Origin of the sequence: Burkholderia semiarida (genome assembly GCF_029268935.1) — a bacterium.
Lineage (GTDB): Bacteria > Pseudomonadota > Gammaproteobacteria > Burkholderiales > Burkholderiaceae > Burkholderia > Burkholderia semiarida.
Genome location: NZ_JAHLCL010000007.1, coordinates 384,941 through 440,676 on the forward strand (window position 1 = coordinate 384,941; position 55,736 = coordinate 440,676).

Consider the following 55,736-nt stretch of genomic DNA (forward strand, 5'->3'; position numbering starts at 1 on the left):
AAGCAGTGCCCTGTTAAAGACGACCTCTTTCCTCTGAAAACACGACATTTCTATTTAGCTGCGAACACGACATCTTGATATGGCCATGACAAACGGGGAATTATCAACGTTAGATGAGATCGATTCTCATCTGAATATTACAAAATCCTAACTCTGGGACCGCCCCGGGCCTCCGGACGGGGGTGGCGAAATTTTGCAGACCCTCTCTCCAATCCGCCCGCGGGAAAAACATCGATGATCCTCCGCGAGGAGGAATGTCATGGCCCTGACCAATGCAGCGTTACTAAAGGCGATCTCGGACGACCGTGCGCTTGGCTCGGCGATGCTGTTCCCGCATCGTCACCCGCAGGCTTCACCGGCATTTCACGTCGAGGTCATGGACCTTTGGCGATGTGCCGACGAGTGGGTGTTGATCGAGGCGTTCCGGGAAGGAGCGAAGTCGACGCTCTCGGAAGAGCATTTGCTCATCGAGGCGTGTTTCGGCAATTTCGGGTACTGCCTGATCATCGGCGAGACGTACACGAAGGCTTGCCAGCGGCTTGAGGCGATCAAGTTCGAGGCGACTCGGAACACGAAGCTGCAAGGGCTATTCGGTCGTTTGAAGGAGTCGGGGCGCGTCTGGAACGAGCACCAGATGGAGCTTTCGAACGGCGTGCTGCTCGAGGCGCACGGCTGGGAGGAAGAATTCCGCGGCTTCAAGTGGCGAGACATCCGTCCGGACCGCGCGTATCTCGACGACATCGAGAACAAGGAGCGGGTCAAGGACAAGTCGGCGGTCGATGCCTCGATGCGGAAGTTGTACCTCGAGCTGATCCCCGCGATGGACAAGGTCAAGGGCAAGATCCGGGTCACCGGGACGCCGCTGGCCGAGGACTGCATGATCACCCGGCTACGCGACAACCCGGACTGGACGAGCCGACGCTATCCGATCTGCAAGGGTGATATCGACGACCCCGAGACGGAAGCGATGTGGCCGGAGCGCTATCCGATGGACTGGATCCGCAGGAAGCGCGACGAGATGGAGCGGGCAGGGCAACTGCGCGGCTTCATGCAGGAATACATGCTTATGGCGATTGGCAGTCAGGACAAGCCGTTCGAGAGTGAGCATATTCGGGAGTGCCCGGTGGATCCGGCGCCATGGCTGCCGAAGGTGGTGATCACGGACCCCGCGCGCACGACCGACGTGAAGAAGAGTGACCGGACCGGACGAGTGGTTGTGAGCCGCTTCGGCACGAAGATCTACGTTCATGCGTCGTCGGGCGAGTTCTGGAAGCCCGATGAGGTAATCGACGACGCCTTCAAGACGTCATCGCGATATGGTGATGCGGCGGTCGCGATCGAGAAAAACTCGCTCGACGAATGGCTACTGCAGCCGATGCGAGCGGAGATGCTTCGCCGCGGCGTGACGCTCGCGCTGCGCCCGCTTACTGCCCCACAGGACCGCGACAAGGTTCAGTTCATCATGGGCATGCAGCCGTTCTTCGAAGCAGGCGACATCGTGCTGGTCGGCGGCCAGGGCGCACACCCAAAGCTCGTCGCAGAGATCCTGAATTTCCCCAGCGGTAAGCGCGACATCCTGAACGCGCTCGCGTACTTCCAACGTGTGTTTTCGGGTTCGCCGGTGTACGAAGACTTCGGGCAGTGGAACATCGTCACCGAGTACGAGCCGAGTCAGCAGCATCCCCTTGCCGTGGCGTTCAATTCGAACGGCACGGAGACAACCGCGGCCCTGATTTGCATCGAGGGTCAGCGAATCGTCGTCGTGGCTGACTGGATCTCGCCAGTACCTCCCAAGGAAGCGGTAGCCGACATCATGCAGCTCGTGCGCGCCGCGTTTCCACGCGCACGAGTGACGACGTGGCTGCCGGCCGATGTGCTCGACCAAGCCGACCGCATGCCGATCGTGGCCGCACTTCGCGCCGCGAACATGTACCCGATGCGGGGCTCGTACGCGAACGTGTCGCGCGGCGCTCTCTCGCCGCTCATCCGTACCGAGGCCAAGGCACGACGGTTGTTCCAGGTCGACCAGGACGGAGCGAAACACACGCTCAACGCGCTGGCCGGCGGCTACAACTATCCGGTCGATCGCGCGGGAAACCGGAATACGCTCCCCGAGACTGGTCCGCACCGTACCCTCGTGGAGGGACTCGAAGCGGCCGTGTACGTGATCTGCTCGCAGCAAGCGGACGTCCTGCCGGAAGGCGTGAACATGGGCGTGAACCCGCAGGGTGTGAGCTATCTGACCACTTTGCCGCGGAGATGAACATGGCAGTCGATCGCAAAATCACGCCCAAGGCGCCGTCGCAGCGCCCGTCGGATTTCTACAAGGGCAAGCAGCAAGGCGGCGCGTACGGCAAGGCCGAGAAAGTCGGCGAACGCATGTCGGGCGGTCCGATGCGCGAAAAGATGTCGAAGCCGGGTCTGTGATCGTGAAGAAGCGCCGCGAATTCCAGGGTACGCGCTCCGAATCGCGTCCGGTCGGTGACTTCTTTGCCGAGAAGACGCCGAAGAAGCCGAACGTCGACGATCGCCCGAAGCGCACGCCTCGTGATCGCAGTACCGGCACGCCGCTCGAGCGCAAGCTCCGCGGCAAGGTGATCGGCTGATCCTTCCATGGCCCGCTCGAAGAAGCCGAAGAAGCAGGACGACAAGCCCGCGGTCGAGACACTGGACGCGCGGGCGCTCGACGCTGAGAAGACGGGCGAAGAGATCGAGAACTGGGCCGACAAGCCCGATTCCGACGCCTATACCGAGGCGGCGAAGCTGTATCCGAAGATCGCGAAGTGCTACCAGAACAAGCAGGAGCAGATGGACCGCTGCGAGGAGTATTGGTCCATTTACAACGCCCAGCCGGACGAGAATCAGCAGTATTCCGGCAACTCCCAGTGCTACATTCCCGCCGTGCGAAACGCGGTCAACGCGCGCATGAAGCGCACGCTGGCGCAGCTGTTTCCGGTGAATCACAAGCACGTTGGCGCGACCGGCCCGGACGGCAATATCCCGTTCGCGCAGATCAGTCTGCTCGAGCATTACATCCGCTCCGCGATGATCAAGGACATCGTGCGCGCCGACCTGATCGCGGGCGACGTCACCGGGCAGTGGAATCTCTACGTCGACTGGTCGCGCACGCAGCGCCGGATTACCGAGCTGATCAAGAAGCCGCCGATCCTCGAGGACCACGAGCTGGGCGGGGAGGTCGAAGACCTTGCCGCGGACGAGGACGACTGGGACTGGGAGAAGGAATCAAAGGAGGTCACGACCGAGGGACCGGACATCGTTTCGTTCGCCACCGAGGACCTGGCCGTCTATCCGCCGACCTGCAACGACATCGAGAAGGCCACCGCGACCGCGATCCGGCTGCGCCTGACGATCGACGCCGTTCAGCAATTCGTCGACGAAGGCGTGTTCGTCGGCGTGTCCGCGAAGGAACTTGTCGACAACCTCGCGAAGCCGGACGGCGGTCGCGAGAAGTACGTGCCCCCGAAGAAGCGAACCAGCGACGCCGGCATCCGCACCGAAGGCACGTTCAAGTACGCGCTGATCTACGAGGTCCACACGAATCTGGACCTGGGCAATGGCAAAGAGCCGTGCTTTGTGTACTTCGCCGGGCAGGACGTGATCCTCGGGATCATCCGGAACCCGTTTTGGTCGGGCAAGCGGCCGATCATCTCGGCGCCGATCGAGCGCATTACGGGCTCGTTCTTTGGCATCTCGAAGATCGAGCCGGTCAAGTTCCTGCAGTGGAACCTGAACGATTTCTGGAACATGGGGCAGGACTCCGCGCAGTACAGCCTGCTGCCGATCACCATGGTCGACCCACTGTCGAGCCCGAACTACCAGTCGATGGTGGTGGGCCTTGCCGCCGTGTGGCTGACGGATCCGAACAAGACAAAGTTCGCAAACTTTCCGGCCATCTACAAGGACGCGATCCCGCTCTGCGAGAACCTGAAGCAGCAGATCAACGAGTCGATGGACGTCAACGACGCTATGCTCGGGAAGATGCCCACCGGCCGGAAGAACCAGGCGCAGATGGCCGCCATGGCGCAGCAGCAGGAGTCGAACATCATCGACAACGCGAAGCGGTACGAGGAAGTCATCCTCAACCCGCTGCTCGAATGGATGTTCGAGCTCGACCGGCAATTCCGCACAGAAGAGCTGACCGTCGAGGTGCTCGGCGAAGTCGGCGCGCGCGCGAACCTGCAGACAATTCCGCCGCAGGCATTCGGCCAGCGATACTTCTTCCGCTGGTGCGGCACGTCGTATCAGCAGAACCTGCAGCGCATGCAGCAGATGATCGCGTGGATGAACGTCTTGCGCGGCATCCCTCCACAACAGCTCGACGGCCGGCGCCTGAACATCGGCCCGATCCTCGAGTACGGCACCGAGCAGATATTCGGGCCCGAGGTCGCGCCGCGCATCCTCATCGACGAGCGGAACCTGTTCCATCTCGATCCGCAGGACGAAAACCTGATGATGCACAACGGTCTGCCGGCCGAGATCCATCAAGCTGACGACGATCGCGCGCACATCGCGGCGCACCTACAGGCCGCGCAGTTCACGGGCGACGCGGCAGGCCTGTTCCGTGCGCACATTCAGCAGCACCAGCTCGCCATGAAGGCCAAGCTCGAGGCGCAGATGGCGCCGAAGCAGCCGCAAGGGCAACCGGGCGTGCCCGGCGGCGCAGGTCCGGGTGTAGCAGGCGCGCCGCGTCCCGGCGCGCAACCGGGGCAACCGCGGCCGCAGGGGCCGGCCGGCATGATCCACGCCGATCAGATCGCCTCACCAATGGCGGGGCCGCGATGAAACGCTTCGTGGCCCGGTGCACGCCGTGGGGAACCATCCAGACCGGCATCTTCTTTCGATCACTGACAGCGATCGAGAAGGATGCAGTGATCGCGCACGAGCGCGCGCACCTGATTCGTCACGACCCGTTGCGCCGGCTCTGGTGGCTGCTGACGCTGCAGTTGATCTTCCGCCCGGAATGGGTTTTCGCGCGCGTGCGCGAACAGGAACTGGCGGCGGATCAATACGTGAAAGAGCAGGGCCTCGCGGCGGGACTTCGCATGTTTCTGCGCCGGCATCCGCACCCGGGCAGCGCGCTGCACCCGAGCTCACAGGAAAGGCTGGAGGCGCTCCATGTCTGACGCATTCCACATCACGCCGTATCAGGTCAGGGCGGAAGGCAAAGATGTCCCGCCGAACGAGATCCAGACCGCCATCAATTCGCTCGCCAACCAGATGACGAACGCGCTGAATGTGCTGGGCAATGGCGCCAGCCCGCAGTTCGCCGCGGCGATGCTCGCCTGGTTCAACAGCCTGCCGACCACATTGCCGGCGACGTCCGGTGTGCTCTGGAACAACGGCGGCACGCTCGCCCAATCGTGAGGTACCGCATGAAGAAGATTTTCGCTGGCTTGCTCGCGCTTGTCTGCTCGGCCGCGCTTGCGCAGAACTACCCCTCACCGACGTACAACAACCTGACGGTGCAGGGTACGGCGACGTTGACTACCCACCCGCTTGCAGTGTCGTCCGGTGGCACCAATTCTGCGACGGCGAGCGGCACTGCATTGGACAACATCACTGGATTTTCGAGCACAGGGTTCCTAACGCGGACTGGCGCGGGCGCGTATTCATTCCAGAGCCTGACAAACGGCATTGCGCTTTCGAACATCGCACAAATCGCCGCGAACACTTTGCTCGGCAACGCGACCGGTGCGACCGCCAACGTCACGACCGTGACCGTCACTGGATGCAACGGTGCCGCACAGGCACTTCAGTGGGCAAACGGGGCAGGGTTCCAGTGCAATTCGTCGATCGCGACTTCGGGAGCAAACGCCAACATCACGAGCCTGTCGGGTCTTACCACTGCGCTCTCGGTTGCCCAAGGCGGAACGGGCCGGCAGACGCTTACGACGCATGGTGTGCTGGTTGGCGAAGGAACAGCAGCGATCAATCAACTAGCAGTCGGAACTACGGGGCAGGTGCTCGTCGGCGCAACTGGAGCGGATCCAGCATTCGGGTCGACGGTTGGTGCGATGAACTTTACGGGCGCAATTACCCCATCGTCGACGGCCGGCATCGTAGGCACTACGACGAACGACAACGCAAACGCGGGGAGCGTAGGTGAGTATCAAGCCGTTACTGGATCGGCGACGGCGCTCACGTCGGCCGCCTACACGGATATTGCCACGCTCACCTTGTCTGCTGGCGATTGGGATGTGGAAGGTTCTGTTGGTTTTGCTAATTCGGGCGCCACTACGAATGCCTTTGTTGGCGGTCTGAACACGGTAGCAAATACGAATCCGAACAGCACACCGGGGGTCGGTTTTACCGTGGCGAACGCCGCCGGCGGCTCCACGTATCTGCCGACTCCGGTAGTCCGTTTCAGTCTTGCTTCATCCACGACCGTTCGTTTGGGCGTGCAAGCGAACTTTACCGGCGGAACCGTGACTGGCACTGGCATGATTCGCGCTCGGAGGGTTCGATAATGACGACCACAACAGCAGCCGCCACAATCGTCAAAGCTGTCTTTAATGGCGTCTCGGGCCCTGGTCCTGTGTCAATTCCTGGCCTCAATGCTGGGGACGTCCTGCTCCGCTGCGTGCCGTCTGGATTTACCAACGGGTTCGAGCCGGTCGTTTCAGCTGATGGCCAACTCCAGCAGATCGATATTATCGATTGGTCGAGTATTCAGATCGTCGGCTACTTCCTGCGGGATGTTTGAGCAGCCGGGAAACCGATATATAAATTTGCGCAACCTGATCAGGAGATCATCGTGCGCAAAACCCTTCTGTCCCGTCTCGTCTGCCTCGTCTTCCCAGCGGTCGGCGCCGGCAATCCGCCGAACATTCCGGACAACGGCGCGATGCCCGATCAGATCGGCTTGGCCAACGCGGTTCTCGGCATGAACCCGTTTCAGGAAACGGGTTACAACGCCGCGACGAACACGTCCGGCTTCACACTCGGCGCTGCTCAAGTCTGCGGCGCCGCGCAGAACTTCCTGAACCTCACAGGCGCGCTGACCGGCGCCGCCAACGCGCAATTACCGACCGTCGCCGCGCTGATCGCACAGTTGCCGACGGTCGTGCAGAACGCACCAGTCGGTCTCAGCTTCCAACTGCGCATCATCAACAGCTCGAGCGGTGCATTCGCCTGGACGGTGACGACGAACACAGGCTGGACCCTCGGCGGCACGATGTCGATCGCGCAAAACACCTGGCGCGATTTCATCGTCACCATCACCAGCGCGACGACCGCAACGCTTCAGGCGGTCGGTACGGGCACGCAATCGTAAGGGTGGCCATGAGCAAGTTCCTGCAACGACTTCTCGGTTTTTTGTTTCCCGGTGTCGACGACGATGGTGCGGCGGATCCTGGCGGTGATCCTGGCAGCGGTGGCGTCGACGATGATGGTGCTGGCAGTGGCGACCCTGCTGCCGGCGCTGGCGCTGCTGATACTCCGGATGACGATTTCGACTTCGATTTCGTCGAACCGGCCGCCCCGACGCGACGCACCGCGACTGACGCAGATCGGCTCGCGGCTCTCGAAGCAGAAGTAGAGCGCCGCGGGCGCCTGGTTGACGCGTCGCGCGCTGCGCCGACGGCGCCCGTCACGGACCGTGATTTCGAAGCCGAAGAGGCGCGTCTGCGCGATCCGAACACCACGGATATCGAGCGCTGGCAGATCCAGTCGAACCGCACGCTGCGCCAAAGCCAACAGGCGGCGCAGGCGGCGTTGTTCCAGGCGCAGGACCTGCGCGACCAGACGCTGTTCGAATCGAAGATCGCCAGCGACCCGCACCGTGCACGCTATCGCGATCGCGTCGAGCAGGCAGTTCAGGAAGAACGCCGCGTAGGCCGGAACGCCTCCCGCGAGGCGGTCTACTACTACATGCTCGGCAAGGACATTGCGGACGGCAAGCTAAAGCCGAAGGCAAAGGCGAAAGCACCGGCCGCCGACGTGCCGCGCGGTAAGACGCCGGGCGTGCGCTCGACTGTGCCGCCGGCCCGCGGGCAAACTGAACACCAGAAGCGCGCCGCGCGGCTGGCCGACGTGAATATCTGACCAGCACGAGGACACCATGCTGACGAAAATTCTGGCCCTCCTCACGGGCCTCATGTTCCCCGGGGTGACGAACCAGTCGTCGAGCTTCACGGCTGACGTCGAAGCGTACATCCAGGAAGAAGTTGAGCCGCTCGCACGCCGGCAACTGGTCGCGTACCAGTTCGGCAAGCCGCTCAAGCTCGACACGAACCGCGGCACGACGTACACCGCGTCGCGCTACCAGCGCCTGCCTCTGCCGTATGCACCGCTGCAGGAGGGCGTCGCGCCCCCGGGCGAGGCGATGACGCTGCAGCAGGTCAGCGCGACTGCGCAGCAGTGGGGCGACCGCGTCATCATCACCGACGTGGCGAACCTCACGATTAAGCACCCGCTGTTCCAGCAAGCGTGCGAACTGGTGTCGCTGCAGATGCCGGAAACGCTCGAGCGCAACACGCTGAACACGCTCCTGTCCGCGCCGCAGGTGAACTACGCCGGGGGTGCCGCAAACCGCGCTGCGCTGACGGCATCCAATGTGATGTCGCCTCACGAGTCGAACCGGCTGTTCGCGTCGATGGCCGCGTACGGTGTGCCGCGCTTCAACGGCGACGAGCGTGAAGACATGATGATCGAGGCGGGCGCGTACCGCGATCCGTCGCAGACGCCGCGTGTCAAGCAGCACTACGTCGCACTGATCAGCCCGTTCTCGGCACAGGATATGCGCGAGAACACGTCGGTCCAGCAAGCGTGGGCCTACAGCGACGTCAACCGACTCTATAACAACGAGCTCGGCGACTTCGGCGGCATTCGCTTCTGCGAAACGAACATGATGCCGTACTGGACTGGTGCAGCCGCGATCAACGGCTCCGCGTCTACGTCGGGCGGCCAGCTGGCGACCGGCACGTATTACATCCAGGTCACCGCCGCGCCGGCGCTGACGTCCGTCGAGCAGACCATCTACCAGGTCTCCTCGTCGATCAGCGTGACGGGCCCGACCGGCTCGATCTCGGTGACGCTGCCGTCGTTCCCGAACTACGTGTTCAACGTGTATATCGGGACGACCGCGAACCCGGCCAACCTCGCGACGGCGATCGGCAATGGCGTGCCGGTGACTGGCGTGCTCGCCGGCCAAGCGACGCAGCTTCAGCCGAACCAGACGGTCACGCTGACTGGTATCGGCGTCACGCAGACGCCGCCGGCCGCCCCGGCCACGGGAGTGTCGGTGTTCCCGGTGATTTTCATCGGCAACCACAGCTACGGCCAAGTGCTGCTCGAGAATCCCGAGTTCCACTACCTGACCGGCGCCGACAAGTCTGATCCGCTGAACCAAACCCGGGTCGTGTCGTGGAAGGTGTTCTACGGCTCGATCCTGCTCAACACGGCCTTCCTGGCTCGCGTCGAATGCGGCTCCGCGTTCGCTCCGGGCTATCAGGGCGGTACCGTGACCACCCCGTAAGGAGTAACTGATGGCCGCACGTAACTCGCAGGAGCCGGGAAAACCGGCTCCGGAGTCGGCTGACGCCGACGAATTGCTCGGCGGTGCCGCGCCGGTCGACGAAAGCCGCGAGGCGCTGCTCGAGCGTATCAAGGCGCTCGAAGCCGAAAACGCAAAGCTTGGCGCCGCGAAGGACATCGCCGAGGAAGAGTCGGCGCGGTTGTCTGCGCAGGCTCAGTCGGCGCTGCTGACATCGGGCGTTGTCGAGCGCTATGCAGGCAAGGACGAGGACGGCAAGACGGACATGTGGTGGTATCGCATCGATCTGGCGCCGTGCGGTGGCGAGCATCTGAAGATCAACGGAACCCCGTACCTGCACGGCCACACGTACAAGTTCGACACCGACACTCTGCGCTCGATCAAGGAGATGGTCGCGCGCACGTGGGTGCACGAGAACGACATCAACGGCCACGCGTTCAACCCGTATCGGCAGGCGCAGAACAAGGTGCTCGGAGGCGGCCCCGTGCCGGCCTGGGCACGATCGTAATTCCCTCCACCCCGAAAGGAAGACCATGACGCAAGCCTCTCAGGAAGTTACGGCTGCAACGGTGATCGGCAACTTCACGATCACTCTCCCGGCGCCGAATCAGGCGCAACTCTCGGCCAGCGGTTATCTGGTCGAGGGTGAATCGAAGGATTCGCTCGACAGCCGCATGGACATGGTGCGCGAAGCGCTCCAGCGCCAACAACGGATGCTGGAAATCCCGGTGCTCGAGGCCCACATCGAGCAGTGGGAGAAGGCCCGTGACGACGTCGCGCGTGCCTACGCAGATCTGCTCGAGCGCCACAACGCCAAGTCTGCCGGAAAGGCCGGCTCGAAGGCACTGTCGAGCCAGGAGCAGGCGAACCTGAAGAACGCGCCGCAGCAACTGAAGGGCATCGACGCCGAGCTCGAGAAGGCGCGCAAGAAGATCGCGGAAGCGCGCGCGGGAGCATGAGATGGCCTACCTCCAGGCCCAGCAGATCGTCGCGCGCGCATGCGCCGTCGCAAAATGCCCCGGCTTCATCCAGCAGGGCGGCATCTATCTGAATATGGTCCTGGAGGATCTCTGGCTGCATCGTGACCTGAAGATCAACCGGGTCACCGAATTCATTACCGTGCAAGCGAACAACTACGGTCCGTTCGCGTTGCCGCTGAATTACCTCCGCCCGTACGATCTGTTTTTTCAACAGAACAACCTGCCGTATTTCCTGCATCCGATTTCTACGGAAGAGTGGGACCAGGAGTTCAAGGATCCGTCGATTGCGAACTATCCATACGAGTTCATGACGATCCTTTACGACGAAACGACCGCACAGACGAACCAGTCGGCAGGGCAGCTCTTCATCTATCCGCAGTCGTCCGGGCAGATCACGCTGACGCACCGCTACATGGTGAAGCAGCCGGATATCGCTACGCCCGAAACGTCGACGGTGATCCCATGGTTTCCGGACCAGCAATACCTGATCAAGGCGACCGCCGTCGAGCTGATGGGCGAGACGGACGATACGCGTCAGGAGGTGTGGCGCGCGCAATGCGAGGCAATGCTGCGCACGCACTTGATCATGGAAGGCGACGAACAGCAGGTCGTCAAGTCGGTGCGACTGGATCCGCGGCGCTTCCACACGAACCGCACGCTGAAGCCGACGAAGATCACGGACTGAGGGCGCCATGGGCATTCGCGCTGGTTACCCGGTCCGGTTCACCCCGAAAGGACTTTGCGACGCACTGGACGCGACCGACGCGTTCCCCGGTGCATGTTCGCTACTCGCCAATCTGGTCTTCGACCAGGGGAATCCTGAACTCGTCGTCCCGCGGCCAGGTGTCGGGGCTGCGCTGACTACGTTCGCCGGGTTTACGTCGCCGACGTTCGTATCGGTCTACATCGTGATCGGCAACGTCGCTTACGGCATGGTGTCGAGCGGTCGGACCGCCGGCTTTGACGAACCGTTCGCCTATAACCTGGCGACAAATTCATTCATTACGATCACAGGCGTGACGGCCGGCAATGTCCCGTCGTCCCCGCCGTCGAGCGGCGCGTGGACACCACCGACGATGGCGGTGATCGGCCCGAACATCATCGTTGCGCATTCAGGCTTTTCGGGAGCCGGGTCGAACTTCTTCGGCGTTATCAATATCTCGAACCCGGCTGCGCCGACCTGGAGCGCAGCCAACACCGCCACGAACGGACTGCCGGGCGTGCCGACGTCCGTCGCGAACTTCAACAATCGCGCGTGGTTCGCGATCGGCAACGTTGCGTACTACAGCGATGTGCTGGCCCCGACGACGCGTACCAATGCTTCTCAGTCGGTTACGTTCGGCGATACGACGCCGATCACGGCGTTCGCCGGACTGCCGGTGCAGACGACGTCGGGTGGTGTTACCGCCGCGCTGATCGTGTTCAAGTCATCGCAGATCTGGCAGGTTACCGGCGACCTCGTGACGAACAACCTGGGCGTGAACTACCTGTCACTGACGATCGGTACGACGTCGCCGCGTAGCGTCGCGCAGAGCCCGCTGGGCACCCATTTCGTGGGTTCGGATGCGCCGTACGTTGTGACACAGCTCGGTGCGGTTCAGCAGCTGGTTCCGAACGGCCGGACGACTGCCGATGTGCAGACGCCGTTTCTGAATACGACGCAGCCGACACGTGTGGCGGCCTCCTACTCGGGAAGCGTATATCGGGTGTGCGTGCCGACGCAGCTGTCGGGGCAGAACCAGACGAACGACTACTGGTTCGACATGCGCCGCCGCCGGTGGAATGGGCCGCACTCATTCACATATGACTGCGCGGCGCAATACGGATCGTTTTTTGTGGTGTCGGGAATCGCACACGGGGCAGCGTTGTTCCTGAGCACGACGCTGCCGACGTCGAATACATCGTATGCCGATGCCGGCAGTACGTATCAATGCCATCTTCGCTCGTCGACATTCCCGAAAAACAACCGGATGTCACAGTTGCAAGTGGTCGAATCGAACATCGAGCTGAGCACGTCCGGGTCGGTATCGACGAACTTCACCATTACCGCGCTCAACGAGAAAAACACGTCGCTCGCGTCTACGTCGATTACCAAAGCGGGCGGCGGTTCGATATGGGGCAGCTTCACGTGGGGGAATGCTTTGTGGACCGCGCTGACGGCCATCCCCGATGTCAATCCGATCGCGTGGCCGAACACGTTGGTATTCGCGAAACTCGCGATCGATATTTTCACGAACTCCGGCAGTCCATTTCAGATCGGCACGTTCTACGCCCGGTATCAGGATGCCGGGTACATCGCACAGGGGTAAATCATGTCGATTATCGGGAATTTGCCTAACACGTTGAGCAACGGGGCGACTGCAGACGCGACGCAGGTCATGGCTGACTTCAACTACATCGTCAACCAGGTCAACGCGAACGCCCAACCTTTGTTGCCCGCGGCACCATCGTTTTCTGGTCTGACGGTCACTGGACTTTCTGTGACCTTAGGCAGCGGTCAGAACAACGAGATCGATCTGATCGTGACAAACGCCAATACGAGCGGTCAGTATTTCCTCAATCCTACCGGCCTCCAAGGCTTCTACGACATTGGTCGCGCCCTTGTCCGATGGTCGTCTGACACGTCCGGTAATTTCAACGTAGCCGGGAATTTCACGTCTGTCGGAACGATCAGCGGATCGAACGTGACCGCAACTTCAGACGAGCGTCTGAAAAAAGATTGGGCGCCATTCGAATCTGATTTTCTTGAACGTGTCGCGACAGTTCTGCATGGCACCTTCACACGCATCGATACCGGTGAGAGGCGTGTCGGGGTAGGGGCGCAATCCCTGCGCGAGGTCATTCCTGAGGCGGTGTTCGGCGGCAAGACGCTAACCGTTTCTGAGGGGAGCGCGGCGCTGGCTATCGTGGTCGAGCTGACCCGTGAAGTCCTGCGCCTGCGGGCGCTTCTGGAGCCGGTGAAATGACGCTTCCGGCCTCGTTCCCTCTTTCCATGTCGCAAGTCGCGACCGAACTTGGTTTGTCGTTGCCGCTTTGGCTCAGCCATGGCTGGGTGATCGCGCTGGCTGGGAAATCGGCGCCGCCGGTCAGTTTCAGTGATCTTCTCGGTCAAACAGGTACCGCCACCGGGAATGCTACGGCCTCGTCGGGAGGCGGCGGCATTACCGCGCCATTCTCGTCTCCATGGTTCCGCGGACAAATTTCTCAGTTGGGGGCTACGACTGGTGGTGCGCCAGGCAATACGGTATCCATCTCGTTCAGCAGTGCGCCGAACTGGAATGGAAACATCTTGCTGAAGAACAACACGACCGGCGGCTCGATCGTACTGGCGAAACAGAACTCAACGGCGTGGCAAGTGAACAGCAATCCAGGAAACATCGTCCGCGCCGGCTTTACGGACAATTTCACGGTCGCACCGTCGAATTAACGCGGCGGGAAACGGCTATATCGTATTCGCACACAAAATCGGGGAAACCATGGGAAACCGGACACTGACCGAAGACGACGTCAAGGCGATCGCAGAGCAGATCGAAAGCGGCATCACCCAGCGTTTCCAGCTCAACGTCGGCCGGGGCGTCCTTGGCTTGGCATGGCGGGTTTTCATGTACGCGCTCGTCGCGCTCGCCGCTTATGGCGCGGGCGGCGGGTTCAAGAAGTTCCTCTAGGAGATGGACATGCTCGAATCGATCAAATCCGCCATCGAGGCGCGTTTCCAGGCTCTCGCGAATGACGGCCGCGCCTTCGTCGAAAAGGTCGAGGAAATCGTCGGCCTCGGCAACGCCGCTAAGGAGCTCGCGGACCTGGAATCGCGCGTGACCACAATCGTCAACGACGCCGAGGCCACCGCCGAGCAGAAGGTCGAGCAGATCCTGCACGCGGTGGGCAAGCTGTGAGCAGCTTCGACGACGCATTCGCGGCCCTGATGGGCAATGAAGGCGGGTACTCGAACAATCCCGCAGACCCCGGCGGCGAAACGATGTGGGGCGTCACCGCCCGCGTCGCGCGCGCGAACGGGTACGGCGGCGACATGCGCTCGATGCCACAGTCGACCGCGCGGTTGATCGCGAAGCGGGTCTACTGGGATCCGTACTACTGCGACCAGTTCGATCCACGCGTGGCGTTCCAGGTCTTCGACGCTGCGTACAACGGCGGCCTGCCCGTGACCTGGTTGCAGGAAGCCGCCGGCCTGAAGCCCGACGGCCGGATTGGTCCGGTGACGATCGCCGCGGTGAACTCGACGGATCCGGTTCGACTCGTCGCGCGTTTCCTCGCATACCGGCTGAAGTATCTGGCCGACCTGCACAACTGGCCGGCGTTCAGCCACGGGTGGGCGAACCGTATCGCCAACAACCTTTTGAAGGGAGCCGCGTGATGGGATTCCTCGATCCGATTTCCGCAGTTTCCGACGTCGTCGGGAAGATCATTGACCGCGTATGGCCGGACCCGGCGCAGGCCGCGGCGGCGAAGCTTCAGCTGCTCCAGTTGCAGCAGACGGGCGAGCTCGCGCAGATCACTGGCCAGATGCAGATCAACCAGGCCGAGGCCCAGAGCAGCGACCCGCTGCAGCACTGGCGTGGCGGCATGGGCTGGGTGTGCGTGACCGGGTACGCCTGGAACTTCGTGCTGCGCCCAGCGATGAGCGATATTTCCGCGCTTTTTGGACACCACATTGTCTTGACGGAAATGGATCTCACGCAGCTCGCGACGATCACGATCGGCATGCTCGGCCTCGGCGGCATGCACGTCTATCAGCAGGTCAAAGGCAAATGAACAACCTCGTCCGTATCGCCGCCGGCATCGACACGGCGCCTCTCCTGCTCGCAATCGCGCGGCAGCCGGGCCTGTGGGATCGCCATACGTTTCGCACGGAGCGCGAGGGCAGTCCGCACGCCGACGTATCGGACATCTGGCTCCGCTACAACGACGAGAAGCCGTACAAGGCGGCCGGCGACTACACCGGATTCAACGACGCGCACGATGCAGTGTTCTACCCGGAGTGGTACGCGCTGCCGCAGGTGCGGCCGATCGTGTTCGGATTGATGGCGCGCGTCGAGGGCACGCGTCTGGGCGGCGTCCTGATCACGAAGGTGCCGCCCGGCAAACGCATCCTGCCGCACGCGGACGACAGCTGGCACGTGCGGCACTACAACACGAAGCTGTACGTGCCGCTGCAGTCGAACCCGAAGTGCCTGAACCGCGTCGAGAACGATGTCGTCGTGATGGCGCCGGGCGAAGTCTGGTACTTCGACAACACGAAGGAGCATGAGGTGGTCAACGATGGCGACGACGATCGGATTACGCTGATCGTGTCGATCCGGTGCGAAAAATGACCATCAAACACCACTTCACGGCCGGCGGCGTGTACGCGCGCGAGCAGACGCTTCGCGCAGGCGAGGAAGTGCAGAAGCATGTGCACGACTACGACCACCTCAGCTATCTGGCGCGCGGCACGGCGATGCTCGACGTCGACGGTGAACTGCAGGTGCTGCATGGGCCGTGCATGCTCGAAGTGAAGGCGGGGCGCCCGCATCGCATCACCGCGCTGACGGATCTGACGTGGCTCTGCATTCACGCCGAGAGCGTAGCGGATCCCGAAACCTTGATGAAGGGGTAAGCCATGCCATTCGCAGCAGCCGTTGGAGCGGTCGGATCCGTTGTAGGCGGCCTCGTATCGGGTGGTTCGTCGCCGAGCACCTCTGGTGGCGGACCGTCCTATTACGTGCCAACGGGGCTTGGCACTGCCGACACCACGTGGCAGAACCTGTTGTCGGGCATCAATGGCGCGTACGGCTCGAGCAACCTGAACCAGTACGGTCAGCAATCCCTGCAGGAAGGGATTAATGCGAACAACTATTACAGGGACCCCTATCAGAACGCGGCCGGTGCCGCCGGCGCATGGTATCGGGATCTCGCCGGCCAGATGGCCCAGTACGGGCACGAGAATATCGCGACGCAGAATTCCCTGCTGAATGCGGGAATGGGCGTCTACAACATGGGCCTCGACCCGCAGAACGCACTGTATAACCGGACGCATCAACAGGTCCTGGATCAGTCGAACGCGGTGAATTCGATGTATGGTCTCGGCTCGTCCGGCGCGGGCGCCGGGCTGACAAACCAGGCGCTGTCGAACTTCAATATCGACTGGCAGAACAATCAGCTGTCCCGCGCGATGCAGGGCCTGCAGGGATACGCTGGCGCGGCAAACACGGCTGGTCGGTTCGGTGAGCTCGGCACGTCACAGCTCGGTTCGGCACCGGGGTACATGTTGGCGGGTGGCGCGACGCCGTACAACGTGGCCCAGTCGATCGCCAGCACGCCGGGCAGTCTCGGCAACACGTACGGCTCGTTCCTGAACCAGAACATCTACGGCCCGGCCGAAGGGATCATGGGATCGATCATCCCGTACATGAACTACGGGCAAGGTGCTCAGGCCGTGCCGTACCAGAGCCAGGCGCAGGGTGCCGGGGCGCTAGGCAGCATGGTTTCGCAGGGCATTTCGGGACTGTTCAATAACCAACAGGTGCAGAACGGCATTTCGAATTTCTTCAGTCCTGCGAGCGGATCGTTCAGCGGGGGCGACTTTAGCGGCGCGTTCAGTTCCAGCCCGTACTACTCGGGCGGCGGGAACTCGTACGGCTTCACGATGTGAGGTGAAAAATGGCCGGGCTCGCGGGGCTCCCGTACTTCCTTCAGTACCAGCAGCAGGCGCAGGAAGACGCCATGCGGCGTCAGTACGCCCAGATCCAGCTCGCGCAGTTCCAACAGCAACAGCAGGATCGGCAGCGGCAGCAGGCTGCGCTGACGGCCGCAGGCAACGCGCTGCCGCAGTTGCTCGCCGGGCAACAGCAGCCCGCGCAGATGGCGCCTCCGCCTCAAGCTCCCAGCCCGGGGCAGGCGTCGACGCGGGCACAACCGCCGACCGCCATGTCCGGGCAGATGCCGCCGCTTCCGCCTGGAATGCCTCCTGGCATGGGCACGGGCGCGTCCGGGAAACCACCGCTGCCGCCGTTCCAGCCGCTGCCGACGTCAGGCAGCCCCGCACAGGCTTCGCCGGCGCAGATCCCGGCGCCTCCGGCCGCGCCCAGCGCTCCGCAGCAGGCGGGCGGTCCGCTGACGCTCGACAATGCCATCAAGGTGTTGAAGGACCAGGGGCTGTCCGGCGCGGACCTGATGGCCGGCCTGCAGCAGTTGACGCCGATCCTTGATTCGCAGGCGAAGGCGCAGGCGGCGCAGATCCAGCAACAGTTCACGCGTCAGCTTCAGATCGCGCAGTTGCAGGAGCGCTACGACGCGTTGCGTCAGCGTGCCGAGGACAACGCGTTGAACCGCGAAGACCGTCGGCAGGCCCGTGCCGAGTCGAATGCGCTGCGGGCTGAATCCATCGCGCTTCGTCGGCAGACGATCGCAATGGGAATGGGCGACGACGCAAAGTTCTCGCCGGAAGACCTGAAGTTTCTCGCGGAGCAGGCACGTGCGGGCGATACGTCGGTCTATCAGAACCTCGGCCGCGGCGCGCAGGGCGCGAAGAACATCATCGCGCTGCGGCGCGAAGTGATGCGGCAGGAGCGCGAAGCGGGTGGTACCGGCGCGGACATCGCCGCAGCGAATGCTGGCTTCCAGGGCGAGAAAGCGGCTGCCCGCACCGGTGCAACGCGCGCGGCGAACATCGGCATGGCTGTCGCCGAAGCGCAGAAGACTTTCCCGCTCGTGCGCGAGGCATCTGCCGCGCTGCCGCGTACCGAGTTCCCCGGCGTGAACCGCGCGATGCAGGCAGCGCAAACGGGTACAGGCGATCCCCGCGTCGTTGCGCTTGGCACGGCGCTGAATACGTCGGTGAACGCCTATGCTCGCGCGATCAGCCCGACCGGCGTGCCGACAGTGTCGGACAAGGAGCACGCACGCGAGCTGTTGTCCACCGCCAGCACGCCGGAGCAGCTGAATGCGGTGCTGTCAATGATGGAAAAGGAAATGTCGGCGGCCCGCCAGGCGCCGACCGAAGTGCAGGCACAACAGAAGGCTCGCATTTCCGGCCGCGGTGAAGGCGCGCCGGCGGTCGGCACGATCGAGGGCGGCTACCGGTTCAAGGGCGGCGATCCGTCGAAGCAAAGCAACTGGGAGAAGATGTAATGGCCGGCCCGTGGGAAAAATACGCGCAGGACACGGCCGCGTCCGCAACCGGGCCGTGGGATAGGTACGGCGGCGCACCAGCAGCAACGCCGCGCGGCCCCGTGGCACCTCTCAATCGTCTGCCGCCTGATAGCCCGGCGCCCGCCACGGCGTCGAAGCACGCCGACACCATCGCGGAGCGCCTGCTCGGCTTGGGCAAAAGCGCGGTCGGGCTCGGCGAGGCCGGTCTGTCAACGGTGACCGGTGCGTTGGCCGCGCCCGTGGGCGCCGCATACGGCATCGGCAAGACGCTCACGAGCGGCAAGTACGGCACGCAACAAGGCATCGAAGAAGGCGGCCTCGCGGGCGCCACCCTGGCCGGCAAACTGACGTACCAGCCGCGCACCGAGGCCGGCCGCGCCGATGTCGAGGCGCTCGGCAATTCGGGGCTGATGCACGCACTGCAGGGATTGCCGGTCGAATCGCCGATGATTTCGCGAATCCCGGAAGTGCCACGCGGCGTGCTCGCGACCGGTGAAGGCGCAGCCGGCGCCGCGCGCGCTGGGGCGAATGCCGTCGGCCGCGGTGCCGTGCGCGCCGCTGCTCGTGCGCTGCCTGAAGTCGATCCGGAGACACTTCGGCTCGCGCGCGAGGCGCACGAGATGGGCTTCCGCTTCCGGCCGGACCAGATGTACGAGAACAAATTCGGGCGCATCGCCGGGCAGCTGTCGTCGGACGTGCCGTTCTCCGGCGAGACGTCGGGCGCGAACCAGCGCGTGTTCAACCAGCGCTTGATTCACGCGATCGGTGGCGAAGGTGACAAGTTGACGCGCCAAGTCTACGCCAACGCGATGAAGAAGTCGGGGACAGAGATCGACGCGATCACGGCCGCGCACAGCATCCCGGTCGACAACGCGTTCCTGAACCGCCTGCAGCGCGCGAAGGGCAACCAACTGCCAGAAGTGCAAGGCGTTGTGCAGGGGTACATCAACGATCTGGAGGCGCTCGCCGGCCCGCGCCAGAAGCTCACCGGCGGTGGCGCGACGTCGGCGGCTCGTCAGCTCGACGGCACGAAGCTGCGGCCGTTCCTGACGAAGCTGAAGTCGACGATCCGCAGCACGTCGAACGGCGATCTGCGGCATGCGCTGAGCGATCTGCAGGGAGAAATCGAAGACGCGTTCCTGCCTCAGCTGTCGGCAGACGAAGCTGCGCGCTACGCGGCCGCGCGCCGGCAGTATGCGATCGGGAAGACGATCGAGCCGCTCGTTGCGAAATCCCCCGGCGGCAATATCAGCCCCAAGGCGCTGATGGGCGCGGTCACGTCGAATGCATACGGCAAGCGCGCGATGGCGATGGGCCAGGGCGGCGAACTGGGCAAGCTGGCGGACATTGGTTCACTGTTTCTGCGCGAGCCCGGCACGTCGAACACTGCCGAGCGCGGCATCGTGGCCGGTCTGCTCGGCGGCGCGGGGTTCGGGGTCAATCCAGCCGCCGCCGCGGTGCCTTGGGCGGCCGCGAATCTGTACAACCGCGCTGGTCCTGCCATCACCGAACAACTCCTTCAGCGGCCGCCTACCCCATGAGAATCCTCGCGATCGACGTCGGTTCGAACTGCCTCGATTGGCTGATGCGCTGCCAGGAGTGGGGCCACCAGGTTCTCTGGTACGACAAGCCACGCCCGGACGGCACCGATCGTCATGCGGGCGAAGGCATCGTGCCGAAGATCCGCGACTACGACGAACTGCGGCGGAAGTGGCTCGGCTGGGCGGACCTGATCTACACGCCCGACAACGTCAGCTACCTCGACATGCTCGAGCCGTACCGCCGGATTGGGTACCCGATCTACGGCTGCAACTTGGCGGCCGTCGAATGGGAGCTTGATCGCGAGGCCGGGCAGAGGGTCATGGAAGAGTGCGGGATGCGGATCATTCCCGGCAAGACCTTCCATGACTACGAGTCAGCGATCGCCTACGTGAAGAAGCAGGGCAAGGCGTTCGTCTCAAAGCCGTCCGGCGACGGCGAGCGCGCGATGTCCTATGTCGCCGACAGCGCGGCCGACATGGTCTACATGCTCGGGCGCTGGAACAAGATCGACAAGTACCGATCGGCTGCGCGCAAGGACGGCTTCATCCTGCAGGAGAAGATCAGCGGCATCGAAATGGCCGTGGGCGGTTTCTTCGGGCCCGATGGATGGTCGAAGGGCTGGGTCGAGAACTGGGAAAACAAGAAGCTGATGAACGGCGACCTGGGCGTGAACACGGGCGAAATGGGCACCACAGTGCGCGTCGTCCGGCAGTCAAAGCTTGCCGACGAGGTACTGAAGCCTGCCACCGAGCACCTGAAGCGGATCGGATACGTCGGGTACGTCGACGTGAACTGTATGATCCCGGCCGATGGGAAGGGCCCGTATCCGCTCGAGTGGACCATGCGTGATGGCTGGCCGATCCGGCACAACCTGACCGCACTGATCGAGGGCGATCCGGCGCAGTGGATGGCCGACAAGATCCAGGGCCGCGACACGCTGAAGATCCGCATGGACGAGGTGTGTATTTCGGTACTGATGGCGTTACCCGACTTCCCGTACTCGAAGATCACGAACAAGGAGTTATGCGGCATCCCGATCTACGGCGCCGAGGACATGGAGCACCTGCACTTCTCCGAGGTGATGATGGGCACGGCGCCACGTGAGGTGAACGGCAAGGTCGTTGACCTGCCGGGGCCCGTGACGGCTGGCGATTACGTGCTGATCGCGACGGGCACCGGAGAGACGATCACTGGCGCACGCCGGTCGGCCTACAGCGCGATCAAGAAGGTGAAGATCCCGAACAGCCCGTTCTACCGCACGGACATCGGTGTTGGCCGGCTGAAGAAGCAACTGCCCGAGTTGCAGCAGATGGGTTACGCGAAAGGGTTGAGCTACTGACATGAGGCGATCTATGCGTGCCGGTCTGATCTCCGAGGAATCGATCAAGACCGCCCTGACCGAAGCCAAGGGGGATATCTTCCTGTCTGCCTCGACGCTCGACTGCACGGCGCAGGAACTTGACCGGTATATCCGAGCATCTGCTGAGCTACAGCAATTTGCGGCGACGATCGAGAAAGTGAAGATCGATCCGGCCTATTCTCGGATGAGTATCGAACAGTTCGAGAATCGTCTTGCAGACCTGAGTCTCGCCTATAAGGTCGTCGGCATCGAGGAACTGCACAATCTGGCCACGATGTCGCACAAGGACAGTGCGGCGATGGCGAAGGTCAAGCTGCAGGCCGCAATAGCGCTGCGAGGTGGTCACCAACAGGTCGTCGGCGATCGAGAGCTGGATCAAGCTCTTTCCGAGCTAAACCAGCTTTATCACCAGAACGCGCCACGAATCAAAGAAATCCGGCAGACCGTCGTCAAGCTTGAAGATGGTCGGGAAGCGACTCAACGAGTGATCGAACTTCAGCAAGATCAGCAATAGCCTGTTGGCGCTTGCGCTCGAGCAGGTCCCAATCGGGCTCGTCGCTTTGGTAGACCTGCCACTTCGTCAACGAGATGTGTCCGAGGCGCGCCATCTCCTTGATGGCGGCCTTATGACCTTCCTCTCGGACCACCTTCTTTAGCTCCGTGCGGCCGCGTCCGATCCATTCCCACGCCGGCAACAGGCCGCGCGCTTCAGGAGCCAGCCGCGGGCGCATTTCCCATTCCTCTACGGGCTTCAGACTCTTGCGCATGTAGGTGACGCGCTGGCGGGGGATGCCGGTTTTCGACTCGAGCTGCACATCCGTCAACCGCTGTCCTCGACACGCGGTCCAAATCGCGCGCAGGTCATCGACGCGTGGCGTGCGGAGGTCGATGCATTCTTCATGTACGCGCCAGGTATGCGGGATCGGAATTACGGTGTATTCCGACGTGTTCGCGTAGGAGCGTGTCAACCTTCCCATGGTCATCGGGCATTCCACGAAGACGAGCACGTCCGCCGGGCCGGCACGATCCGAATACGTGTAGCGATCGAGCAACACGCCACCGTCGGCCTGCCATCTCGCCAGTTGCCCGGCGCTTGCACGATCCCACCACGCCCACACGTAGACCGGGAGATCGGCGATCGATGCGCTCTTAAAGAATGCCGGCTTGATCGTGGTGTATCCGCGGTTCACGAGCACGTGAGTGAAATCAGCGAATGCCTTGCGGATCGAGCCGGCAGTATCGGAAGTCGCATAGAGCTTCACTGCGTCGTCATTTCCTGAGGCCGCCTTGAGCTTGCGATGCTGGGCATGGTGCCTCCGGTGCCTCGCATGCCCGGAGTACCGGGCCAATCTGGCCGCCGGCCGTCGCGTTGCGGGCTACCAGAGGACCGGGGTCGTCGCCGCCGCCGCATGCGGCACATGCGAGCAGTACAGTGACGGCCAACGAGAAACGAAATGCCCCAACGAAGTTCTTTGCCATGACGATCTCCTTGCGCGATGATGGAATCCGTCGATGTGTTGTGCCGATGAGACACAAACCCGACAGGTTGAGCGCGAGGGGGCATATGCGGGGGCATCCTGAAAAAACGAACTCGCGGAATGCCAATAGTAGAAAGGCAGAGCGCTTTTAATGTGGCTCCGGCCTCACGCACCAGAAGTCGAACGTGCCCCGTCACGGGCCGTTCGCGAAAAAGCGCTGCCGGTCGGCTGACCGCAGCGCTTTTTTGTTGATGGCCCTCAGCGGCGATGATGCCGTTCGCGCAGGCACGGTAAATCGGCGATGTGTAATATGACGCAACCATTCAGAGCGCTGCGTCGTTCGACAAGCAAGCGCCGCGCGTCGCCCGAGCGCGCCGCTTCGTCGTTTCCGCCACGCCTATTCCCAGAAGCTGCGGATCGCGACGGCCACGATCACCGGCACCGAGAACACCAGCGGAATCGCGAAATACTGCGCTTCGCGATCGACGACCCAGCTATAGATCACCCACGCCGCACCGATCGCGAACGTGATCAGGCCGACCGTCACGGCGGCGATGTTCAAGGCCAGCTTCGACGGCTGGCGGCGCGTTTTGGTGTTGTCGTCGTGATCGCGCGGGGACGATTTCATCGGAAGAGTGCGGCCTCGTGCCGGAACAAGGGTAAAGGCACAGGAAACCCCATCCGCGCGGATCGCGCAAGGGCCGGCGCGGGCCGGCCCTTGCCACGTCCGTTCCCGCCCGTTACAACCCGAACGACGCGGCCAGTTCGTCGAGCAGTTCGCGCTGAAACGCGACGAACCGTTCGCCCGGCTGCTGCGCGATCGCGAGATCGAGCATCGGATCGGCGACCTCGGTGCGAATGCCGGCCAGTTCCTCGACGATCGCGAGCCCGCAGAACGGCACGTACGCCTCCGAATAGCCGCCTTCGTGAACGATCACGAGCCGCCCGCCGCAATGGCGCTGCGCGGCGTCCTTCACCGCGCGGGTCATGAACCGGTAGCTGTCGGTATGCAGTTGCATGCGCGCGAGCGGATCGACCGCGCTCGCGTCGAGGCCGCTCGCGACGACGATCAGCTCGGGGCGAAAACGGGCGAGCGCCGGCAGCACGATCCGATCGAATGCATACCGGTAGGCATCGTCGCCGCTGCCCGCGAGCAGCGGCACGTTCAGGTTCGCGCCGATGCCCGCGCCTTCGCCGCGGTCGTCCGCGCCGCTGTAGCCGGGCGGAAAGCAGCGATCCTGGTGCAGCGAGATCGTCAACGTATCCGGATCGTCGTAGTAGATCGACTGCGTGCCGTTGCCGTGATGCACGTCCCAGTCGATCACCGCGACGCGCTCGATGCCGTGCTTCGCGCGCGCGGCCTCGATCGCGATCGGGATGTTCGCGAGCAGGCAGAAGCCCATCGGGCGGTCGCGCAGGCAATGATGGCCGGGCGGACGCGACAGCGAGAACGCATTCGCCGCGCGCTCGCCGACGACCGCGTCGACCGCCGCGATCGCGAGGCCGGCCGACAGCGCGGCGATCTCGTAGCTGCCCTTGCCGAATGGCGCGAGATCGCCGAGGTCGCCGCCGCTCGCGTCGCTCAGCGCGCGGAACGCGTCGAGATAGTGCGCCGGATGAATGCGCAGCAGGTCGGCCGTCGTCGCGGGCGCCGCGCCGCGCAGGTCGAGCCGGGCGGCCAGCCCCGACGCCTGCACGAGCGACAGGATGCGGCGCTTCGAATCGGGCGATTCCGCATAGCCCGCGCTCGACGGCGGCTGGACCCAGCCGCCGACCGGGAGGAACAGCGCGTGCGTGCCGCCGGTGTGCCAGAAAGTGCGTTCGTCGGTGAAGAAGGCAGTGCGATTCATGGGTGCTTGACCTGTCACGGTTGGGAGGAAACGGAGGGGCGCGCGCGGCGATCGATGTGGCGCAGCGCGGCGAACGACACGATCGCGACGGCCGTCGCGGCCGCGAACAGCGCGCGCATCGTGCCGCCGGCGTCGAGCATCAGGCCGGCCAGCAGCGGGCCCGCGGCGAGCCCCGCGCCGATCACGAAGTTGAGCGTCGCGACGAGCCGGCCAGACGTGTCGATCTGCGCGACCGTCGCGAGAATGAACGGCAGCACGAAGGTCCATGCGAACTTGAACCCGAAGATCGCCGCGCTGTAGCTGCCGCCGTGGCGCATCGCGGCGAGCGCGACGAGCGATGCCGCGAGCAGCGCGTAGCCGGCCGCGAGCATCGCGCGCCGCGCGAGCCGGCCGCCCGCGCACGATGCGAGCGCCGCGCCGGCGATGCCCATCACGCTCGCGATCGCGAGCACGTTGCCGGTCGACTGCGGATCGAGCCCGGCCTCGGCCGCCGCGCGGCTCGCGAACGTCCATACGCTGCCGATCGCGAGATAGAACGTCAGCACCGCGCCGATGGCGAGCACCACGAAGCTTCGCGGCGTGTGGGGCGCGTCGCCGTGCGCGGTGCGCGCGGATGCCGTTCGCATGCCGAGCGACGACGGAAACCCGCGCGACAGCGGCGCCGCGAGCAGCGCGAGCACCGCGAGCGCGACGTACAGCGCGCGCAGCCCGAACGCGGCGAACACGTGCGGCAGCACGAACAGGCCGATCGCGCCCGCGATCAACTGGCCGACGACCCACAGGCCGTACACGCGGTCGCTGTTTCCGCTCGTCGCGGCGCTGGTCATGCAGAGCACCATCAGCGAGCCGCCACCGAGCGCGGTGACGGCGCGCAGCGCGAGCAGCGCGGCAAAACCGGGCATCCACAGCGCGGTCAGCAGGTTGCCCGCGCCGAACAGCGCGATGGCGAACGCGGCGACGCGGCGCGCGTCGATCCGGCCGAGCCACAGGTACGACGGCACGGTCGCGAGGCTGAACGCGCCGAGTTCGACGAAGAAGTAGGTGCCGATCTGCGATGCGGTCAAGCCGAGCTGCGTCGCGAGCTGGCCGGCGACGGCGGGCGCGACGAGCAGCAACAGCGGCGTGATGGCCGCGAACACGACGAGCGCGACGAGGGTCGAGCGTGCGAACGTCGACGCGCGGACGTCGGGCGAGCGGGCGGCATCCGGGGACAGGATTTTCATGGCGGGATCTCGTCGAGGGAATCAGAACAGGTGGTACATGCCGACCATCGCGCCGAACTGCGACGCGCCGGCAAGCGGTGTCGGGTCGTATTCGTAGACGGTCTGCGAGCTTTGCCCGCCGTTGCGCGCATAGCCGAGGTTCACGTAGGCGACGGTGCGTTTGGACAGCGCATACGTGGTACTCGCGATGAACAGCGTCGGGTGGCCGATCGCCGGCGTGTGCGAATCCGTGTGGTAGACGCCGGCGTTCAGGCCGATCCCGTTCGACATCAGGTAACGCGCACCGCCCCACACGATCGTGCGCGCCGCGTCGAGGTCGCCGGTCAGGCGTTCGACGCCTGCATGGACGGTGAGCGGCAGCGTCGCGAACGCATAGCGTGCGGCGAGCGTGCCGAGTTCGCGACGCCGTGCGGATGCGTCGCCGGCCGCCGATACGTCGCCGTGCGCCTGGTGCAGCACCGCGCCGACCGACAGGCCGTTGCTCGTGTACTGGCCGCCGAGCTCGAGCACGCGGCCGGCGCGCGTATTGCCGGCGACGCCGGAGGTTGCGGCGAGCGCCTCGACGTCGAAGCCGGCAAAGGTCGGCGACTGGTATTTGACCGAGTGGTCGATGAAGTTCGCGTTCATCGGCACGAGCACGCCCTGGCCGCTGTACGACCCATACCAGAGCGGGTCGTAGAACAGCGTCTTGTCGAACAGCACGCTGAACTGGCGGCCGAGCGTGACGGTGCCGACCGGCCCCGCGATCCCCACGTATGCGCCGCGAAAGAACGCATAGCCGGGCACGGTCGCGGTGCCATCGTTGAGGTTGAGGCCCTGTTCGAGCTTGAACAGCGCACGCCAGCCGCCGCCGAGATCCTCGTGGCCCTTGATCCCGATCTGCGAAGGCAGGATGCCGTAGTTTTGCAATCGCACGGCGGACTGATGTCCGTCGGCGTGCGTCAGGTACTGCACGCCGGCGTCGAGCGCGCCGTACAGCGTGAGGGCGGACTGCGCGTGCGCGGCGCCGCCGCATGCGGCGAGCGTCGCGGCGGCCGCGGCCATGCGGATGAAGCGGGGTGTCGTCACGTGGGGTTCTCCATACCGTGCTGCATCGAGTTGTCGTTGGTGTTGTCGCGACGCAGTGTCCGTAGCGGGAAAACCTTCGAACAGTCGTCCAGATGAACGGTGCGGAAAACCCGCGGTGCCCCGCATGAACGCCGTGCGATGCCGTCTCGCGCGGTGCTGCGTAGCAGCAATGCGCGGTGCACCGTTCAAATGGATGGGGTTGACGAGCGTTCCGGCACCGTGGCCCGCCAAAAAAGCGGCTCGCTATAATCGGCCGTGTCGTTGCGCACATCAGCAGCCCGAGCGGGCAGGGGAGCGGAAAGTGAGGATCACGACGGATATCGGGCAGGACCTCGACGCGCTGCGCGACGTGCCGGCCGCCATCGTGCTCGACGAATTCGCGTGGCCGACGCGGCCGTCCCGGCGCGCCGATTTCGACGGCGTCACGCGTGGCGACGCGCCGCAGCGCGAACTCGGCCTGATGCTGCTCGACCTGTACGCGGTGGCCGCGCAGTCCGCCATCGGCGAATTCGAGTACCGGTTCTTTTCGCTGCTGCAGGCCCTCATTCCGTTCGATGCCGCGTGGACGGGCGTCGCGACCCACGTGCCGACCGGCCCTGTGATGCACAACAGCTTTTTGTACCGGTTGCCGCACGCGTTCTTCACCGACTGGAAGCGTGTGCGCGATTGCGATCCGCTCGCGCACCGCACGCTGCACGGCGCGCACGGTCGCGCGGTGCGGCTGACGGTCATCGAGCCGGGGCTCGATGCACGATTTCGCGATTGGTGCGTGAAGTACGGGCTCGCGCAACTGATGTTCGTCTGTACGATCGATCGCCGCTTCGGCCTGACGACGTTCGTGTCGATTTACCGCCAGGGCCTGAATCGGCCGTTCGGCGACAACGACGCACATCGGTTCGAGGAACTCATTCCGCACCTCGCGGCGGCGTTGACGATCAATCGCGCCGCGCAGCTCACGCGCGAACGCGAGCGCGCCGACACGGTCGCCCCGGCCGCGCGAGCGTTGTGCGACAACTTCGGCGTGCTGCACCATGCCGACCCCGGTTTCGACGACGTGCTGCGCGCCGAGTGGCCGGCCTGGGCGGGCCCGCGCGTGCCGGAGGCGCTCGTCGCGCACCTGCGACGCCAGTCGGGCCAGCCGTTCGTCGGCGACGCGCTGCGCATCCAGTGCGTGCCCGTCGCCGGGTTGTTCCAGATCGAGGCACGGCCGCGCTCGCTGCTCGACCGGCTCAGCCCGCGCGAGCTCGCGGCGATCCGCTATTACGGGGCCGGGCGCTCGCACAAGGAAGTCGCGCAGCAGATGGCGATCTCGCCGACGACCGTGCGCCATTACCTGCGCTGCGCGTACCGCAAGCTCGGCATGCACGACAAGAGCCAGATAGCCGGCGTGCTCGGTGCGACGACGGGCGGTACGGCCGACGACGAGGCGGTGGAAGCCGGCGGCATGCCGCGCTGACGCGCACGCATGACCGGGTGCCGCAGGGAGCGCCCGGCGTTGTCGGAATGGTTGTGCCCGCAACTATTGAGCGTTATGCTCGTCTGCTCTCGGAAGACGGAATCCCATCATGAACGACACGAATTCAGGGTCGGTGCGCGCGGCGGTGGTCGGGGTCGGCGCGATCGGCGGATTGCTCGCGGTTGCGTTGTCCAGAGCCGGCATGACGGTGAGCGCGTACGCACGCGGCGCGACGCTCGATGCGCTGAATACGCATGGCGTGCGCGTGATCGACGAGGCGGGCGCGACGTCGTCGGTGCCGGTGCGGGCAAGCGACGATGCGGCCGCGCTCGGCGTGCAGGACTACGTGGTGATCGCGCTGAAAGCGCAGGCGCTGCCGGCGCTGGCCGCGCGCATTGCGCCGCTGGTCGGGCCCGACACCGTGATCGTCGCGGCGATGAACGGGTTGCCGTGGTGGTTCACGCACGGGCTCGAAGGAGCGCTCGACGGCGTGCCGCTCGAGGCGGTCGATCCGGCCGGTGCGGTGTCGGCGGCATTGCCGCCCGCGCGGGCGATCGGCTGCGTCGTGCACTTGTCGTCGAGTACCGACGCGCCGGGCGTCGTGCGGCGCGGGCGCGGCAACCGGCTGATCGTGGGCACCCCCGATCCGCGGCTCGACGTGCCCACGGCGCGGTTCGCCGCGGCACTCTCGGCCGGCGGTTTCGACGTCGAGTCGACGCCCGCGATCCGGACCGAGATCTGGACGAAGCTCTGGGGCAACATGAACATGAACCCGCTGAGCGCGTTGACCGGTTCAACGGCCGAGCAGTTGCTCGATGATCCGTTCACGCAGGATCTGGCGTTGCGGATGATGGAGGAGGCGGCCGCGATCGGCGCGAAGCTCGGCCTGTCCACCGGGATGAGCGGTCCCGAGCGGATCGCGGTCACGCGCAAGCTCGGCGCGTTCAAGACGTCGATGCTGCAGGATTTCGAAGCGGGGCGCCCGCTCGAGATCGGGCCGATTCTCGGCGTGTTTCCGGAACTCGGTCGCAAGCTTGGCGTGCCGACCCCGTACTGCGACGCAGTGCTCGGATTGTTGCGTCAGCGCGCGACGAACAGCGGGTTGTAGTGTGCGCCAGGCCGGCGCGAATGCGCGGCTGCCGGCAACGCGCGCTTCGCGCGAGATCGCCGCGTGATGCAAAACGGGCCGACCGGATCGCGTGTGACGCGACCCCGTGCGGCCAGTCTGATTCATCGGATCAATGCGGCCCGCGGCAAGCGGCCGTCCGGCGATGCCGGGGCCGACGCGACGCTCAGTCGTCGCGTTCGACTGCGTGCGCGACGACCTTGTCGAGCAGCCGCTCGAACGTCTGACGTTCGCTGTCAGACAGGCATGCGAGCAAGCCGTCGTTCCACTTGCGCACGATCGGCATGATCTTGCGATACAGCGCGCGGCCGTCGGCAGTCAGCGCGATCAGCACGATCCGGCCGTCCTCCTCGCTCGCGCCGCGCTCGAGCAGCCCCTGGCGCAGCAGCGCTTCGGCCGCGCGGCTCGCCTGGCTCTTGTCGAGATTGGTGTGGCGTGCGAGATCCATGATCGAGAACGGACCGAACGCGCCGACGGCGGCGATCACGCGCGCCTCGGGCAGCGAAATGTCGAGCTTGTGCCGGTACACCTCGCCGATTCCGCGGTCGGAGTGCTTCGTGAGCACATGGAGGCGATAGGTCAGAAACTGATCGAGCCCGGCTTGGCGGCCTTTCATGTCGAATCCTGAAGAAAAAGGGCGGGCCCGATTGTTCCTGTATCGCGCGCTCGGGTCAACGGTCAGTGTGCGCCGTACTTCAGCCGTGTCAACTGTTCTGCTTCGTTCGCGAGCAGATTCGCCGCATCGCGGATTGCGACGTCGAGCGTGATCGGCCCGGGAGCCGGCGAGAAGCAGCCGGAGAAATGCTCGGACAGGCGCGGCAGCGCGGCCGGATCGACCGCGCCCGACAGCAGCGACGCGGGGACGCCGGCGGCCCGCGCGTGCCGGCACGCGATGAACGGCGCCTTGCCGTGCAGCGTCTGCACGTCGGAGCGGCCTTCGCCGGTGATCAGCCAGTCGGCGCCGGCCAGTGCGGCGTCGAGTCCGACCTGGCGCGCGACCACTTCGGCGCCTGCCTCGAAGCGTGCGCCGAGCATGTGCAGCGCGAAACCGAGGCCGCCCGCGGCGCCCGCGCCCGGCAGATCGCGGCCGCGGCGGTCGAGCGCGGCCTCGAGCAGATCGGCGAAGCGGGCAAGGGCGGCATCGAGGGTCGCGACCTGCGTTGCCGTCACGCCCTTTTGCGGACCGAACACTGCGGTGGCGCCATGCGCGCCCGTCAGCGGATTGTCGACGTCGGACATGCCGATGAATTCGGTTTCCTTCAGTCGTGGATCGAGCCCCGACGCGTCGATGCGCGCGACGTCGGCGAGCCGCGACGGCACCGGCTCGACCGGCTGGCCGCTCGCGTCGAGGCACTGCAGGCCAAGGCCCGCGAGAAGCCCCGCGCCCGCGTCGTTGGTGCTGCTGCCGCCGAGCGCGACGAAGAAGCGGCGCACGCCTTCGTCGAGCAGCAGGCGGATCGCTTCGCCCATCCCGCGCGTGCTGCGCGCATCGACCGGCACGCTCATGCCGACCGGGTCGGTGATGCCGACGATCTCGGCCGTCTCGACGATCGCGGTGCGCGCGTCGATCACGCCGACCGCCGCATCGCGCGCCGCGAGCGACGCGCCGGCCACCCGCAGCGTGCGCCGCGTACCGCCGCCCGCCAGCATCGCGTCGAGCGTGCCTTCGCCGCCGTCGGCCATCGGGCAGCAGCGCACGACGGCGTCGGGCCGGGCACGGCGAATGCCGGTGGCGATCGCGTCCGCGACCTGCTCGGCGGAAAGCGAGCCTTTGAACGAATCGGGCGCGATGACGACGACAGGCGCGGACGGGCGGTGCGGCATGGTGTCTCCAAAAGGCGTGATTGGTATGAAGGTCGGGCCACGACGGTGGCTCGCACGTTATCGGAGCTTACAGGATGGCGGGGCCGGGGAGGATACGCCGTTCGGCATAGCGGCGATCCGCGTGCAGGGGCGTGCGACGGGCCGCAGACAGGGCCGGGACAACCTGTGTCGCGCCGATCTGGCGGTATGAGGAAAATTGTTTGCTAGAATAGTCGATTCTTCCGGCCAAAGCCGTGCTCCGAGCCGCTTGCGCTAGCCATCCGGCGCGTGCAGGGATGGCGTGGCGCCCCGGCGCGGCGTGTGAGTGTGCGCACCTCGCGCCGCAGGCAGGCACGGCAAGGAAAACCCGATTCGCTCGAATAATTTTAGGACGATTGAAGCCATGGCTAACGTTGTTGAGAACCTCGGCAAGCTTGAACGCCGTGTGACGATTTCTTTGCCGAAAGACACCGTGCAGAAGGAAATCGACGCCCGCATCCAGAAACTCGCGAAGAACGTGCGCATGCCGGGTTTCCGCCCGGGCAAGGTGCCGCTGAAGATGGTCGCGCAACAGTACGCGGGTCAGGTCGAGGCGGAAGTGCTGAGCGACAAGATCGGCCAGGAATTCTTCACGATCAGCCGCGCGGAAAACCTGCGCGTCGCCGGCCAGCCGAGCTTCGAGCCGAAGCAGGAACAGGCCGAGGACGCATACGCGTTCGACGCGACGTTCGAGGTCTACCCGGAAGTGAAGATCGGCGATCTGGCGACGGCTGAAGTCGAGCGCTCGACCACGACGATCGGCGACGCCGAAATCGACCGCACGCTGGACATCCTGCGCAAGCAGCGCGTGCACTACCACGCACGCGGCGAAGCCGGCGAGCACGGCGACGGCGGCGCGGACACCGCGGCGAAGAACGGCGACCGCGTGACGGTCGACTTCGTCGGCAAGATCGACGACGTCGCGTTCCAGGGCGGCACGGCCGAAGATTTCCCGTTCGTGCTCGGCGAAGGCCGCATGCTGCCGGAATTCGAAACGGCGGCGCTCGGCCTGAAGGTCGGCGAACAGCGTACGTTCGACCTCAAGTTCCCGGACGACTACCACGGCAAGGACGTCGCCGGCAAAACGGCGCAGTTCACGGTCACGATGAAGAAGATCGAGTGGCCGCACCTGCCGGAAATCGACGCGGAATTCGCGAAGTCGCTCGGCATCGAAGACGGCGATCTCACGAAGATGCGCGCCGAGATCAAGGAAAACCTCGAGCGCGAAGCGAAGCGCCGCACGCAGTCGATCGTCAAGAACCAGGTGATGGACGCGCTGCTGAAGATTTCCGAACTCGACGTGCCGAAGGCGCTGATCGAGCAGGACCAGCAACGTCTCGTCGAAATGGCTCGCCAGGATCTGGCGCAGCGCGGCGTGCCGAACGCGAAGGATGCACCGATCCCGGCCGAAATGTTCGCCGAGCAGGCCGAGCGCCGCGTGAAGCTGGGCCTCGTGCTGGCCGAGCTGGTGAAGGCGAACGGCCTGGAAGCGAAGCCGGAGCAGATCCGCGCGGAAGTCGACGAGTTCGCGAAGAGCTACGAAGACCCGAAGGAAGTGGTCCGCTGGTATTATTCCAACCAGCAGCGCCTCGCCGAGATGGAAGCGTTCGTCGTTGAAAGCAACGTCGTCGACTTCGTGCTGGGCAAGGCAAAGGTGACGGACAAGGAAGTGAGCTTCGAGGCACTCGCGAGCGCATCGGCGCAAGCGTAACTGTCGCTCTTGCGGCGTGCCGGCTGTCGGAGCGACGGCCCGCACGCCGTTTTTACGTCAAGCGCACGGTTGCCATTAATATGGCGATTGAGCGGGCGGCTTCCTTCCGTTCAATTTTCCAATCGAACAAGGTTCATTGAATGATCACTCGCGCTGAATTGCTGGACATGCTTGCTTCGAACGCGCCGCAGGGTTTCGAGGCCCAAGCGCTGGGGCTGGTGCCGATCGTCGTCGAAACGAGCGGCCGCGGCGAGCGTTCGTACGATATCTATTCGCGTCTCCTGAAGGAGCGCCTGGTGTTCATGGTCGGCGAAGTGAACGACCAGACCGCCAACCTCGTGGTCGCGCAATTGCTGTTCCTCGAGAGCGAGAATCCCGACAAGGACATCAGCCTCTACATCAACAGCCCGGGCGGCTCGGTGTCGGCCGGCATGGCGATCTACGACACGATGCAGTTCATCAAGCCGGACGTGTCGACCCTGTGCATGGGCCTCGCGGCCAGCATGGGCGCGTTCCTGCTCGCGTCGGGTGCGAAGGGCAAGCGCTTCGCGCTGCCGAATTCGCGCGTGATGATTCACCAGCCGCTCGGCGGCGCGCGCGGCCAGGCATCCGACATCGAGATCCAGGCACGCGAGATCCTCTACCTGAAGGAGCGGTTGAACAACCTGCTCGCGCAGCACACGGGCCAGGACGTCGAGCGCATCGCGCGCGACACCGACCGTGATAACTTCATGTCGAGCGAGGACGCGAAGGCGTACGGGCTGATCGATCAGGTGCTGCTGAAGCGCCCGTGAGCTTAAACGGGGTGCCGCCCCGATTCGGGCCGGCGCCCTCGAACGTCCCGAGTGCCCTGAGCATCTGCGGCAAGCGCATCCAGCCGGCTCCGGTCGCGCCCTAGGCGCGGCGTCCGGAGCAATCGGCGTATCATGTCATCTACCTGTCCGGAGGCTCTACATTCATGGCGGACAAAAAAGGTTCGAACAGCGAAAAGCTGTTGTATTGCTCGTTTTGCGGGAAGAGCCAGCATGAGGTGAAAAAACTCATTGCGGGCCCGTCGGTGTTCATCTGCGATGAATGTATCGACCTCTGCAACGAAATCATTCGCGACGAGGCGGCTGCCGCCGGCGTCGAGGCCAGCCTGTCCCGGTCGGATCTGCCGAGCCCGCAGGAAATTCGCGACATCCTCGATCAGTACGTGATCGGCCAGGAGCGCGCGAAGAAAATCCTCGCGGTGGCCGTGTACAACCACTACAAGCGCCTGAAGCACCTCGACAAGAAGGACGACGTCGAGCTGTCGAAGAGCAACATCCTGCTGATCGGCCCGACGGGCTCCGGCAAGACGCTGCTCGCGCAGACGCTCGCGCGGTTGCTCAACGTGCCGTTCGTGATCGCCGACGCGACGACGCTGACCGAAGCCGGCTACGTCGGCGAGGACGTCGAGAACATCATCCAGAAGCTGTTGCAGAATTGCAACTACGAGGTCGACAAGGCCCAGCGCGGGATCGTCTACATCGACGAAATCGACAAGATCAGCCGCAAGTCGGACAACCCGTCCATCACGCGCGACGTGTCGGGCGAGGGCGTCCAGCAGGCGCTGCTGAAGCTCGTCGAGGGCACGATGGCGTCGGTGCCGCCGCAGGGCGGCCGCAAGCACCCGAACCAGGATTTCATCCAGGTCGACACGACCAACATCCTGTTCATCTGCGGCGGCGCGTTCGACGGTCTCGAAAAGGTGATCACCGATCGTACCGAGAAAACCGGCATCGGCTTCGGCGCGACGGTCAAGAGCAAGCAGGAACGCGACGCGGGCGAGGTGCTGCGCGAAACGGAACCGGAAGACCTGATCAAATTCGGTCTGATCCCCGAATTGATCGGCCGCCTGCCGGTGGTCGCGACGCTCGGCAAGCTCGACGAAGCCGCGCTGATGAAGATCCTGGTCGAGCCGAAGAATGCGCTCGTCAAGCAGTATCACAAGCTGTTCGCAATGGAGCGCGTCGAGCTGGAAATCCGGCCGGGCGCGTTGCAGGCAGTCGCCCGCAAGGCGATCCGCCGCAAGACCGGCGCGCGCGGTTTGCGTTCGATCATCGAACAGGCGTTGCTCGACGTGATGTACGAGCTGCCGACGATGAAAGGGGTCAGCAAGGTCATCATCGACGAGAACGTCATCGATGGGGACGGCAAGCCCTTGCTGATCTACGAGGACACGCCGAAGGTGGCGGGTTCGAACTGACCGGCTTGCCGACGATGTTCATCGAAAAAGGCCGTTCATGAGTCCGTGGGCGGCTTTTTTTCGTTTATCTTGTGGGTAACTCTGACTCGACACGCGGTGGTTACTTTCTTACCGAATATTTCCCGCACTTGAAGGCTTGCAATTCGTTGTGGCGGCCTCAATTACCGAACAATTGATTCCACTCATGGGGAAATGAAATGTCAGGCACCCAACTTCTCCCGCCGGAACGCATCACGCTCCCGCTGCTGCCGCTGCGGGATGTCGTCGTTTTCCCGCACATGGTCATTCCGCTCTTCGTGGGCCGGCCGAAATCGATCAAGGCCCTCGAAGCAGCGATGGAAGGCGGCAAGCACATCATGCTCGTCGCCCAGAAAACCGCGGCCAAGGATGAACCGACCGAAAAGGACATGTACGAGGTCGGTTGTATCGCCAACATTCTGCAGATGCTGAAGCTGCCGGACGGCACCGTGAAGGTGCTCGTCGAAGGCCTGCAGCGCGCGAAGGCGTTGTCCATCGAGGAACAGGAGACGCAATTCTCCTGCGACGTGATGCCGCTCGAGCCCGATCACGCCGACAGCGCGGAAACGGAAGCGCTGCGCCGCGCGATCGTGTCGCAGTTCGACCAGTACGTGAAGCTGAACAAGAAGATCCCGCCGGAGATCCTCACGTCGCTGTCGGGTATCGACGAAGCAGGCCGTCTCGCCGACATGATCGCCGAGCGCCTGCCGCTCAAGCTCGACCAGAAGCAGCACATCCTCGAGATGTTCCCGGTCATCGAGCGCCTCGAGCATCTGCTCGCGCAGCTCGAAGCCGAGATCGACATCCTGCAGGTCGAAAAGCGCATCCGTGGGCGCGTGAAGCGCCAGATGGAAAAGAGCCAGCGCGAGTACTACCTGAACGAACAGGTCAAGGCGATCCAGAAGGAGCTGGGCGAGGGCGAGGAGGGCGCGGATCTCGAGGAACTCGAGAAGCGCATCAACGCCGCGCGCATGCCGAAGGAAGCCAAGAAGAAGGCCGACGCCGAGCTGAAGAAGCTGAAGCTGATGTCGCCGATGTCGGCGGAAGCGACCGTCGTGCGCAACTACATCGACACGCTGATCGGCCTGCCGTGGCGCAAGAAGAGCAAGGTCAACAACGACCTGTCGAACGCCGAGCAGGTACTCGACGAGGATCACTTCGGCCTCGAGAAGGTCAAGGAACGGATCCTCGAGTATCTCGCGGTGCAACAGCGCGTGGACAAGGTCAAGGCGCCGATCCTGTGCCTCGTCGGGCCCCCGGGCGTCGGCAAGACGTCGCTCGGCCAGTCGATCGCCCGTGCGACGAACCGCAAGTTCGTCCGGATGGCGCTCGGCGGCGTGCGTGACGAAGCCGAGATCCGCGGCCACCGCCGCACGTACATCGGCTCGATGCCGGGCAAGATCCTGCAAAGCCTCGCGAAGGTCGGCGTGCGCAATCCGCTCTTCCTGCTCGACGAAGTCGACAAGATGGGCATGGATTTCCGCGGCGATCCGTCGTCGGCGCTGCTCGAAGTGCTCGATCCGGAACAGAACCACACGTTCGCCGACCACTACATCGAAGTCGATTTCGATCTGTCGGACGTGATGTTCGTCGCGACGTCGAACTCGCTGAACATCCCGCCGCCGCTGCTCGACCGGATGGAAGTGATCCGTCTGTCGGGCTACACGGAAGACGAGAAGGTCAGCATCGCCCAGCGTTACCTGCTGCCGAAGCAGAAGAAGAACAACGGGCTGAAGGAAGGCGAGGTCGAGGTCACCGAACAGGCGATCCGCGACATCATCCGCTACTACACGCGCGAAGCCGGTGTGCGTTCGCTCGAGCGGGAAGTGTCGAAGATCTGCCGCAAGGTCGTGAAGATGCTGCTGCTGAAGAAGGCATCGGGTGCGATCAAGGTCGATGGCGAGAACCTCGACACGTTCCTCGGCGTGCGCAAGTACGACTTCGGCCTCGCGGCGAAGGAAAACCAGGTCGGTCAGGTGACAGGCCTCGCGTGGACGGAAGTCGGCGGCGACCTGCTGACGATCGAAGCTGCGGTGATGCCGGGCAAGGGCAACGTGATTCGTACGGGCTCGCTCGGCGACGTGATGAAGGAGTCGGTCGAGGCTGCGCGTTCGGTCGTGCGCTCGCGTTCGCGGCGTCTCGGCATCAAGGACGAAGCGTTCGAGAAGCAGGACATCCACATCCACGTGCCGGAAGGCGCGACGCCGAAGGACGGTCCGTCCGCCGGCGGTGCGATGACGACCGCGCTGGTGTCGGTGCTGACGGGTATTCCCGTGCGGGCCGACGTCGCGATGACGGGCGAAATCACGTTGCGTGGCGAAGTGCTGCCGATCGGCGGGCTGAAGGAAAAGCTGCTGGCGGCGCATCGCGGCGGCATCAAGCTCGTGCTGATTCCGGAAGAGAACGTGAAGGATCTCGCGGACATTCCGGACAACGTGAAGAACGCGATCGAGATCGTGCCGGTCCGCTGGATCGACAAGGTACTGGAGCTCGCGCTCGAGCGTTCGCCGACTCCGCTGCCGCCGGAAGAAGAAGCGAAGGCAGCGGCGCCGGTCGGCGAGGCGGCGAAGGATGCCGGCTCGACGGAAGTCGTCAAGCACTGAGACCCTGACGACCGTCGTTGTTGACGGTTGTTCACGAAACCCGCGGCGATGCCCGCGGGTTTTTTTATGCGCGTCGGCATCGTGCGAGCGCGGGCGTTAAAAAAATTCACGCACAGGCTTGGCAAAATGATCGGGGATGAATTAAACTTGCGGGCTCGCTGATTGTTGATGCGGAAACGCAGATCGCAGTCGGAACGAATCGGAAACGGGTGCTTAGCTCAGCTGGTAGAGCGGCGCCCTTACAAGGCGTAGGTCGGGGGTTCGAACCCCTCAGCACCCACCAGTTTCACGATTCAGCCAGACCAAGGAGCGGTAGTTCAGTCGGTTAGAATACCGGCCTGTCACGCCGGGGGTCGCGGGTTCGAGTCCCGTCCGCTCCGCCAAACAAACAACAATGCCCGCCTCGTGCGGGCATTGTTGTTTGTGCGTTGTGGGTTTTGCGCCCGCTGGCGGGCGCGTGATTGCGGAGTGGAGGAAGCCGCCTGCGCGGCTTCCGGCGGGACTCGAAGGGCTGCGCTTGCAAGCGCAGCCGCGGCCTGCGGGATGTAGGCGAGTCCCGTCCGCTCCGCCAAACGAACAACAATGCCCGCCTCGTGCGGGCATTGTTGTTTGTGCATTCGGTTTTGCGCCCGCTGGCGGGCGCGTGATTGCGGAGTGGGGGAAGCCGCCTGCGTTTTATCCCGTCCCACCCCGTATGTTGTAATATCGGACGTTTTGTCCAATTTTCCCGTCACGCATGCTCGATTTCTTCCGTAATCACCAGCGCCTGATGATGGCGCTCCTGCTCCTGATCGTGTTGCCGGGGCTGGGTTTCGTCGGGATCCAAGGCTTCCGCGGCTTCTTCGACGACAGTGCGAACGTCGCGGCGGTCAACGGACACAAGATCACGCGGGTCGAATTCGACGGCGCGTTCCGTCAGCAGATCGACCAGGCGCGCCAGGCGCTCGGCGGGCAGTTCGACATCAAGATGTTCGATACGCCCGAGCATCGCAAGCAGGTGCTCGACGGCCTGATTCAGCAACGCGTGCTGGCCGACGAGACGCAACGTCTGCACCTGACCGCCTCCGACAACGCCGTGCGCGACGCGCTGATGAGCGACCCGATGATCGCGTCGCTGAAGAAGCCCGACGGCACGATCGACGTCGAACGCTATGCGCAACTGCTGTCGTTCCAGGGGATGACGCCCGAGCAGTACCAGGAGCGCGTGCGTTACAGCCTCGCGCTGCAGCAGATTCCCGCAAGCATCGTGTCGAGCGCGTTCACGCCGAAGAGCCTCGCGCAACGCCTGTCCGAACTCGCCGCGCAACAGCGCGAAGTGCAGGCGCTCGTGCTGAAGACGAGCGACTTCGCAGCGAAGGTCCAGCCGACCGACGCGCAGCTCGCCGCGTACTACGACGCGCACAAGCAGAGCTTCGCGACGCCGGAAACCGCGACGATCCAGTACCTCGTCTATTCGCCGGCAGCGGCGGCCGCGAGCGCGCAGCCGACCGAGGCGGACATCAAGAAGTTCTACGACGACAACCCGACGCACTTCCGTACCGAAGCGCAGGTGCGCGTGAGCCACATCTTCATCGCCGCGCCGGGCAGCGCGAGCGCGGCCGACAAGGCAGCCGCGAAGGCGAAGGTCGAGCAACTGCTCGCCGACGTGAAGGCGCATCCGGACCAGTTCGCGCAGATCGCGCAGAAGAACTCGCAGGACGCGCCGTCGGCGGCGAAGGGCGGCGACCTCGGCTTCATCACGCGCGGCTCGACCGCGGGCGGCAAGGCGTTCGACGATGCCGCCTTCTCGCTGAAGCAGGGCGACGTCAGCGGTATCGTGCAGTCGGATCTCGGTTTCCACATCCTGAAGGCAACCGAAGTGAAGCCGGCCGTCGTCAAGCCGTTCGCGGAAGTGAAGGACCAGATCGCGGTCGACCTGAAGCAGCAGTACGCATCGAAGGCGTTCTCGGAGAACGCGGAAGGCTTCACGTCGACCGTCTACGAAAAGGCGAAGACGCTGCAGCCGGCCGCGGACAAGTACAAGCTGACGATACAGACGGCCACGGTCACGCCGACGCCGAATCCGCAACTGCCGCCGACGAGCCCGTTGAACAATCCGAAGTTCCTGGCCGCCGTGTTCGCGAACGACGCGGTGAAGAACCAGAACAACACGCAGGCGATCGACGTCGGCAACAACACGCTGATCTCGGCGCGCGTGACCGAGCACAAGCCGGCCGCGGTGCCCGCGCTCGACGCGATCAAGGATGTCGTGCGCCAGAAGGTCATCGCCGAGCAGGCCGCGGAACTCGCGAAGAAGGACGGTGCGGCGAAGCTGGCCGAACTGCAGAAGTCGAAGTCGACGGACGGCTTTACGGCCGCGCAGAAGGTGTCGCGCACGCAGTCGCAGGGCCTGACGCCGGCTGCGCTGAGCGCCGTCTACAAGGTCGATGCGAAGACGCTGCCGGCTTACGTCGGTGTCGACCTCGGCGCGGACGGCTATGCGATCTATCGCGTGAACGCGGTCATTCCGGGTTCGGCGGTCGATCCGCAGCAACTGGCGGCCGCGCAGCAGCAGATGGCGCAGGTCGACGCGCAAAGCGAAGGCGAGGCGTACCTCGCCGCGCTGCGCGATCGCTCGAAGGTGAAGCTGTACGGCAGCACGACGGCCAGCCAGCAGCAGGACGGCGACAACTGAGCGTCGTTTCGCCCGCAACCATCGAAAAGCCCCGCTCGAAGCGGGGCTTTTCGTTTTCCGGTGCGTCGGCTGCGCTCAGCCGCGCGGCTTGCCGAGCAGCGGCTTCAATGTCGGCCACACGTTGTCGAGCAGAATGCCCTGGGCCTGCTGCGCGGGATGCATCTGGTCGGCCTGGAACATCTCGGGCTTGTTCTCGATGCCGGCCAGCAGGAACGGCACGAGCGGCACGCCGAGGTCCTTCGACAGCCGCGTATAGAGCGCGTGGAACTTCTGCGTGTAGTCGGGGCCGTAATTGGGCGGCACGTACATGCCGACCAGCACGACCTTCGCCTGTGCACGCCGTGCGCCGGCGATGATGTCGCGCAGGTTCTGCTCGGTCGTCGCGAGCGGCACGCCGCGCAGCGCGTCGTTCGAACCGAGTTCGACGACGACGATCGACGGCTTGAGCCGCTGCAGCACCGCCGGCAGCCGCGCACGGCCGCCGCTCGTGGTGTCGCCGCTGACGCTGGCGTTCGCGACGCTATAATCGATTCGCTCGGTGGTGAGCCGTTGCCGCAGCAGCGCCACCCAGCCAGTGTCGCGCGGTAATCCGTATTCGGCCGACAGGCTGTCGCCGAGCACGACGATCACGGGCGGGCTCGATGCCGGCGCCGTCGCGGCGCGTGCGGGTACGGTGACGGCCAGCAACGTGCCCAGCAGCGCGGCGGCCGTCGCGCGTCTTTTCCAGCGAAATGTCGTGTCCATGTTCCAGATTACCGATCCGATCATCGAAGTCCATGACGTGTGCAAGCGGGTTGCCGATGCAACGGGCGAGCTGACGATCCTCGACGGCATCACGCTCGCCGTGCAGCCGGGCAGCAGCCTCGCGATCGTCGGCGCGTCGGGCTCGGGCAAATCGACGCTGCTCGGCCTGCTTGCGGGGTTGGACAGCGCGACGAGCGGCACGGTTCGCCTGCTCGGCCGCGCGCTCGACCCGCTCGACGAGGACGAACGCGCGGCGCTGCGCAACGGCGCGGTCGGGTTCGTGTTCCAGTCGTTCCAGTTGATGCCGCACCTGACGGCGCTGGAGAACGTGATGCTGCCGCTCGAACTGCAGGGCGGCATCAGCGCGCGCGACGCGGCCGACCGCGCCCGCGCGCTGCTCGTGCAGGTCGGTCTCGGCGAACGCACCGCGCATTATCCGAAGCTGCTGTCGGGCGGCGAACAGCAGCGCGTCGCGCTCGCCCGCGCGTTCGTAACGCGCCCGGCGATCCTGTTCGCCGACGAGCCGACCGGCAGCCTCGACGCGGCCACCGGCCACGCGGTCATCGACCTGATGTTCGAGCTGAACCGCACGCATGGCGCGACGCTCGTGCTCGTCACGCACGATACCGAACTCGCGCGCCGCTGCGCGACGACAGTCACCATCGACGCCGGGCGCATCGTCGCGCCGCACACAATCGCTCCGCGTGACGCGTGAATGTCGTGCTGGCCGCGCATGGTGAATTGCGCGGCCAGCACGGGTGCGACGCCGTCGCGTCAGTCCTTCTTCAACGCTTGAGCGCCGCACGGGCGCGCTCGATCAGCGCCGTGGTCGACGAGTCGTGCTTCGCCGGATCGACCGATTCGGCCGACAGGTCGGCTTCGACGACCTTGCCGAGAATCTTGCCGAGCTCGACGCCCCACTGGTCGAACGGATTGATGTCCCACACCGTCGCCTGCACGAGCACCTTGTGCTCGTAAAGCGCGATCAGCGCGCCGAGCGTGCGCGGCGTCAGCGCATCGACGAGCAGCGTCGTGGTCGGGCGGTTGCCGGGGAACGTCAGGTGCGGCGCGAGCGCTTCCTTGCCCGGCCCGGCCACCTTGCGCGCTTCTTCGAGCGTGCGGCCGAGCATCAGCGCCTCGCTCTGCGCGAAGCAGTTCGCGAGCAGTTTCGGATGATGGCTCGCCAGCGGATGCTCGGGCGTCAGCACCGCGATGAAATCGATCGGCACGATCGTCGGCCCCTGGTGCAGCATCTGGAAGAATGCATGCTGGCCGTTGGTGCCCGGCTCGCCCCACGTGACGGCCGACGTCGGGTAGTCGACGAAGGTGCCGTCCAGGCGCGCGGATTTGCCGTTGCTCTCCATTTCGAGCTGCTGCAGGTACGACGGCAGGTAGTGCAGCGCTTCCGAATACGGCGCGACGAGATAGCTCTGCGAGCCGAAGAAATTCCGGTACCAGATGCCGATCAGGCCGAGCAGCACCGGCAGGTTCCGCTCGAGCGGCGCTTCGCGGAAGTGGCGGTCCATGTCGTTCGCGCCGGCCAGCAGCTCGTCGAACCGTTCAGGGCCGACCGCGATCATGATCGACAGGCCGACCGCCGACCACAGCGAATAGCGGCCGCCGACCCAGTCCCACATTTCGAACACGTTGTCCGCGGCGATGCCGAACTTCACGACTTCGGCCGGGTTCGCCGACACGCCGACGAAGTGTTTCGCGAGCGCGTCCTCGGGGCAGCCGCGCGCGACGAACCAGTCGCGCAGCGAGCGTGCGTTGGTCATCGTCTCGAGCGTCGTAAACGTCTTCGACACGATGATCGCGAGCGTTTCCTCGGGATCGACCTGTTCGAGCACGCGCGCGAGATCGGCGCCGTCGACGTTCGACACGAAGTGGGTCGAGATCTCGGGCGTCGCGACGTGGTGCAGCGCATGCACGACCATCTTCGGCCCGAGATCGGAGCCGCCGATGCCGATATTGATCACGTGGCGAATGCGCTTGCCCGTATAGCCCGTCCACGTGCCGCCGCGCACGGCGCGCGCGAACGTCGCCATCTTCGCGCGCTCGGCGCTCACCTGCGCGTGAAACGGCGCCTGCGGGTCGGTCGCGCGCAGCGCGGTGTGCAGTGCGGCGCGGCCTTCGGTCGGGTTGACGATCTCGCCCGCGAACATCGCGTCGCGGCGCGCTTCGACGCCCGCGTCGCGCGCGAGCTGCACGAGCAGGCGTACCGTTTCGTCGTCGATACGGTTCTTCGAGAAATCGGCCGCGAGACCGCCGCCGGCAATCGTGAAGCGCTCGGCGCGGGTGGGCGCGCGGTCGTTTTCCGGCGCGAACCAGTCGCGCAGCCGCGCGTGGCGGATCTGTTCGAAGTGGGATTGAAGGGCAGTCCAGGCGGGGAGCGATTTCAGCGTCATGGCGGTTCGAGTGAAGCGTGAATCGGGAGGAATGCCGCGCCGGCTCATCGGGATCGGAAAGCCGGCGGACGAGAAGGCCCGCCGTGCGGCGGGGCAGTCAGTATAGCGGCGTTACGTGTCGGCGCGCGGCGACGGATAAAAAAGGCGATTGATCAGCGTGCGCACCATCGGCGCGAGCTCGCCCGCGGTCAGCCCGGCCGGGCCGGTGCCGTTCGCGGTCAGCGTGTCGGCCGCGAGGCCGTGCAGGTAGACGCCGGCCAGCGCGGCCTCGTACGGCGCGACCCGCTGCGCGAGCAGCGCGCCGATCAGGCCGCCGAGTACGTCGCCGGTGCCGCCGGTGGCGAGCGCCGCGTTGCCGGTCGGATTGATCGTCACGCGGCCGTCGGGCGCCGCAATCACCGTACCCGAGCCTTTCAGCACGACGATGGCCGCGTAACGGGCGGCGAGCGCCTGTGCGGCCGCGACGCGATCGCGTTGCACGGCGGCGGTGTCGCTGCCGAGCAGGCGTGCGGCTTCGAGCGGATGCGGCGTCAGCACGCATGGATTGCCGCGCGCGCCGCGCGTGGCGACCGCGGCCGCGAGGTCCGCGTGCGTCGCGACGAGATTCAGTGCGTCGGCATCGAGCAGCGTCGCGGTGTCGTACGCGAGCACGTCGCGCACGAGCGTCGCCGCGGCCTCGCGCGTGCCGAGCCCGCAACCGGCCGCGATCGCGGTCATCGCGCCGAGGTCGAGGGTGTCGGCCGGATGCAGCATCAGTTCGGGAAAGGGCGGATCGTACGGCGGCGCACCCGCGCCAAGGAAGCCGACGTGCACCTTGCCGGCGCCGGCGAACAGCGCGGCGCGGGCGGCGAGGATCGGCGCGCCGCACATGCCTGTGTCTCCGCCGAGCACCGCGAGGCTGCCGTACGTGCCCTTGTGGGATGCGAACGCGCGCACGGGCAGCGCCGCGGCGAACCGGGCGACTGCGTTCAGCACGATGGCCGGCGCGGCGGGCGGCGCGACGTCGAGCGACGCGACGTGGATCTCGCCGGCGAGGTCGCGGCCGTCGCCCGTGTAGAGGCCGGGTTTCGCGCCGATGAAGGTGAGCGTGTGGGTGGCCGCGACGGCGACGCCCGCGCCGACGATCCGGCCCGTGTCGCTGTCGAGCCCGCTCGGCACGTCGAGCGCGAGCACGCGGCCGCCGCCGCGCGCATGGGCGGCGATGCGCGCGGCCTGCTCGGCAAACGGACCGTCGAGCGCGCGGCCGAGACCGATGCCGAACAGCCCGTCGACGACCCACGCATAGCCGTCGAGCGACGCGGGCGGGGTGGCCGACAACGGCACGCCGGCCGAGCGCGCGAGACCGAGCGCCCATTGCGCGTCGTCCGGCTTGACCGGCACCGGCATCCACGCATGCGTCGCGACGCCGAGCTGCTGGAGCTGCGCGGCCGCCACCAGTGCGTCGCCGCCGTTGTTGCCGGGGCCGACCGCGAACCAGACGGCGCGTTCGTCGCCGGCCATGCGCTCGGACAGCCAATGTGCGGCGGCGGCGCCGGCCCGGCCCATCAGCGTGTGCGGCGGCAGCGCGGCGGTGGCGTCGGCTTCGGCCGCGCGCAGGTCGGCGACGCGCAGGAGCGCGATCGGATCGGAATCGGGAAGCGGGTGGGTAGCGGTCATCGCGGGATCGTGGCGGCTGGCAAGGATGCCGCCACGGGACGGCCCGCGGCGGTCAGGTCGTGAAGCGGCCGGCGCTCAGCGCGGCGAGCGTGTCGGCGGGCCAGTGCTGGACGTTGCCGCCCAGATAGTCGGCCACCACTTTAGCAGACCCGCACGCGAGCCCCCAGCCGGCCGGGCCATGGCCGAAATTGACGAACACGCGTGGATGCGGGGTCGGACCCACGACGGGCAGGCCGTCCGGCGACAGCAGTTGCATGCCTTGCCACGACAGCGCGGCCGAAATCCGCGCCGCGCCGGGTACCCAATCGTGGACGGCCTGGCCGAGCAGCGCGAGCGCGGCCTCGGACAGCGGCTCGGCGAGCGGCTTCGCGGTATCGGCGAGACTCTGCAGCACGGCGCCGCCGCCGATGCGCAGCCGCTGGTGGGTGCGCGTGATCGAGATCCGCTTGATCGAATCGACGACGCTCAGGTGTGGCGCATGCTCTTCGTATGCAACCGGCGCGGTGAGCGTATGGGTGCGCACCGGATGCAGCGGCAGGCGCCAGCCGAGCCGTTCGAGCAGCGCAAGGCTGCCGGCGCCGGCCGCGACCACGATCGCGTCGGCGGACATCACGTCGACCTCGCGCGCCTTCGCCGGGTTTCCATTGCCCGGCGGCACGAGTTCGACCGCGGCGCGGCCGTTGTCGACGCGGATCGCGGCGACGTCCGCGCCGAAGCGGAACTGCACGCCGTGCTCGTCGAGCGTCTGCTTGACCAGTTTCGCGAACAGCGGGCAGTTGCCGGTGCGCTCGGTTTCGAGCAGCACGCCGCCCGCAAAGCCGGGTTCGGCCGGCACCGACGGTTCCAGCGCCGTGCATTCGTCGGCGGTGAGCGTGCGGTACGGCTGGTCGAGCGTGCGCAGCAGGTCGAGCGCGGGTTGCAGCGCGTCCCAGTCGCGCGGATCGCGCACGACGTGCAGGATGCCCGGCTTCTGCTCGAATTCGAGTTCCAGGCGCGCCTCGATATCGGCGAGCGTGTCGCGCGACACGTCGATCAGCGGGCGCAGCCGCGCGTACTGCGCGGCGAACGCGTCGGGCTCGCGCAGCGCGCCGAGCTGCTTGACGAAGCGGCGCACGCCGCCGTTCAAGCCCGGTTTGTAGACGATGCCGCTGTCGCGCGGCTGGCGCTGGCGCATGAAAGTCGGGCCGAACCAGACGTCGAGGGGGCTCGGCAGCAGCGCGCCGCCGTCGCCGTAGGTCGCGCCTTGCGCGACGGTCGCGTGGCGTTCGACCACGCACACGCGATGGCCGGCCGCGCGCAGCTGGTAGGCGGTGGCGACGCCGCTGATCCCGCCGCCGATGACGATCACATCCATGGATTGCTTCGATGACGGGCGGCGCGTACGCCGCCCGGTGAGAATTCGCTGAGGGCCCGGGCCCGGTGAACCCGGAATGATAGCGCCAAAAGTGCGCGAGCCGGCGCCGGCCGAGCATGGGTCGTGCGGGCGCGCCACGACGGCGCGGCGCACGGGCTGCTCGGGCCGGCCCGGCCGGCGGCCGTGCGCGCCCCGCGCGCGGGCACCGGTGCGGTGCATGAGGCGCACCGATCGGCCGGTCTTGGACGCCCGACTTCCGGGTATAATTACGGCCTTCCTTTCGCCCCACGTCGCCACCTCGCGCGACTCTTCGACGTCAGTCCAGCCCATGGCTCACTTCTCGTGTTTTCCCGGCGCTTCGGCCCTCTCCGATTTCCGTCAAACCCGTCTGCTCGACACGCTCAGGCAAATCGACGCCAACATCGTCGCGGTGCGCGGCCAGTTCCTGCACTTCGTCAATGCGGCCGAGCCGCTGTCGGCCGACGACAGCGCGCGCATCGACGCGCTGATGCACTACGGCGAGCCGTTCCAGCCGGCGGGCGAGAAGGGCGCGACCGAGACCTTCGTCGTGCTGCCGCGCTTCGGCACGGTCTCGCCGTGGGCGAGCAAGGCGACCGACATCGCGCAGCACTGCGGCCTCACGCACGTGCGCCGCATCGAGCGCGGCGTCGAATTCACGGTCACGCTGAAGTCGGGCCTGCTCGGCGGCAAGAAGGCGCTGTCGGACGACGCCCGTGCGGCAGTCGCGGCCGCGCTGCACGACCGGATGACCGAAAGCGTGGTCGCGGCCCGCGACGACGCGAAGCATCTGTTCGACGAGCTGCCGGCCAAGCCGCTGTCGACCGTCGACGTGCTGGGTGTCGGCCGCGCCGCGCTCGAGCAGGCGAACGTCGAGCTGGGCCTCGCGCTCGCCGACGACGAGATCGACTACCTGGTCGACGCGTTCCGCAAGCTCGAACGCAATCCGACCGACGTCGAGCTGATGATGTTCGCGCAGGCGAACAGCGAACACTGCCGCCACAAGATCTTCAATGCACAGTGGACGATCGACGGGCAAGCGCAGGACATGTCGCTGTTCGCGATGATCCGCAACACCGAGAAGCTGAGCCCGCAGGGCACGATCGTCGCGTATTCGGACAACTCGTCGATCATGGTCGGCGCCGAAGCCGAGCGCTGGTTCCCGCGCAAGTCGGGTGCCGCGGGCGAGCCGGGTGAACGTTATGGCCGCCACACCGAGCTCACGCACACGCTGATGAAGGTCGAGACGCACAACCACCCGACGGCGATCTCGCCGTTCCCGGGGGCGGCGACCGGCGCGGGCGGCGAGATCCGCGACGAAGGCGCGACGGGCCGCGGCGCGCGTCCGAAGGCCGGCCTCACGGGCTTCACCGTGTCGAACCTCGACCTGCCGGACGCCCGCCGGTCGTGGGAAAACGATCGCGACGCCGCGCAGCCGATGGCCGAGCGCAACCCGAACGAAGCGCACGGCCCGTACGGCCGTCCGGACCGCATCGCGTCGCCGCTGCAGATCATGATCGACGGCCCGCTCGGCGGCGCCGCGTTCAACAACGAATTCGGCCGCCCGAACCTCGGCGGCTACTTCCGCGTGTACGAACAGAACGTCGGCGGCACGGTGCACGGCTATCACAAGCCGATCATGATCGCGGGCGGCCTCGGCAACATCGCGGATCAGCACACGCACAAGCACGACGTGCCGGCGGGCTCGCTGCTGATCCAGATCGGCGGCCCCGGCATGCGGATCGGCATGGGCGGCGGCGCTGCGAGCTCGATGGCGACCGGCGCGAACACGGCCGAGCTCGACTTCGACTCGGTGCAGCGCGGCAACCCGGAAATCGAGCGTCGCGCGCAGGAAGTGATCAACGGCTGCTGGCAGCTCGGCGCGGAAAACCCGATCCTGAGCATCCACGACGTCGGCGCGGGCGGCCTGTCGAACGCGTTCCCCGAAATCGTCGACGGCGCGGGCAAGGGCGCGCGCTTCGAGCTGCGCAAGGTCGCACTCGAGGAATCGGGCCTGTCGCCGCGCGAAATCTGGTCGAACGAGGCGCAGGAGCGCTACGTGCTGGCGATCGCGCCGGCCGACCTGCCGCGCTTCGAGGCGATCTGCGCGCGCGAGCGTTGCCCGTTCGCGGTGGTCGGTGTCGCGACCGACGAGCGCCAGCTGAAGCTCGTCGACGACGAAGCGACGGGCGCCGGCGAATACCCGGTCGACATGCCGATGGAAGTGCTGCTCGGCAAGCCGCCGCGCATGCACCGCGACGTCGTGCGCGTGAAGACCGAGCGCGCGCCGGTCGACGTGACGGGCATCGCGCTGTCGGAAGTCGCACTCGACGTGCTGAAGCACCCGACGGTCGGCAGCAAGTCGTTCCTGATCACGATCGGCGACCGTTCCGTCGGCGGGACGTCGGTGCGCGACCAGATGGTCGGCCCGTGGCAGGTGCCGGTAGCCGACTGCGCGATCACCGCGCTCGACTACGCCGGCTTCAAGGGCGAGGCGATGACGATGGCCGAGCGTACGCCGCTCGCGGTCATCGATGCGCCGGCATCGGGCCGCATGGCCGTCGGCGAAGCGATCACGAACATCGCGAGCGCGCCGATCGCGTCGCTCGACAAGCTGAAGCTGTCGGCGAACTGGATGGCCGCGTGCGGCACGGCCGGCGAAGACGCCGCGCTGTTCGACACGGTCAAGGCGATCGGCATGGAGCTGTGCCCGGCACTCGGGATCGGCATCCCGGTCGGCAAGGACTCGCTGTCGATGAAGACGAAGTGGAACGAGCAGGGCGTCGCGAAGGAAGTGGTGTCGCCGGTGTCGCTGATCATCTCCGCATTCGCGCCGGTCGAGGACGTGCGCCGCCATCTCACGCCGCAACTGCGCCGCGTGGCGGATGCGGGCGACAGCGTGCTGATCGCGATCGACCTCGGCCGCGGCAAGAACCGGATGGGCGGCAGCATCTTCGCGCAGGTCACGCAGCAGGTTGGCGACACGACGCCGGACGTCGACGACGCGGAGGACCTGAAGCGCTTCTTCAACGCGATCCAGTCGCTCAATGCGCGAGACTTGCTGCTCGCGTACCACGATCGCTCGGATGGCGGCCTGTGGGCGACCGTGTGCGAAATGGCGTTCGCGGGCCACGCGGGCGTGTCGCTGAACGTCGACATGCTGACGCTCGACCCGAACCACGAATCCGACTACGGCGACGCGAAGGACTGGGCGAAGCAGACGAGCGGCCGTCGCGACGACCGCACGCTGCGCGCGCTGTTCTCCGAAGAACTCGGCGCCGTCGTGCAGGTGCGCGCGTCCGACCGCGACGCGGTGCTCGGCGCGCTGCGCGAGTTCGGCCTGTCGACGTGCTCGCACGTGATCGGCTCGGTCAACGATCGCGACGTGATCGAGGTGTACCGCGATGCGAAGAAGATCTTCGACGCGCCGCGTACCGAACTCCATCGCGCATGGAGCGAAGTAAGCTGGCGTATCGCACGCCTGCGCGACAACCCCGCCTGCGCGGATGCCGAATACGACGCGCTGCTCGACGCGGCCGATCCGGGCATCTCGCCGGTGCTGACGTTCGATCCGGCCGACGACATCGCCGCGCCGTTCATCGCGACGGGCGCTCGGCCGCGCGTCGCGATCCTGCGCGAGCAGGGCGTGAACTCGCATCTGGAAACGGCGTACGCGTTCGACCGCGCAGGCTTCGATGCGCACGACGTGCACATGAGCGACCTGCTCGCGGGCCGCGCGACGCTGGCCGATTTCGCGGGCGCGGTCGCGTGCGGCGGCTTCTCGTACGGCGACGTGCTGGGCGCCGGCGAAGGCTGGGCGAAGACGATCCGGTTCAACGCGAACCTCGCCGACATGTTCTCGGCGTTCTTCGCGCGTCCCGATACGTTCGCACTCGGCATCTGCAACGGCTGCCAGATGCTGTCGAGCATCGCGTCGATGATCCCGGGCGCGGAAGCCTGGCCGAAGTTCACGCGCAACAAGTCCGAGCAGTTCGAGGCACGCTTCTCGTTCGTCGAAGTGGAGAAGTCGCCGTCGATCTTTTTCGCGGGGATGGAAGGCTCGCGGATTCCGGTCGCGGTCGCGCACGGCGAAGGCTATGCGGACTTCTCGCAGCAGGGCGACATCGAGCGCGTCGCGGTCGCGATGCGTTACGTCGACCACCGCGGCGAAGCGACCGAGCGCTATCCGTTCAACCCGAACGGCTCGCCCGCCGGCATCACGTCGGTCACGACGGCCGACGGCCGCTTCTCGGTGCTGATGCCGCACATGGAGCGCGTGCATCGCACGGTCACGATGAGCTGGCACCCGGAAGGCTGGGGTGAGGCGAGCCCGTGGATGCGTGTGTTCCGCAACGCACGCCGCTGGATCGGCTGATTCGGGGATGATGTTCGACCCGAACGCGCCGGTCGAGGTCGTCACGCTGCGTGACGCGCGTGCGAGCGAGGCCGACGCGATCGGCCGCGTGATCCGCGCGGCGTTCGCGGGCGAGCCGCAGGGCGGGCAGTTCGAGCAGCGCATCGTCGACACGCTGCGCGCCGACGGTGCGCTGAGCGTGTCGCTCGTCGCGGAGCGCGATGGGCGTATCGTCGGGCACGTCGCGTTCTCGCCGGTCGCGATCGGCGGCGAGCCGGCCGCCAGCCAGCAGTGGTACGGGCTCGCGCCGCTCGCGGTGCGGCCCGAATGCCAGCGGCAAAGCATCGGCGCGGGGCTCGTGCGCACGGGGCTCGACGCGTTGCGGCGGCTCGGCGCGCGTGGCTGCGTCGTGCTCGGCGAGCCGGCGTATTACGCGCGTTTCGGGTTTGAACCGCACGGCGGCATCGTGTTTCCGGGCGTGCCGGCCGAGTATTTCCTCGCGCTGTCGTTCGACGAATCGGCACCGGTGCCGTCAGGTAACGTGCGTTACCACGACGTGTTCTATCCCGCCGCGTAGCGAACGCGGTGTGCGGTCACACCTGGCATGGCAAAGCCGCTCTTTGGAGCGGTTTTTTATTGCACGTCGGCCGCGCGTCGCCGCATCGCGAGATACATGTTCGCGCGCGCCAAAAGAAAAAGCCGCTCCGAAGAGCGGCTTTGCGATGCGCGTATGACGTGCGCCGGCGTTACTGAATCTTCGCCTGCTGGCGCAGACCTTCCTCGAACGCCTGCAGCTTCTGCTGCACGAGCTGCTGCGCGATCTGCGCCTTCACCTGGTCGAACGGCGGCGGGGCGATGTCGCGGATGTCGTCGACGCGGATGATGTGCCAGCCGAACTGCGTCTTCACCGGCGCGTCGGTCATCTGGCCTTTCTGCAGCTTCTGCGCGGCCGCCGCGAATTCCGGTACGTACGCCTTCGGATCGGACCAGTCGAGATCGCCGCCGTTCTTGCCCGAGCCCGGATCCTTCGAGTATTGCTTCGCGAGATCCTCGAATTTCGCGCCGCCCTTGATCTTCGCGATCAGGTCCTTCGCCTGCTGTTCGCTCTCGACGAGGATGTGGTGCAGGTGATACTCGCGGTTGCCGCCCACGCCCTTGACGAGTTCGTCGTAGCGCGCCTTCACTTCGGCGTCGGTCGGCTGGTTCTTCTTCAGGAAGCTCTCGATCATCGAGCGCAGCACGACGGTCTGCTGCGCGACGGCGACTTGCGCCTTCACGTCCGGACGATTCGGGATGCCTTCGCGGATCGCTTCCTGCATCAGGATTTCGCGGTTCACGAGTTCCTGGCGCACGGCCTGCTGCAGTTGCGGGCCGTCGGTCTGGCCTTGCTGGACGAGCTGCGCGACCATCGCGTCGGCGCGCGATTTCGGAATCGGCGTGCCGTTGACGACGGCGATGTTCTGGGCGAATGCCGGCGCCGCTGCAAACGCAGCCGCCGCGACCCACAGGCGGGGGGATTTCAGGATCATCGGGAATTCCTAATGAGACTAGATTGAAGATTCGTTGAATTCTTCGGGCGTGTAAGCCACGATCGCGAGCGCGTGAATGCCGCGCTGCATCGCATCAGCGAGCGCATCATACACCAGCCGGTGCCGAGCGACGCGCGGCTTGCCCGCGAACGCGGACGATACGATCGTGACCGTGAAATGGCCGCCGGCGGCCGCGCCCGCGTGGCCTGCGTGCTGCGCGCTGTCGTCGCGCACGGTGAGCGACAGCGGCGCGAGCGACGCGGTGAGGCGCGCTTCGATCAGCGCGATGCGTTCGTCGGCGGAGGCGTGGAGAAAGGCGTCGCTCATGTCATTCGTCCTTCAGGTACTTCGTGAGCCACAGGCTCTGCAGGATGATGAATACGACCATCGCGCCCGTCGTACCGAACAGCTTGAAGTTCACCCATTGCGATTCGGTGAAGTTGTGCACCACGTACAGGTTCGCGACGCCGAGCACCGCGAAGAACAGCGCCCACGCGACGTTCAGTTTGTCCCACACGGGGGACGGCAGCGTGAGCTGCTTGCCCATCATCTTCTCGATCAGGTTCTTGCTGAACGCATAACGCGCGGCGAGCAGCCCGATCGCAAACAGCCAGTACAGCACGGTCGGTTTCCATTGAATGAATTTCTCGTCATGCAGGACGAGGGTGGCGCCACCGAACACGACGATCACGCCCAGGCTGACCCACAGCATCGTGTCGACCTTCCGGTGCCGGAAGGCGACCCACGCGACCTGGGCCAGCGTCGCGACGATCGCGACGGCGGTGGCGGTAAAGATGCCCCAGACCTTGAAGGCGACAAAAAACAGGATGATCGGAAACAGATCGAACAGGAATTTCATGGCGCTCGCAGCTGCGTGACGGGCCGCTCGTGCGGCCCGTCACCGTTGTAGGGACCCGCCAGGCATCGCCGTCGCGGATCGGGGCGGTCCGGCTCGAGGCTGGCCGCCCGGCAGATCCGCCCGGCGCCGCTCATTCGTTTTCGGGTCGGGACTCGAAGTTTAACGCAGCCGAATTGATGCAGTACCGCAAACCGGTCTTGTCGCGCGGGCCGTCCTCGAAGACGTGGCCCAGATGCGCGCCGCAGTGGTTGCAGCGCACCTCGACGCGCACCATCCCGTGCGAGTAGTCGACCTTCTCGTCGATCACCTCGCCGTTGAGCGGCTTGAAGTAGCTGGGCCAGCCGCAGCCCGAGTGGAACTTGGCGCCGGATTCGAACAGCGGCGTGCTGCAGACGACGCACTTGTAGATGCCGGCATCCTCGGTGTCGGTGTATTCGCCGGTGAACGCGCGCTCGGTCGCCGCGTGCTGCGTGACCTCGTACTGCATCGGCGTGAGCCGGCGGCGCAGCTCGGCGTCGTCCTTCTGGTACGGGTAGGTTTTGTCGTCGGAATCGTGGGACATGAGGTTCTCCTGATCGGTCGGTCGAGATGCGCGGGTTGCGGGCTTACGACGAGCAGCTCACTTCGAGCGAGCCCGCCCAGTCGGGCGGCAACGCCGCGTATGCTTCGTGCTCCGGTTGTTCGTCGAACGGGCGGCGCAGGATTCGCGCGAGCCGCTCGACTTCCGAAAAATCCTTTTCCTTCGCGCGCCGGATCGCGACTTCGGCCAGATGGTTGCGAAGCACGTATTTGGGGTTCGCGCGGTTCATTGCAACCGCGCGTGCCGCGTCGTCGCGCGTCTCCTCGGACAGCCGCGTGCGGTAGAGGTTCGCCCATGCGTCGAATGCTTCGCGGTCGATGAAGAGGTCGCGCACGGGCGCGTCGCGGCTCGCGTCGTGCTTCGACAGCTGCGCGAGCCGGCGGAACGTCAGCGTGAAATCCGCGTGGCTCGCGTGCATCGTCTCGAGCAGCTTGTTCGCGAGTTCGGCGTCGTTCTCGCGCTCGAGCTCGAGGCCGAGCTTCGCGCGCATCGCGCGTTCGAGCGCGGGACCGAAGCGTTCGGGGAATGTCGCGAGTACGGCCTGTGCATCGTCCACCGCGCGCTCGGCGCGCGCATCGTCGTCGGCGATGCCGTGCTGCAGCCCGATCAGCGGCAGCAGCGCCTGCGCGAGGCAATAGCAGTTCCAGTGCGCGATGCGCGGCTGCATCCGGTACGCATAGCGGCCGCCGGTGTCGGAGTGGTTGCAGATGTGGTTCGCGTCGAATGCGTCGACGAAGCCGAACGGGCCGTAGTCGATCGTCACGCCGAGGATCGACATGTTGTCGGTGTTCATCACGCCGTGGCAGAAGCCGACGGCCTGCCATTGCGCGACGAGCTCGGCCGTGCGCAGCGTCGCGGCTTCGAGCAGCGCGAGGTACGGATCGTCCGCGTCGCGGCAGGCCGGATAGAAGCGGTCGATTACATGATCGGCAAGCTGGCGCAGCAGGTCGGGGCGATCGTTCGAGAAGAAGTGCTCGAAGTGGCCGAAGCGCACGAAGCTTTCCGACACGCGCGTGACGACGGCCGCCGTCTCGATCTCCTCGCGCACCACCGGCTGGTCGGAGCCGATCACCGTCAGCGCGCGCGTGGTCGGGATGCCGAGGTGATGCATCGCTTCCGAGCACAGGAATTCGCGGATCGACGAGCGCAGCACCGCGCGGCCGTCGCCCATTCGCGAATACGGCGTGCGGCCGCCGCCCTTGAGCTGCAGTTCGTAGCGCCGGCCGTCGGCGCCGGGCAATTCGCCGATCGTCAGCGCGCGGCCGTCGCCGAGCTGGCCGGCCCACACGCCGAACTGATGGCCGGAATAGACCGATGCGTACGGCATCGCGTGCGCGGGCCAGTCGCGCGTCGGGTTGCCGGCGAACAGCTCGGCGAAGCCGGGCCGCGCGGCGATCGACGGCGGCAGGTC

General features: G+C 65.6%; 54 protein-coding genes and 2 tRNA genes (1 of these 56 cut by a window edge). 40 read left to right on the forward strand and 16 right to left on the reverse strand.

The window, feature by feature from the left end; genetic code table 11:
• Positions 1 to 259: 259 nt before the first annotated feature.
• The 28 genes from KPB06_RS14770 (at position 260) to KPB06_RS14905 (ending at position 22,058) form a co-directional block, all read left to right on the forward strand.
• Positions 260 to 2,263, forward strand: coding sequence for a hypothetical protein (locus KPB06_RS14770; RefSeq protein WP_275920480.1), 2,004 nt, complete (start codon positions 260 to 262; stop codon positions 2,261 to 2,263).
• Between the two features lie 2 nt (positions 2,264 to 2,265).
• A complete protein-coding gene (locus KPB06_RS14775) occupies positions 2,266 to 2,427 on the forward strand; it encodes a hypothetical protein (protein ID WP_155624950.1) in 162 nt (53 codons plus the stop codon).
• Positions 2,424 to 2,606 (forward strand): hypothetical protein, encoded by a 183-nt coding sequence (locus tag KPB06_RS14780; protein ID WP_275920481.1) that lies wholly within the window; start codon positions 2,424 to 2,426, stop codon positions 2,604 to 2,606. The genes KPB06_RS14775 and KPB06_RS14780 overlap by 4 nt, the downstream gene beginning before the upstream one ends.
• 7 nt (positions 2,607 to 2,613) lie before the next feature.
• Positions 2,614 to 4,803 carry a hypothetical protein gene (locus KPB06_RS14785; RefSeq protein WP_275920482.1) on the forward strand — a complete coding sequence of 730 codons (2,190 nt, stop codon included), beginning with the start codon at positions 2,614 to 2,616 and terminating at the stop codon, positions 4,801 to 4,803.
• Positions 4,800 to 5,144, forward strand: coding sequence for a M48 family metalloprotease (locus KPB06_RS14790; protein WP_275920483.1), 345 nt, complete (start codon positions 4,800 to 4,802; stop codon positions 5,142 to 5,144). Before KPB06_RS14785 ends, KPB06_RS14790 begins: the two co-directional genes overlap by 4 nt.
• Positions 5,137 to 5,385 carry a hypothetical protein gene (locus tag KPB06_RS14795; protein ID WP_060010982.1) on the forward strand — a complete coding sequence of 83 codons (249 nt, stop codon included), beginning with the start codon at positions 5,137 to 5,139 and terminating at the stop codon, positions 5,383 to 5,385. The genes KPB06_RS14790 and KPB06_RS14795 overlap by 8 nt, the downstream gene beginning before the upstream one ends.
• 8 nt (positions 5,386 to 5,393) lie before the next feature.
• Positions 5,394 to 6,488: a hypothetical protein gene (locus tag KPB06_RS14800; RefSeq protein ID WP_275920484.1), complete on the forward strand. Its 1,095-nt coding sequence runs from the start codon at positions 5,394 to 5,396 to the stop codon at positions 6,486 to 6,488.
• Positions 6,488 to 6,724, forward strand: a complete 237-nt coding sequence (locus KPB06_RS14805) for a hypothetical protein (protein ID WP_146075183.1) — start codon at positions 6,488 to 6,490, stop codon at positions 6,722 to 6,724. Before KPB06_RS14800 ends, KPB06_RS14805 begins: the two co-directional genes overlap by 1 nt.
• A gap of 141 nt (positions 6,725 to 6,865) precedes the next feature.
• On the forward strand, positions 6,866 to 7,294 hold the full coding sequence (locus KPB06_RS14810; RefSeq protein WP_181035390.1) for a hypothetical protein: 429 nt from the start codon (positions 6,866 to 6,868) through the stop codon (positions 7,292 to 7,294).
• Between the two features lie 8 nt (positions 7,295 to 7,302).
• Positions 7,303 to 8,064, forward strand: a complete 762-nt coding sequence (locus KPB06_RS14815; RefSeq protein WP_275920485.1) for a hypothetical protein — start codon at positions 7,303 to 7,305, stop codon at positions 8,062 to 8,064.
• Positions 8,065 to 8,080: 16 nt separating this feature from the next.
• The gene (locus KPB06_RS14820; RefSeq protein ID WP_104012093.1) at positions 8,081 to 9,496 is read left to right on the forward strand and encodes a N4-gp56 family major capsid protein; all 1,416 of its coding nucleotides are present in this window, start codon (positions 8,081 to 8,083) and stop codon (positions 9,494 to 9,496) included.
• Positions 9,497 to 9,506: 10 nt separating this feature from the next.
• Positions 9,507 to 10,022 carry a hypothetical protein gene (locus KPB06_RS14825; RefSeq protein ID WP_275920486.1) on the forward strand — a complete coding sequence of 172 codons (516 nt, stop codon included), beginning with the start codon at positions 9,507 to 9,509 and terminating at the stop codon, positions 10,020 to 10,022.
• Between the two features lie 25 nt (positions 10,023 to 10,047).
• Positions 10,048 to 10,473: a hypothetical protein gene (locus KPB06_RS14830; RefSeq protein ID WP_155753845.1), complete on the forward strand. Its 426-nt coding sequence runs from the start codon at positions 10,048 to 10,050 to the stop codon at positions 10,471 to 10,473.
• Position 10,474: 1 nt separating this feature from the next.
• Positions 10,475 to 11,179: a hypothetical protein gene (locus tag KPB06_RS14835; protein ID WP_060010997.1), complete on the forward strand. Its 705-nt coding sequence runs from the start codon at positions 10,475 to 10,477 to the stop codon at positions 11,177 to 11,179.
• A gap of 7 nt (positions 11,180 to 11,186) precedes the next feature.
• Positions 11,187 to 12,803 carry a hypothetical protein gene (locus tag KPB06_RS14840; RefSeq protein WP_275920487.1) on the forward strand — a complete coding sequence of 539 codons (1,617 nt, stop codon included), beginning with the start codon at positions 11,187 to 11,189 and terminating at the stop codon, positions 12,801 to 12,803.
• A 69-nt stretch (positions 12,804 to 12,872) separates the two neighbouring features.
• Positions 12,873 to 13,460 carry a tail fiber domain-containing protein gene (locus tag KPB06_RS14845; protein ID WP_275920488.1) on the forward strand — a complete coding sequence of 196 codons (588 nt, stop codon included), beginning with the start codon at positions 12,873 to 12,875 and terminating at the stop codon, positions 13,458 to 13,460.
• Positions 13,457 to 13,921, forward strand: coding sequence for a hypothetical protein (locus KPB06_RS14850; protein ID WP_146075186.1), 465 nt, complete (start codon positions 13,457 to 13,459; stop codon positions 13,919 to 13,921). Before KPB06_RS14845 ends, KPB06_RS14850 begins: the two co-directional genes overlap by 4 nt.
• 49 nt (positions 13,922 to 13,970) lie before the next feature.
• Complete coding sequence (locus KPB06_RS14855) at positions 13,971 to 14,159, forward strand: hypothetical protein (RefSeq protein WP_048806072.1); 189 nt, start codon at positions 13,971 to 13,973, stop codon at positions 14,157 to 14,159.
• A 9-nt stretch (positions 14,160 to 14,168) separates the two neighbouring features.
• Entirely contained in the window at positions 14,169 to 14,387 is a 219-nt protein-coding gene (locus tag KPB06_RS14860) for a hypothetical protein (protein WP_146075187.1), read from the forward strand.
• A complete protein-coding gene (locus KPB06_RS14865) occupies positions 14,384 to 14,866 on the forward strand; it encodes a glycoside hydrolase family 108 protein (protein WP_275920489.1) in 483 nt (160 codons plus the stop codon). Before KPB06_RS14860 ends, KPB06_RS14865 begins: the two co-directional genes overlap by 4 nt.
• A complete protein-coding gene (locus KPB06_RS14870) occupies positions 14,866 to 15,264 on the forward strand; it encodes a 3TM-type holin (protein ID WP_060011007.1) in 399 nt (132 codons plus the stop codon). The genes KPB06_RS14865 and KPB06_RS14870 overlap by 1 nt, the downstream gene beginning before the upstream one ends.
• A complete protein-coding gene (locus KPB06_RS14875) occupies positions 15,261 to 15,824 on the forward strand; it encodes an aspartyl/asparaginyl beta-hydroxylase domain-containing protein (protein ID WP_060011009.1) in 564 nt (187 codons plus the stop codon). The genes KPB06_RS14870 and KPB06_RS14875 overlap by 4 nt, the downstream gene beginning before the upstream one ends.
• Complete coding sequence (locus KPB06_RS14880; protein WP_275920490.1) at positions 15,821 to 16,108, forward strand: cupin domain-containing protein; 288 nt, start codon at positions 15,821 to 15,823, stop codon at positions 16,106 to 16,108. Before KPB06_RS14875 ends, KPB06_RS14880 begins: the two co-directional genes overlap by 4 nt.
• Before the next feature lie 3 nt (positions 16,109 to 16,111).
• Positions 16,112 to 17,143, forward strand: a complete 1,032-nt coding sequence (locus tag KPB06_RS14885) for a hypothetical protein (protein WP_275920491.1) — start codon at positions 16,112 to 16,114, stop codon at positions 17,141 to 17,143.
• An 8-nt stretch (positions 17,144 to 17,151) separates the two neighbouring features.
• Positions 17,152 to 18,621, forward strand: coding sequence for a hypothetical protein (locus KPB06_RS14890; RefSeq protein WP_275920492.1), 1,470 nt, complete (start codon positions 17,152 to 17,154; stop codon positions 18,619 to 18,621).
• A complete protein-coding gene (locus KPB06_RS14895; protein WP_146075190.1) occupies positions 18,621 to 20,183 on the forward strand; it encodes a hypothetical protein in 1,563 nt (520 codons plus the stop codon). The genes KPB06_RS14890 and KPB06_RS14895 overlap by 1 nt, the downstream gene beginning before the upstream one ends.
• Positions 20,180 to 21,523 carry a phosphoribosylglycinamide synthetase C domain-containing protein gene (locus tag KPB06_RS14900; protein WP_275920493.1) on the forward strand — a complete coding sequence of 448 codons (1,344 nt, stop codon included), beginning with the start codon at positions 20,180 to 20,182 and terminating at the stop codon, positions 21,521 to 21,523. The genes KPB06_RS14895 and KPB06_RS14900 overlap by 4 nt, the downstream gene beginning before the upstream one ends.
• A 13-nt stretch (positions 21,524 to 21,536) precedes the next feature.
• Positions 21,537 to 22,058 (forward strand): hypothetical protein, encoded by a 522-nt coding sequence (locus tag KPB06_RS14905; RefSeq protein WP_275920494.1) that lies wholly within the window; start codon positions 21,537 to 21,539, stop codon positions 22,056 to 22,058.
• Here the strand turns inward: KPB06_RS14905 and KPB06_RS14910 are convergent.
• From KPB06_RS14910 to KPB06_RS14930, 5 genes are all read right to left on the reverse strand, one after another.
• Positions 21,994 to 22,806, reverse strand: coding sequence for a hypothetical protein (locus KPB06_RS14910; RefSeq protein ID WP_275920495.1), 813 nt, complete (start codon positions 22,804 to 22,806; stop codon positions 21,994 to 21,996). The genes KPB06_RS14905 and KPB06_RS14910 overlap by 65 nt on opposite strands.
• A 613-nt stretch (positions 22,807 to 23,419) precedes the next feature.
• A complete protein-coding gene (locus KPB06_RS14915) occupies positions 23,420 to 23,650 on the reverse strand; it encodes a hypothetical protein (RefSeq protein WP_059585171.1) in 231 nt (76 codons plus the stop codon).
• Between the two features lie 112 nt (positions 23,651 to 23,762).
• Positions 23,763 to 24,872, reverse strand: coding sequence for a class II histone deacetylase (locus KPB06_RS14920; RefSeq protein WP_275906145.1), 1,110 nt, complete (start codon positions 24,870 to 24,872; stop codon positions 23,763 to 23,765).
• Positions 24,873 to 24,886: 14 nt separating this feature from the next.
• Positions 24,887 to 26,095 (reverse strand): MFS transporter, encoded by a 1,209-nt coding sequence (locus KPB06_RS14925; protein WP_275906146.1) that lies wholly within the window; start codon positions 26,093 to 26,095, stop codon positions 24,887 to 24,889.
• Between the two features lie 21 nt (positions 26,096 to 26,116).
• Positions 26,117 to 27,139 (reverse strand): porin, encoded by a 1,023-nt coding sequence (locus KPB06_RS14930; RefSeq protein WP_476695711.1) that lies wholly within the window; start codon positions 27,137 to 27,139, stop codon positions 26,117 to 26,119.
• Between the two features lie 325 nt (positions 27,140 to 27,464).
• On the opposite strand from KPB06_RS14930, the gene KPB06_RS14935 reads away from it, so the two are divergent.
• Together KPB06_RS14935 and KPB06_RS14940 are read left to right on the forward strand one after the other, a co-directional pair.
• Complete coding sequence (locus KPB06_RS14935) at positions 27,465 to 28,619, forward strand: helix-turn-helix transcriptional regulator (RefSeq protein ID WP_060316608.1); 1,155 nt, start codon at positions 27,465 to 27,467, stop codon at positions 28,617 to 28,619.
• A gap of 109 nt (positions 28,620 to 28,728) precedes the next feature.
• The gene (locus tag KPB06_RS14940) at positions 28,729 to 29,727 is read left to right on the forward strand and encodes a 2-dehydropantoate 2-reductase (RefSeq protein ID WP_124861825.1); all 999 of its coding nucleotides are present in this window, start codon (positions 28,729 to 28,731) and stop codon (positions 29,725 to 29,727) included.
• Positions 29,728 to 29,911: 184 nt separating this feature from the next.
• Here KPB06_RS14940 and KPB06_RS14945 read toward each other — a convergent pair whose 3' ends face one another.
• Complete coding sequence (locus KPB06_RS14945) at positions 29,912 to 30,361, reverse strand: MarR family winged helix-turn-helix transcriptional regulator (RefSeq protein WP_059585177.1); 450 nt, start codon at positions 30,359 to 30,361, stop codon at positions 29,912 to 29,914.
• Positions 30,362 to 30,423: 62 nt separating this feature from the next.
• Positions 30,424 to 31,569, reverse strand: a complete 1,146-nt coding sequence (locus tag KPB06_RS14950; protein ID WP_059645528.1) for a glycerate kinase — start codon at positions 31,567 to 31,569, stop codon at positions 30,424 to 30,426.
• Positions 31,570 to 31,951: 382 nt separating this feature from the next.
• Here KPB06_RS14950 and tig point away from each other — a divergent pair, with 382 nt between their 5' ends.
• The 7 genes from tig (at position 31,952) to KPB06_RS14985 (ending at position 40,823) form a co-directional block, all read left to right on the forward strand.
• On the forward strand, positions 31,952 to 33,298 hold the full coding sequence (gene tig, locus KPB06_RS14955; RefSeq protein WP_059585179.1) for a trigger factor: 1,347 nt from the start codon (positions 31,952 to 31,954) through the stop codon (positions 33,296 to 33,298).
• Between the two features lie 140 nt (positions 33,299 to 33,438).
• Positions 33,439 to 34,092, forward strand: a complete 654-nt coding sequence (clpP, locus tag KPB06_RS14960; RefSeq protein ID WP_006496351.1) for an ATP-dependent Clp endopeptidase proteolytic subunit ClpP — start codon at positions 33,439 to 33,441, stop codon at positions 34,090 to 34,092.
• A gap of 164 nt (positions 34,093 to 34,256) precedes the next feature.
• Positions 34,257 to 35,528 carry an ATP-dependent Clp protease ATP-binding subunit ClpX gene (clpX, locus tag KPB06_RS14965; protein WP_006489345.1) on the forward strand — a complete coding sequence of 424 codons (1,272 nt, stop codon included), beginning with the start codon at positions 34,257 to 34,259 and terminating at the stop codon, positions 35,526 to 35,528.
• A gap of 197 nt (positions 35,529 to 35,725) precedes the next feature.
• Positions 35,726 to 38,149, forward strand: coding sequence for an endopeptidase La (lon, locus tag KPB06_RS14970; RefSeq protein WP_059585180.1), 2,424 nt, complete (start codon positions 35,726 to 35,728; stop codon positions 38,147 to 38,149).
• A gap of 207 nt (positions 38,150 to 38,356) precedes the next feature.
• Positions 38,357 to 38,432 (forward strand) — tRNA-Val (locus KPB06_RS14975).
• Positions 38,433 to 38,455: 23 nt separating this feature from the next.
• A tRNA-Asp gene (locus tag KPB06_RS14980) sits at positions 38,456 to 38,532 on the forward strand.
• 353 nt (positions 38,533 to 38,885) lie between these two features.
• A complete protein-coding gene (locus KPB06_RS14985; RefSeq protein WP_059585181.1) occupies positions 38,886 to 40,823 on the forward strand; it encodes a SurA N-terminal domain-containing protein in 1,938 nt (645 codons plus the stop codon).
• A gap of 75 nt (positions 40,824 to 40,898) precedes the next feature.
• Here the strand turns inward: KPB06_RS14985 and KPB06_RS14990 are convergent, their stop codons facing one another.
• Positions 40,899 to 41,567: an arylesterase gene (locus tag KPB06_RS14990; RefSeq protein WP_059585182.1), complete on the reverse strand. Its 669-nt coding sequence runs from the start codon at positions 41,565 to 41,567 to the stop codon at positions 40,899 to 40,901.
• Here KPB06_RS14990 and KPB06_RS14995 point away from each other — a divergent pair.
• A complete protein-coding gene (locus tag KPB06_RS14995) occupies positions 41,566 to 42,282 on the forward strand; it encodes an ABC transporter ATP-binding protein (RefSeq protein ID WP_059585183.1) in 717 nt (238 codons plus the stop codon). The genes KPB06_RS14990 and KPB06_RS14995 overlap by 2 nt on opposite strands.
• A 70-nt stretch (positions 42,283 to 42,352) precedes the next feature.
• Here KPB06_RS14995 and pgi read toward each other — a convergent pair whose 3' ends face one another.
• From pgi to KPB06_RS15010, 3 genes are all read right to left on the reverse strand, one after another.
• A complete protein-coding gene (gene pgi / locus KPB06_RS15000; RefSeq protein ID WP_059585184.1) occupies positions 42,353 to 43,975 on the reverse strand; it encodes a glucose-6-phosphate isomerase in 1,623 nt (540 codons plus the stop codon).
• A gap of 111 nt (positions 43,976 to 44,086) precedes the next feature.
• Complete coding sequence (locus KPB06_RS15005; RefSeq protein WP_275906148.1) at positions 44,087 to 45,631, reverse strand: NAD(P)H-hydrate dehydratase; 1,545 nt, start codon at positions 45,629 to 45,631, stop codon at positions 44,087 to 44,089.
• A gap of 52 nt (positions 45,632 to 45,683) precedes the next feature.
• Entirely contained in the window at positions 45,684 to 46,985 is a 1,302-nt protein-coding gene (locus KPB06_RS15010; protein WP_060966230.1) for an FAD-dependent oxidoreductase, read from the reverse strand.
• A 328-nt stretch (positions 46,986 to 47,313) separates the two neighbouring features.
• Between KPB06_RS15010 and purL the strand changes: the two genes are divergently transcribed.
• A complete protein-coding gene (purL, locus tag KPB06_RS15015) occupies positions 47,314 to 51,378 on the forward strand; it encodes a phosphoribosylformylglycinamidine synthase (protein ID WP_124861816.1) in 4,065 nt (1,354 codons plus the stop codon).
• A 7-nt stretch (positions 51,379 to 51,385) separates the two neighbouring features.
• Entirely contained in the window at positions 51,386 to 51,934 is a 549-nt protein-coding gene (locus tag KPB06_RS15020; RefSeq protein WP_059585188.1) for a GNAT family N-acetyltransferase, read from the forward strand.
• Positions 51,935 to 52,103: 169 nt separating this feature from the next.
• Here the strand turns inward: KPB06_RS15020 and KPB06_RS15025 are convergent, their stop codons facing one another.
• The 5 genes from KPB06_RS15025 to KPB06_RS15045 all read right to left on the reverse strand — a co-directional run.
• Positions 52,104 to 52,886 (reverse strand): peptidylprolyl isomerase, encoded by a 783-nt coding sequence (locus KPB06_RS15025; protein WP_050013274.1) that lies wholly within the window; start codon positions 52,884 to 52,886, stop codon positions 52,104 to 52,106.
• Positions 52,887 to 52,904: 18 nt separating this feature from the next.
• Positions 52,905 to 53,213: a BolA family protein gene (locus KPB06_RS15030; RefSeq protein WP_050013273.1), complete on the reverse strand. Its 309-nt coding sequence runs from the start codon at positions 53,211 to 53,213 to the stop codon at positions 52,905 to 52,907.
• 1 nt (position 53,214) lies between these two features.
• A complete protein-coding gene (locus KPB06_RS15035) occupies positions 53,215 to 53,745 on the reverse strand; it encodes a septation protein A (RefSeq protein WP_059585190.1) in 531 nt (176 codons plus the stop codon).
• A 130-nt stretch (positions 53,746 to 53,875) separates the two neighbouring features.
• A complete protein-coding gene (msrB, locus tag KPB06_RS15040) occupies positions 53,876 to 54,307 on the reverse strand; it encodes a peptide-methionine (R)-S-oxide reductase MsrB (protein ID WP_059585191.1) in 432 nt (143 codons plus the stop codon).
• A 43-nt stretch (positions 54,308 to 54,350) separates the two neighbouring features.
• Positions 54,351 to 55,736, reverse strand: partial view of a protein adenylyltransferase SelO gene (locus KPB06_RS15045; protein WP_124861814.1) — the 3' portion only. Its footprint extends 183 nt past the window's final position; only the last 1,386 of its 1,569 coding nucleotides appear in the window; its start codon lies beyond the right edge, outside the window; its stop codon occupies positions 54,351 to 54,353.

What these genes read in the sequence shown, in the direction of transcription:
- KPB06_RS14930 (WP_476695711.1), bottom strand. Translation starts at nt 27,139, where the DNA reads ATGGCCGCGGCCGCCGCGACGCTCGCCGCATGCGGCGGCGCCGCGCAC.
- KPB06_RS14795 (WP_060010982.1), top strand. Translation starts at nt 5,137, where the DNA reads ATGTCTGACGCATTCCACATCACGCCGTATCAGGTCAGGGCGGAAGGC.
- KPB06_RS14900 (WP_275920493.1), top strand. Translation starts at nt 20,180, where the DNA reads ATGAGAATCCTCGCGATCGACGTCGGTTCGAACTGCCTCGATTGGCTG.
- KPB06_RS14920 (WP_275906145.1), bottom strand. Translation starts at nt 24,872, where the DNA reads ATGAATCGCACTGCCTTCTTCACCGACGAACGCACTTTCTGGCACACC.
- KPB06_RS15035 (WP_059585190.1), bottom strand. Translation starts at nt 53,745, where the DNA reads ATGAAATTCCTGTTCGATCTGTTTCCGATCATCCTGTTTTTTGTCGCC.
- lon (WP_059585180.1), top strand. Translation starts at nt 35,726, where the DNA reads ATGTCAGGCACCCAACTTCTCCCGCCGGAACGCATCACGCTCCCGCTG.
- KPB06_RS15005 (WP_275906148.1), bottom strand. Translation starts at nt 45,631, where the DNA reads ATGACCGCTACCCACCCGCTTCCCGATTCCGATCCGATCGCGCTCCTG.
- KPB06_RS14845 (WP_275920488.1), top strand. Translation starts at nt 12,873, where the DNA reads ATGGCTGACTTCAACTACATCGTCAACCAGGTCAACGCGAACGCCCAA.
- KPB06_RS14895 (WP_146075190.1), top strand. Translation starts at nt 18,621, where the DNA reads ATGGCCGGCCCGTGGGAAAAATACGCGCAGGACACGGCCGCGTCCGCA.
- KPB06_RS14815 (WP_275920485.1), top strand. Translation starts at nt 7,303, where the DNA reads ATGAGCAAGTTCCTGCAACGACTTCTCGGTTTTTTGTTTCCCGGTGTC.
- KPB06_RS14830 (WP_155753845.1), top strand. Translation starts at nt 10,048, where the DNA reads ATGACGCAAGCCTCTCAGGAAGTTACGGCTGCAACGGTGATCGGCAAC.
- KPB06_RS14990 (WP_059585182.1), bottom strand. Translation starts at nt 41,567, where the DNA reads ATGGACACGACATTTCGCTGGAAAAGACGCGCGACGGCCGCCGCGCTG.
- tig (WP_059585179.1), top strand. Translation starts at nt 31,952, where the DNA reads ATGGCTAACGTTGTTGAGAACCTCGGCAAGCTTGAACGCCGTGTGACG.
- KPB06_RS14820 (WP_104012093.1), top strand. Translation starts at nt 8,081, where the DNA reads ATGCTGACGAAAATTCTGGCCCTCCTCACGGGCCTCATGTTCCCCGGG.
- KPB06_RS14850 (WP_146075186.1), top strand. Translation starts at nt 13,457, where the DNA reads ATGACGCTTCCGGCCTCGTTCCCTCTTTCCATGTCGCAAGTCGCGACC.
- KPB06_RS14870 (WP_060011007.1), top strand. Translation starts at nt 14,866, where the DNA reads ATGGGATTCCTCGATCCGATTTCCGCAGTTTCCGACGTCGTCGGGAAG.
- KPB06_RS15025 (WP_050013274.1), bottom strand. Translation starts at nt 52,886, where the DNA reads ATGATCCTGAAATCCCCCCGCCTGTGGGTCGCGGCGGCTGCGTTTGCA.
- purL (WP_124861816.1), top strand. Translation starts at nt 47,314, where the DNA reads ATGGCTCACTTCTCGTGTTTTCCCGGCGCTTCGGCCCTCTCCGATTTC.
- KPB06_RS14860 (WP_146075187.1), top strand. Translation starts at nt 14,169, where the DNA reads ATGCTCGAATCGATCAAATCCGCCATCGAGGCGCGTTTCCAGGCTCTC.
- KPB06_RS14905 (WP_275920494.1), top strand. Translation starts at nt 21,537, where the DNA reads ATGCGTGCCGGTCTGATCTCCGAGGAATCGATCAAGACCGCCCTGACC.
- KPB06_RS14835 (WP_060010997.1), top strand. Translation starts at nt 10,475, where the DNA reads ATGGCCTACCTCCAGGCCCAGCAGATCGTCGCGCGCGCATGCGCCGTC.
- KPB06_RS14875 (WP_060011009.1), top strand. Translation starts at nt 15,261, where the DNA reads ATGAACAACCTCGTCCGTATCGCCGCCGGCATCGACACGGCGCCTCTC.
- KPB06_RS14985 (WP_059585181.1), top strand. Translation starts at nt 38,886, where the DNA reads ATGCTCGATTTCTTCCGTAATCACCAGCGCCTGATGATGGCGCTCCTG.
- KPB06_RS14945 (WP_059585177.1), bottom strand. Translation starts at nt 30,361, where the DNA reads ATGAAAGGCCGCCAAGCCGGGCTCGATCAGTTTCTGACCTATCGCCTC.
- KPB06_RS14825 (WP_275920486.1), top strand. Translation starts at nt 9,507, where the DNA reads ATGGCCGCACGTAACTCGCAGGAGCCGGGAAAACCGGCTCCGGAGTCG.
- pgi (WP_059585184.1), bottom strand. Translation starts at nt 43,975, where the DNA reads ATGACGCTGAAATCGCTCCCCGCCTGGACTGCCCTTCAATCCCACTTC.
- KPB06_RS14785 (WP_275920482.1), top strand. Translation starts at nt 2,614, where the DNA reads ATGGCCCGCTCGAAGAAGCCGAAGAAGCAGGACGACAAGCCCGCGGTC.
- KPB06_RS14810 (WP_181035390.1), top strand. Translation starts at nt 6,866, where the DNA reads ATGCCCGATCAGATCGGCTTGGCCAACGCGGTTCTCGGCATGAACCCG.
- KPB06_RS14950 (WP_059645528.1), bottom strand. Translation starts at nt 31,569, where the DNA reads ATGCCGCACCGCCCGTCCGCGCCTGTCGTCGTCATCGCGCCCGATTCG.
- KPB06_RS14800 (WP_275920484.1), top strand. Translation starts at nt 5,394, where the DNA reads ATGAAGAAGATTTTCGCTGGCTTGCTCGCGCTTGTCTGCTCGGCCGCG.
- msrB (WP_059585191.1), bottom strand. Translation starts at nt 54,307, where the DNA reads ATGTCCCACGATTCCGACGACAAAACCTACCCGTACCAGAAGGACGAC.
- KPB06_RS14890 (WP_275920492.1), top strand. Translation starts at nt 17,152, where the DNA reads ATGGCCGGGCTCGCGGGGCTCCCGTACTTCCTTCAGTACCAGCAGCAG.
- KPB06_RS15020 (WP_059585188.1), top strand. Translation starts at nt 51,386, where the DNA reads ATGATGTTCGACCCGAACGCGCCGGTCGAGGTCGTCACGCTGCGTGAC.
- KPB06_RS14770 (WP_275920480.1), top strand. Translation starts at nt 260, where the DNA reads ATGGCCCTGACCAATGCAGCGTTACTAAAGGCGATCTCGGACGACCGT.
- KPB06_RS14940 (WP_124861825.1), top strand. Translation starts at nt 28,729, where the DNA reads ATGAACGACACGAATTCAGGGTCGGTGCGCGCGGCGGTGGTCGGGGTC.
- KPB06_RS14925 (WP_275906146.1), bottom strand. Translation starts at nt 26,095, where the DNA reads ATGAAAATCCTGTCCCCGGATGCCGCCCGCTCGCCCGACGTCCGCGCG.
- KPB06_RS15010 (WP_060966230.1), bottom strand. Translation starts at nt 46,985, where the DNA reads ATGGATGTGATCGTCATCGGCGGCGGGATCAGCGGCGTCGCCACCGCC.
- clpX (WP_006489345.1), top strand. Translation starts at nt 34,257, where the DNA reads ATGGCGGACAAAAAAGGTTCGAACAGCGAAAAGCTGTTGTATTGCTCG.
- KPB06_RS14880 (WP_275920490.1), top strand. Translation starts at nt 15,821, where the DNA reads ATGACCATCAAACACCACTTCACGGCCGGCGGCGTGTACGCGCGCGAG.
- KPB06_RS14805 (WP_146075183.1), top strand. Translation starts at nt 6,488, where the DNA reads ATGACGACCACAACAGCAGCCGCCACAATCGTCAAAGCTGTCTTTAAT.
- KPB06_RS14775 (WP_155624950.1), top strand. Translation starts at nt 2,266, where the DNA reads ATGGCAGTCGATCGCAAAATCACGCCCAAGGCGCCGTCGCAGCGCCCG.
- clpP (WP_006496351.1), top strand. Translation starts at nt 33,439, where the DNA reads ATGATCACTCGCGCTGAATTGCTGGACATGCTTGCTTCGAACGCGCCG.
- KPB06_RS15030 (WP_050013273.1), bottom strand. Translation starts at nt 53,213, where the DNA reads ATGAGCGACGCCTTTCTCCACGCCTCCGCCGACGAACGCATCGCGCTG.
- KPB06_RS14790 (WP_275920483.1), top strand. Translation starts at nt 4,800, where the DNA reads ATGAAACGCTTCGTGGCCCGGTGCACGCCGTGGGGAACCATCCAGACC.
- KPB06_RS14840 (WP_275920487.1), top strand. Translation starts at nt 11,187, where the DNA reads ATGGGCATTCGCGCTGGTTACCCGGTCCGGTTCACCCCGAAAGGACTT.
- KPB06_RS14885 (WP_275920491.1), top strand. Translation starts at nt 16,112, where the DNA reads ATGCCATTCGCAGCAGCCGTTGGAGCGGTCGGATCCGTTGTAGGCGGC.
- KPB06_RS14995 (WP_059585183.1), top strand. Translation starts at nt 41,566, where the DNA reads ATGTTCCAGATTACCGATCCGATCATCGAAGTCCATGACGTGTGCAAG.
- KPB06_RS14855 (WP_048806072.1), top strand. Translation starts at nt 13,971, where the DNA reads ATGGGAAACCGGACACTGACCGAAGACGACGTCAAGGCGATCGCAGAG.
- KPB06_RS14915 (WP_059585171.1), bottom strand. Translation starts at nt 23,650, where the DNA reads ATGAAATCGTCCCCGCGCGATCACGACGACAACACCAAAACGCGCCGC.